The sequence below is a fragment of the Streptomyces sp. NPDC059740 genome, assembly GCF_042733155.1.
Classification (GTDB): domain Bacteria; phylum Actinomycetota; class Actinomycetes; order Streptomycetales; family Streptomycetaceae; genus Streptomyces.
Genome location: NZ_JBHWGP010000003.1, coordinates 358,419 through 409,052 on the forward strand (window position 1 = coordinate 358,419; position 50,634 = coordinate 409,052).

Annotated in this window: 46 protein-coding genes and 2 pseudogenes; 24 read left to right on the top strand and 24 right to left on the bottom strand. The window is 73.3% G+C overall.

All coding sequences use genetic code 11. The features are described 5' to 3' along the window. Positions 1-176: 176 nt before the first annotated feature. From ACFV3R_RS06225 to ACFV3R_RS06240, 4 genes are all read right to left on the bottom strand, one after another. The gene (locus tag ACFV3R_RS06225) at positions 177-1,544 is read right to left on the bottom strand and encodes a hypothetical protein (protein ID WP_385576287.1); all 1,368 of its coding nucleotides are present in this window, start codon (positions 1,542-1,544) and stop codon (positions 177-179) included. Continuing rightward, a complete protein-coding gene (locus ACFV3R_RS06230; RefSeq protein ID WP_385576290.1) occupies positions 1,534-2,118 on the bottom strand; it encodes a DUF6114 domain-containing protein in 585 nt (194 codons plus the stop codon). Before ACFV3R_RS06230 ends, ACFV3R_RS06225 begins: the two co-directional genes overlap by 11 nt. Before the next feature lie 129 nt (positions 2,119-2,247). Next, positions 2,248-2,871, bottom strand: coding sequence for a DUF6230 family protein (locus ACFV3R_RS06235; RefSeq protein WP_385576293.1), 624 nt, complete (start codon positions 2,869-2,871; stop codon positions 2,248-2,250). Positions 2,872-3,516: 645 nt separating this feature from the next. Beyond that, positions 3,517-4,482: a tetratricopeptide repeat protein gene (locus ACFV3R_RS06240; protein WP_385576296.1), complete on the bottom strand. Its 966-nt coding sequence runs from the start codon at positions 4,480-4,482 to the stop codon at positions 3,517-3,519. A 338-nt stretch (positions 4,483-4,820) separates the two neighbouring features. Here ACFV3R_RS06240 and ACFV3R_RS06245 point away from each other — a divergent pair, with 338 nt between their 5' ends. Beyond that, on the top strand, positions 4,821-5,450 hold the full coding sequence (locus tag ACFV3R_RS06245; protein WP_385576299.1) for a TetR/AcrR family transcriptional regulator: 630 nt from the start codon (positions 4,821-4,823) through the stop codon (positions 5,448-5,450). Positions 5,451-5,610: 160 nt separating this feature from the next. Here ACFV3R_RS06245 and ACFV3R_RS06250 read toward each other — a convergent pair whose 3' ends face one another. The 3 genes from ACFV3R_RS06250 to ACFV3R_RS06260 all read right to left on the bottom strand — a co-directional run bounded on the left by ACFV3R_RS06250 (position 5,611) and on the right by ACFV3R_RS06260 (position 9,744). Next, positions 5,611-7,065, bottom strand: a complete 1,455-nt coding sequence (locus tag ACFV3R_RS06250; protein WP_385576303.1) for a sugar porter family MFS transporter — start codon at positions 7,063-7,065, stop codon at positions 5,611-5,613. Between the two features lie 548 nt (positions 7,066-7,613). Further along, positions 7,614-9,314, bottom strand: coding sequence for a methylmalonyl-CoA mutase (locus tag ACFV3R_RS06255; RefSeq protein WP_385576306.1), 1,701 nt, complete (start codon positions 9,312-9,314; stop codon positions 7,614-7,616). A 94-nt stretch (positions 9,315-9,408) separates the two neighbouring features. Next, a complete protein-coding gene (locus tag ACFV3R_RS06260) occupies positions 9,409-9,744 on the bottom strand; it encodes a DUF3817 domain-containing protein (protein ID WP_385576309.1) in 336 nt (111 codons plus the stop codon). Between the two features lie 184 nt (positions 9,745-9,928). Between ACFV3R_RS06260 and ACFV3R_RS06265 the strand changes: the two genes are divergently transcribed. After that, positions 9,929-10,438, top strand: coding sequence for a MarR family winged helix-turn-helix transcriptional regulator (locus tag ACFV3R_RS06265; RefSeq protein WP_385576312.1), 510 nt, complete (start codon positions 9,929-9,931; stop codon positions 10,436-10,438). 31 nt (positions 10,439-10,469) lie between these two features. On the opposite strand, the gene ACFV3R_RS06270 is transcribed toward ACFV3R_RS06265, so the two are convergent. Then, complete coding sequence (locus tag ACFV3R_RS06270; RefSeq protein ID WP_385576315.1) at positions 10,470-10,763, bottom strand: MTH1187 family thiamine-binding protein; 294 nt, start codon at positions 10,761-10,763, stop codon at positions 10,470-10,472. After that, complete coding sequence (locus ACFV3R_RS06275; RefSeq protein ID WP_385576318.1) at positions 10,760-11,104, bottom strand: DUF3817 domain-containing protein; 345 nt, start codon at positions 11,102-11,104, stop codon at positions 10,760-10,762. Before ACFV3R_RS06275 ends, ACFV3R_RS06270 begins: the two co-directional genes overlap by 4 nt. Before the next feature lie 211 nt (positions 11,105-11,315). On the opposite strand from ACFV3R_RS06275, the gene ACFV3R_RS06280 reads away from it, so the two are divergent. The 4 genes from ACFV3R_RS06280 (at position 11,316) to ACFV3R_RS06295 (ending at position 13,936) form a co-directional block, all read left to right on the top strand. Then, positions 11,316-11,954: an AIM24 family protein gene (locus tag ACFV3R_RS06280; protein ID WP_385576321.1), complete on the top strand. Its 639-nt coding sequence runs from the start codon at positions 11,316-11,318 to the stop codon at positions 11,952-11,954. Next, on the top strand, positions 11,954-12,604 hold the full coding sequence (locus ACFV3R_RS06285) for an AIM24 family protein (RefSeq protein ID WP_385576324.1): 651 nt from the start codon (positions 11,954-11,956) through the stop codon (positions 12,602-12,604). Before ACFV3R_RS06280 ends, ACFV3R_RS06285 begins: the two co-directional genes overlap by 1 nt. Further along, complete coding sequence (locus tag ACFV3R_RS06290; RefSeq protein WP_385576327.1) at positions 12,601-13,371, top strand: AIM24 family protein; 771 nt, start codon at positions 12,601-12,603, stop codon at positions 13,369-13,371. Before ACFV3R_RS06285 ends, ACFV3R_RS06290 begins: the two co-directional genes overlap by 4 nt. A 64-nt stretch (positions 13,372-13,435) precedes the next feature. Next, positions 13,436-13,936: a MarR family winged helix-turn-helix transcriptional regulator gene (locus ACFV3R_RS06295; protein WP_385576330.1), complete on the top strand. Its 501-nt coding sequence runs from the start codon at positions 13,436-13,438 to the stop codon at positions 13,934-13,936. A 350-nt stretch (positions 13,937-14,286) separates the two neighbouring features. Here ACFV3R_RS06295 and ACFV3R_RS06300 read toward each other — a convergent pair. The 3 genes and pseudogenes from ACFV3R_RS06300 to ACFV3R_RS06310 all read right to left on the bottom strand — a co-directional run. Continuing rightward, a pseudogene (locus ACFV3R_RS06300) lies at positions 14,287-14,721 on the bottom strand (DoxX family protein); the annotation flags it as partial. A 116-nt stretch (positions 14,722-14,837) separates the two neighbouring features. Then, a complete protein-coding gene (locus tag ACFV3R_RS06305) occupies positions 14,838-16,295 on the bottom strand; it encodes a sensor histidine kinase (RefSeq protein ID WP_385576485.1) in 1,458 nt (485 codons plus the stop codon). Between the two features lie 82 nt (positions 16,296-16,377). Further along, complete coding sequence (locus ACFV3R_RS06310) at positions 16,378-17,043, bottom strand: response regulator transcription factor (RefSeq protein WP_385576333.1); 666 nt, start codon at positions 17,041-17,043, stop codon at positions 16,378-16,380. Between the two features lie 140 nt (positions 17,044-17,183). On the opposite strand from ACFV3R_RS06310, the gene ACFV3R_RS06315 reads away from it, so the two are divergent. Then, complete coding sequence (locus ACFV3R_RS06315) at positions 17,184-17,816, top strand: PepSY domain-containing protein (RefSeq protein WP_385576336.1); 633 nt, start codon at positions 17,184-17,186, stop codon at positions 17,814-17,816. Positions 17,817-17,858: 42 nt separating this feature from the next. Here ACFV3R_RS06315 and meaB read toward each other — a convergent pair whose 3' ends face one another. Both meaB and ACFV3R_RS06325 read right to left on the bottom strand, forming a co-directional pair. Further along, positions 17,859-18,815 (bottom strand): methylmalonyl Co-A mutase-associated GTPase MeaB, encoded by a 957-nt coding sequence (gene meaB, locus ACFV3R_RS06320; RefSeq protein WP_385576339.1) that lies wholly within the window; start codon positions 18,813-18,815, stop codon positions 17,859-17,861. Between the two features lie 111 nt (positions 18,816-18,926). Continuing rightward, positions 18,927-20,102 carry an acetyl-CoA C-acetyltransferase gene (locus ACFV3R_RS06325; RefSeq protein ID WP_385576488.1) on the bottom strand — a complete coding sequence of 392 codons (1,176 nt, stop codon included), beginning with the start codon at positions 20,100-20,102 and terminating at the stop codon, positions 18,927-18,929. Positions 20,103-20,278: 176 nt separating this feature from the next. Between ACFV3R_RS06325 and mce the strand changes: the two genes are divergently transcribed. The 8 genes from mce (at position 20,279) to ACFV3R_RS06365 (ending at position 31,464) form a co-directional block, all read left to right on the top strand. Next, positions 20,279-20,731, top strand: coding sequence for a methylmalonyl-CoA epimerase (mce, locus tag ACFV3R_RS06330; RefSeq protein WP_385576342.1), 453 nt, complete (start codon positions 20,279-20,281; stop codon positions 20,729-20,731). Between the two features lie 170 nt (positions 20,732-20,901). After that, positions 20,902-25,221: a polarized growth protein Scy gene (scy, locus tag ACFV3R_RS06335; protein WP_385576345.1), complete on the top strand. Its 4,320-nt coding sequence runs from the start codon at positions 20,902-20,904 to the stop codon at positions 25,219-25,221. Positions 25,222-25,506: 285 nt separating this feature from the next. Beyond that, complete coding sequence (locus ACFV3R_RS06340) at positions 25,507-25,683, top strand: hypothetical protein (RefSeq protein WP_385576348.1); 177 nt, start codon at positions 25,507-25,509, stop codon at positions 25,681-25,683. A 66-nt stretch (positions 25,684-25,749) separates the two neighbouring features. Further along, positions 25,750-26,685, top strand: a complete 936-nt coding sequence (locus tag ACFV3R_RS06345; protein ID WP_385576351.1) for a cellulose-binding protein — start codon at positions 25,750-25,752, stop codon at positions 26,683-26,685. Positions 26,686-26,820: 135 nt separating this feature from the next. Beyond that, the gene (locus ACFV3R_RS06350; protein ID WP_385576354.1) at positions 26,821-27,957 is read left to right on the top strand and encodes an ATP-binding cassette domain-containing protein; all 1,137 of its coding nucleotides are present in this window, start codon (positions 26,821-26,823) and stop codon (positions 27,955-27,957) included. A gap of 2 nt (positions 27,958-27,959) precedes the next feature. After that, on the top strand, positions 27,960-28,733 hold the full coding sequence (locus tag ACFV3R_RS06355; RefSeq protein ID WP_385576357.1) for an ABC transporter permease: 774 nt from the start codon (positions 27,960-27,962) through the stop codon (positions 28,731-28,733). Between the two features lie 179 nt (positions 28,734-28,912). Next, positions 28,913-30,178 (top strand): ABC transporter ATP-binding protein, encoded by a 1,266-nt coding sequence (locus tag ACFV3R_RS06360; RefSeq protein WP_385576360.1) that lies wholly within the window; start codon positions 28,913-28,915, stop codon positions 30,176-30,178. After that, the gene (locus tag ACFV3R_RS06365; protein WP_385576363.1) at positions 30,175-31,464 is read left to right on the top strand and encodes an ABC transporter permease subunit; all 1,290 of its coding nucleotides are present in this window, start codon (positions 30,175-30,177) and stop codon (positions 31,462-31,464) included. The genes ACFV3R_RS06360 and ACFV3R_RS06365 overlap by 4 nt, the downstream gene beginning before the upstream one ends. Positions 31,465-31,561: 97 nt before the next feature. Here ACFV3R_RS06365 and ACFV3R_RS06370 read toward each other — a convergent pair whose 3' ends face one another. Then, complete coding sequence (locus ACFV3R_RS06370; RefSeq protein WP_385576366.1) at positions 31,562-31,888, bottom strand: ATP/GTP-binding protein; 327 nt, start codon at positions 31,886-31,888, stop codon at positions 31,562-31,564. A gap of 610 nt (positions 31,889-32,498) precedes the next feature. Here ACFV3R_RS06370 and ACFV3R_RS06375 point away from each other — a divergent pair. Next, positions 32,499-33,533, top strand: a complete 1,035-nt coding sequence (locus ACFV3R_RS06375; RefSeq protein ID WP_385576369.1) for an LLM class flavin-dependent oxidoreductase — start codon at positions 32,499-32,501, stop codon at positions 33,531-33,533. A gap of 124 nt (positions 33,534-33,657) precedes the next feature. Here ACFV3R_RS06375 and ACFV3R_RS06380 read toward each other — a convergent pair whose 3' ends face one another. Further along, positions 33,658-34,050, bottom strand: a complete 393-nt coding sequence (locus tag ACFV3R_RS06380; RefSeq protein WP_385576372.1) for an SCO5389 family protein — start codon at positions 34,048-34,050, stop codon at positions 33,658-33,660. A 359-nt stretch (positions 34,051-34,409) separates the two neighbouring features. On the opposite strand from ACFV3R_RS06380, the gene nucS reads away from it, so the two are divergent. Next, positions 34,410-35,069, top strand: coding sequence for an endonuclease NucS (gene nucS / locus ACFV3R_RS06385; RefSeq protein WP_385576375.1), 660 nt, complete (start codon positions 34,410-34,412; stop codon positions 35,067-35,069). A 95-nt stretch (positions 35,070-35,164) separates the two neighbouring features. Here nucS and ACFV3R_RS06390 read toward each other — a convergent pair whose 3' ends face one another. Further along, on the bottom strand, positions 35,165-37,825 hold the full coding sequence (locus ACFV3R_RS06390) for an ATP-binding protein (RefSeq protein ID WP_385576378.1): 2,661 nt from the start codon (positions 37,823-37,825) through the stop codon (positions 35,165-35,167). Positions 37,826-38,399: 574 nt separating this feature from the next. Here ACFV3R_RS06390 and ACFV3R_RS06395 point away from each other — a divergent pair. Continuing rightward, positions 38,400-38,810 (top strand): hypothetical protein, encoded by a 411-nt coding sequence (locus ACFV3R_RS06395; RefSeq protein ID WP_385576381.1) that lies wholly within the window; start codon positions 38,400-38,402, stop codon positions 38,808-38,810. On the opposite strand, the gene ACFV3R_RS06400 is transcribed toward ACFV3R_RS06395, so the two are convergent. Both ACFV3R_RS06400 and ACFV3R_RS06405 read right to left on the bottom strand, forming a co-directional pair. Continuing rightward, positions 38,807-39,130, bottom strand: a complete 324-nt coding sequence (locus ACFV3R_RS06400; RefSeq protein WP_385576384.1) for an STAS domain-containing protein — start codon at positions 39,128-39,130, stop codon at positions 38,807-38,809. The two genes, ACFV3R_RS06395 and ACFV3R_RS06400, sit on opposite strands and share 4 nt — an antisense overlap. A 141-nt stretch (positions 39,131-39,271) precedes the next feature. After that, on the bottom strand, positions 39,272-40,120 hold the full coding sequence (locus tag ACFV3R_RS06405) for a 3-hydroxyacyl-CoA dehydrogenase family protein (RefSeq protein WP_385576387.1): 849 nt from the start codon (positions 40,118-40,120) through the stop codon (positions 39,272-39,274). Positions 40,121-40,857: 737 nt separating this feature from the next. On the opposite strand from ACFV3R_RS06405, the gene ACFV3R_RS06410 reads away from it, so the two are divergent. Then, positions 40,858-41,430 carry a cob(I)yrinic acid a,c-diamide adenosyltransferase gene (locus ACFV3R_RS06410; RefSeq protein ID WP_385576389.1) on the top strand — a complete coding sequence of 191 codons (573 nt, stop codon included), beginning with the start codon at positions 40,858-40,860 and terminating at the stop codon, positions 41,428-41,430. Between the two features lie 50 nt (positions 41,431-41,480). Here the strand turns inward: ACFV3R_RS06410 and ACFV3R_RS06415 are convergent, their stop codons facing one another. From ACFV3R_RS06415 to ACFV3R_RS06430, 4 genes are all read right to left on the bottom strand, one after another. Continuing rightward, positions 41,481-41,747, bottom strand: a complete 267-nt coding sequence (locus ACFV3R_RS06415; protein WP_385576392.1) for a hypothetical protein — start codon at positions 41,745-41,747, stop codon at positions 41,481-41,483. Beyond that, complete coding sequence (locus ACFV3R_RS06420; protein ID WP_385576395.1) at positions 41,744-42,223, bottom strand: hypothetical protein; 480 nt, start codon at positions 42,221-42,223, stop codon at positions 41,744-41,746. Before ACFV3R_RS06420 ends, ACFV3R_RS06415 begins: the two co-directional genes overlap by 4 nt. Positions 42,224-42,335: 112 nt before the next feature. Then, positions 42,336-43,841, bottom strand: a complete 1,506-nt coding sequence (locus ACFV3R_RS06425; RefSeq protein WP_385576398.1) for a sensor histidine kinase — start codon at positions 43,839-43,841, stop codon at positions 42,336-42,338. Then, positions 43,838-44,617 (bottom strand): response regulator transcription factor, encoded by a 780-nt coding sequence (locus ACFV3R_RS06430; RefSeq protein WP_385576401.1) that lies wholly within the window; start codon positions 44,615-44,617, stop codon positions 43,838-43,840. The genes ACFV3R_RS06425 and ACFV3R_RS06430 overlap by 4 nt, the downstream gene beginning before the upstream one ends. 421 nt (positions 44,618-45,038) lie before the next feature. On the opposite strand from ACFV3R_RS06430, the gene ACFV3R_RS06435 reads away from it, so the two are divergent. The 3 genes from ACFV3R_RS06435 to ACFV3R_RS06445 all read left to right on the top strand — a co-directional run bounded on the left by ACFV3R_RS06435 (position 45,039) and on the right by ACFV3R_RS06445 (position 48,759). After that, a complete protein-coding gene (locus ACFV3R_RS06435; RefSeq protein WP_385576404.1) occupies positions 45,039-46,892 on the top strand; it encodes a glycosyl hydrolase family 18 protein in 1,854 nt (617 codons plus the stop codon). A 381-nt stretch (positions 46,893-47,273) separates the two neighbouring features. After that, positions 47,274-48,101 (top strand): glycoside hydrolase domain-containing protein, encoded by an 828-nt coding sequence (locus tag ACFV3R_RS06440; RefSeq protein ID WP_385576407.1) that lies wholly within the window; start codon positions 47,274-47,276, stop codon positions 48,099-48,101. 310 nt (positions 48,102-48,411) lie between these two features. Beyond that, complete coding sequence (locus ACFV3R_RS06445) at positions 48,412-48,759, top strand: hypothetical protein (protein ID WP_385576409.1); 348 nt, start codon at positions 48,412-48,414, stop codon at positions 48,757-48,759. A gap of 67 nt (positions 48,760-48,826) precedes the next feature. Here the strand turns inward: ACFV3R_RS06445 and ACFV3R_RS06450 are convergent, their stop codons facing one another. Next, complete coding sequence (locus ACFV3R_RS06450) at positions 48,827-49,390, bottom strand: LuxR C-terminal-related transcriptional regulator (protein ID WP_385576412.1); 564 nt, start codon at positions 49,388-49,390, stop codon at positions 48,827-48,829. A 541-nt stretch (positions 49,391-49,931) separates the two neighbouring features. On the opposite strand from ACFV3R_RS06450, the gene ACFV3R_RS06455 reads away from it, so the two are divergent. After that, entirely contained in the window at positions 49,932-50,444 is a 513-nt protein-coding gene (locus tag ACFV3R_RS06455) for a winged helix-turn-helix domain-containing protein (RefSeq protein WP_385576491.1), read from the top strand. Then, positions 50,441-50,634: pseudogene (locus tag ACFV3R_RS06460) on the top strand (hypothetical protein); the annotation flags it as partial. The gene ACFV3R_RS06455 and the pseudogene ACFV3R_RS06460, both read left to right, overlap by 4 nt.

The following is a 50,634-nucleotide window of genomic DNA, read 5'->3' on the forward strand; positions in this document are numbered from 1 at the left end:
TCACCACCCCGCCCCCGCCGTGGCCGGCTCTGCCCCCGGGGGGCGCCCCACGGCCGTCGTGCGGCTCCCGGAGGGTCTCCGGCGACGGGGGCCGATGGGCCGCGAGGCGTCCGGTTCGTCCGTCAGTTCGACTCCCGGGTCGTGATGTCCAGGGTCGGGGTGGTACGTGGGGTGGGTCAGCTCGTCGAGTAGGCGTGCAGCCCGGGGATGTGCAGGTTGCCGCCGAACTGGCCGGCCTGGTCGAGCGAGACGTCCGTGAAGATCGCGAACGGGACGTTGATGGGCGGCGGGTGCTCGGCGTCGAAGACGATCGGGATGAGACCGAAGAGGTTGCCCTGCAGGCGCTCGGTGTACATCGTGATCGGTCCGCCGGTGAACTTCGAGGTGGAGCCCTTGGCGGCCTCGGTGTGGAAGACCGTGCCGTCGGACTCCTTGAAGGTCTGCTTCAGGTCACCGATGTCGATGCTGTCGGCGGTGAACTTCAGGACCTGCTTGCGGGTGCCGTTGGCCGTGGTGACGTTCACGACGCCCTTGTAGTCGAGCGAACGCAGCGTGAGCGAGCTGGCGTCCAGGTGCCACGGGGTGTCGGGCAGCACCCCGGGGGTCTGCTCGTCCGTGCCGTCGACCTTCTTCTCCACCACGCAGGGGAAGGGCTTCTTGCCGTCCTGGCCGGTGGCCTCGCTCGCCGAGGGCGAGGGGGTGGCGGTCGCCTTCCCGTCCCCGGCCGGGTCCTTCGCGGCGGAACCCTTGGCGGAGTCGTCCTTGGCGGCGTCGTCCTTCGAGGCGGAGGAGCCCTTGCCGGGGGCAGGCGTGGACCCCGTGGAGCTGTGCCCGCTCCCCGCGGCCTTCGGCTCTGCCGTCTCGGAGCCCGCCGCACCGGAGGGGCTGGGTGAGGCGCTCGGGGTCGCCGCCGCCTCGTCGTCCTTGCTGCCGCCCAGTCCCAGCACCTTGCCCAGGCCCAGCGGGTCGTACCAGGGGTTCTCCGACTCCTTCTCGGAGCTCTGGTCCTCGCTGCCCTGCGCCGAGGAGCCGGGCGCAGGGGTGGCGCTCGGCGCTGTCTTGTCGGAGGCGCCCGCCGAGGCGTCGGAGCCACCGCTCCTGCCGGTGGTGGAGCCCGCCTTCGCGGTGTCCCCGCCCGAGGCGGTGTCGTCCTTGCCGCTCTTCGTGCTGTCGGCGGTGGACTTGCCGGCGTCGTCCTGCTTCTTCTTGTCCGCGTCGGTGCTCTTCCCGTCCTCGGGGGAGGCGGAGGAGTCCGGCGCGCTCACGCAGGGGCCGTCGCGGAAGGGGCTCTGCGACTGCGGCTTGGCGAGGGCGAGCTGGGGGGTGAGCCCCATGCCCATCAGCACGGCGGAGGGCATCGCCGCCAGGGCGATCGCCTTCCCCGCGGGCAGGTGCAGCCGGTTGAACAGCGGTTTCCTGGGGGCGGCGTGGCGTCCTCTGCCGCCGCCGGCGGCGGCTGCGCCCGTTCTCCCCCGCGCCTGGGCGGGGGTGCCCTCACCCGCCCACGGCGTGGACGCCCCTTCCAGGGGCTCGTCAGCCGGCACGGTGCCTCCCGTTCGTCCCGTTGGTCGGGCTCGTTCCTGACAGGTCGTCCGAAGCGCCCGTCCCGACGCCCCCTCCGGCCGTGGCACCCGGGAAGCCGAGCGGTTGCGGCTGCTCGGGCACCCGCGCCTCCCCGGTCGCGGCGTCGGTGGCCGGCGTCTGGGCGCCGGCGCTCACCGGCCTGGCCGGCCCCCAGGAGACGGCGAGCGCGCCGCCGATGAGCCCGAGGAGGAAGCCGACGAAGAAGGCGCCGAAGTTGGAGACGACGAGGGAGACCAGGGACAGCAGGATCGCGGCCACACCGGCGAAGACCCGCGAGGCGGGCTGGAACCACATGGTCAGCCCCAGCACGACGAGCAGCACGCCGATGATCAGCGAGCCGGCGCCGGCGGTCGTCGCCATACGCACGGTCAGGGAACCGATGGTGAGGTTCGCATAGGGGATGTACATGATCGGAATGCCGGCCAGCAGGGTCAGCAGTCCGCCCCAGAACGGGCGTTGACCGCGCCATCCCCGGAACGCGTGGCGCTTCTCGCCGAAGTTCTCGCTCAGGCGTGGTCGCGTGTCGGCGCTCATGTCGTACAGCTCCTTGGGACTGGCGTTTCGGTGGTACGTGAGCTGGAGCGCGAAGCACTGAACGCGGACGGGCGCGGGACCACGACCCGAGAGCCGTACCGACTCGCCCGCACCCGTACGCTCAGTGCGTCAGTAGCACTCGTGCTTGCCCTTGGTGACGTTCATCTTCAGGCCGCTCAGCTGGAAGGTGCCGGCGGTCGTCGCCCACGCCGTCTGCTTGACGCCGGTCAGCGTCGCGGACTCGGCCTGCTGGGCGAAGGAGCCGGGGTCGGCCTTGCCCTTGTCACCCGGGCTCATGCCGGGGCCCTTGGTGGACGAACCGGCGGCCACACCGATGTCGATGTTGTTGAACGTCGCGTCGGCGCTCAGCTCGTCGAGGTCGATGTAGAGGTTCTTCGCCTCCACCGGCTTCCCGCCGCCGCCCGCCTTGAGCTGAAGCGAGACGTCACCGAAGACCGGGACGGGGACCACGACCGACTGGCACAGGTTCTGGATCTTGGCGTTCGAGAACCCCGAGACCGCAACCGGCACCTGCTTGTCGCCCGTCTGGGCATCGACGGCGCCGTACTGGACGAACCCCGTGCCGTCCAGCCGGTCGGCCGACACCTTGAACTGCTGACCCGACACGCTGAACGACGCCGCCAGCGCCCCCTGCGAGAGGGCCACACCGATCGCGGCGGTCGCCGCGACGCTCGGCACCATGACGACGGCGAACCGCTTCCATCTGGTCCCGCCACGAGCCTGGGACTCCATGACTTTCCTCCTTCTCGGACGTACATCTCCAAAGGCCGGCTGCGGACCGACGCCTGGGATGGGAGAAGTGCTACGTCCTCGGGAAGGAGAGCGCCGTCTACCGAAACGTGTGATGTGCTTCCGTATCACCGGCGATCACCCCCGAGCGACAACCACTGGGCCACGCTCCCGCGAGGCCGCTGCGGACAGGCCCTGCCGGTGAGCAGGGACCCCCCTGTCCGCGTAGGCCGGCGCCACTGCCCGCCGACCACTCGGTGGGGACCCGAAAACCCGCGTCCGCCGACCGGCTGCCGGCTGCGCGGGGAGGGACCGAGCGTGGCCGATCGTTGTCGATTACCGGCCGTCGCACAAGGGGTTCATTACTTGCGAGTAACGGGCAGATCACCACGCCGCGACGGTACGACACCGACCGGGCACGCACGGTCGTCGCACCCGGAAGGAGGAAACGGGCACTTCCAGGAGGAAGTACCTCACATCTCTGAAGATCTGTTACTTCTAGTAACAGACACTTTCCTTATCAAGATTTGGTAAAGGAAACGCCTGTTCGACAACTTTGATGGCGTGCAGACCGTCCCCGCCCGCCGCCCCGGTGCGCCCGGCGGCGACGAGCGGGGGTGTCCGGCCGCTTCCTCTGCGGCCCTCAGATCAGAACAGCACCCTCGCCAGCGCGGTGCGGGCCGCGGTCACCCGGGGGTCGTCGGCACCGATGACCTCGAAGAGCTGCAGCAGCCTCAGGCGCGCGGCCTCCCGGTCGTCACCGGCGGTCCGGCGGACGGTGTCCACCAACCGCCCGAACGCGTCCTCGACGTGACCGCCCACCAGGTCCAGGTCGGCGGCCCGGAGCTGGGCCTGCACGTCACCGGGGGCGTCGGCCGCGGCCTTGCGCACCTCCGCGGCGTCCAGCCCCTCGACCCGGCCGAGCAGTTCGGCCTGGGCGAGCCCGAGCAGCGCCTCGGGGTTGGCGGGGTCGTCGGAGAGGACGTTCTTGTACGCGCGGACCGCGCCACCCAGGTCACCGGAGTCGAGCGCCGCCGTCGCCGCCTCCAGCAGGGCGTCGTAGGGGCCGGCGGGCTGCGGCGCGGCCTCGGCCTCGGCGGGCTCGGCGCCCGGGGCCACCGGGGTGCCGACGATGCCGAACTGCTGCTCGGCGGCCTGGATGAGCTGGTCCAGCACCTGCTTGATCTGCTCCTCGGGGGCGGCCCCCTGGAACAGCGGCACCGGCTGGCCCGCGATCACCGCGAAGACGGCGGGGATGCCCTGCACGCCGAACTGCTGGAGCAGCATCTGGTTGGCGGCGGCGTCGATCTTGGCGAGCACGAAGGCTCCGGCGTACTCCCGCGCGAGCCGCTCCAGGACGGGGTCGAGCTGCCGGCACGGCTCGTAGCCCTCTGCCCAGAAGTCGACGACGACGGGCACCTCGGTGGAGCGCTGGAGGACCTCCTGCTGGAAGCCCGCCTCGTCGACGTCGACGACCAGACGCCCGGCGGCCGGGGCGGCACCGGTACGGGCGGCCTCGGCCCGAGCCTGCTCGGCCTTCTGCTTCGCCTCGCCGGCCGCCTTCACCGCGGCGAGGTCGACGACTCCACTCATGGACATGTTCCGTGGCTGCATGGGTCCATCCTCCCCCCTCGGCGGCCCACCGCGAAAAGCGGTGCGCGGGTGTCCGGTGCGCACTCCCCGGCCCCGGCGCCGCCGGCGTCTTCCGGCGGGTGCCGGACCCGCTCGGTCCGTCCGGTCGCCGGCGGACGGGTCCCCACCCACCGCCGGCAGGGCGCGACCGGGGGCCGCGCCGGTGCGGTTGTCGCGTCCACACCTCAAGCTTTCGCTACGCGTCGTAGCGTATCTCCCGCACCCTCCGGCGCGGCAGCCCCGCCGGCCACCCGCTTCGGTGATCTGTCTCACGCGACCGGGGCCGGGCGGTGCGCGCGCCCCCGACGTAAGGTCCCCGCATGCCGACTCCCGCCAACGACGCCCGGGAGAACCGCCTGGGCCGGCCGCGCAGCGCGACGGCCGACACCGCGATCCTCGACGCCACCCGGGCGGCACTGACCGAACTGGGCTGGAGCGGCCTGACGATGGGAGACGTGGCGGCCCGCGCGGGCGTCGCGAAGACCACGCTCTACCGGCGGTGGCCGCACAAGAACGCCCTCGTCGTCGACGCCGTCGCCCTCCTCTTCGACGAGCTGCGCCTGCCCGACCGCGGCAGTCTGCGCGCCGACGTCGAGGGGGTCGTCCTGCAGTTCGCCGACCTGCTGGCCCGCCCCGAGACGCGGACCTCGCTGATGGCCGTGGTGGCGGAGGCGACCACCGACCCCGAGCTGCGCGACCGCATCCGCGTCGCCGTCGTGGACCGGCAGAAGCGGCTGGTCCTGCTCGGCCGCCGGCGGGCGCAGGAACGCGGCGAGCTCCCCCCGGACTCCGGCGACCCGGAGACCACCGCCCGCAGCGTGGGCCTGATCTTCGACGTCATCGCGGGCACCGTGGTGCACCGGACCCTGATCAGCGCGGAGCCGGTGGACACCGCCTGGGTGCGGGAGTTCACCGAGCTGCTCATCGGCGGGCTGGGCGCGGTCGCCTGAGGACGCGGCGGGCAGGCGGGCCGGGAGCGGGCCCGGGCCCCGCCCGCGGAGCGCGCGGCCCGGCCGCGGGAACGCACGACGCCCCGGTGCCGCGGGGAGCGGCGCCGGGGCGTCGGGGCGTTGCGCGGGAGTTCGGGGCCGTGACCGGCCTCCTGTGCGGCTAGGAAGCCTTGGCGGCCCGGGTGCGGACCTGCCCCGTCATGGCCTCCAGTTCCTCACCCTTCGTCTCGTTGACCTTCGTGCGGGTGAAGACGAACGCCACCACGGCGAAGAACGCGAAGGCGCCGTACAGCCAGGACAGCCCGACCTTCTGGGTCATGGGCTGGAAGGCGAAGGTGACGATGAAGTTGAAGATCCAGTTGGAGGCGGTACCCAGGGCCAGGGCGTAGCCGCGCATCCGGTTCGGGAACATCTCCGCCAGCATGATCCACAGGATCGGGCCCCAGGAGAGGGCGAAGAAGACCACGAAGAGGTTGGCGCCCACCAGGGCGACCGGTCCCCACGCGCCGGGCAGCGAGACGTGCGCGCCGCTGCCGTGCTGCTGGGAGAAGGCGGCGGTGGCCATCAGCAGGCCGACGAGCATGCCGATCGAGCCGATGGAGAGCAGCTTGCGGCGGCCCACCTTGTCGACGAAGAGCATGGAGACGACCGTCATGACAACGTTGACAGCCGCTGTGATCACGGAGGTCACGAACGACTGCGAGCTGCTGAAGCCGACCGACTGCCACAGCGTCGTGGAGTAGTAGAAGATCGCGTTGATGCCGATGAGCTGCTGGAGCGCGGCCATGATGATGCCGATCCAGACCAGCGGGTGCAGACCGAACCGGTTGCCTCGGATGTCGGCGAACGAGGGGCGGTGCTCGGTGGAGATCGTCGTCTTGATCTCCTCGACCTTCGCCTGCGGGTCGGCCTCGCCGCCGACCTTGTGCAGGACGCGGGCGGCCTCCTCGGTCCGGCCGCGGGAGACCAGCCAGCGCGGCGACTCGGGGATCAGGAAGGCGAGGATGCCGTAGACGGCCGCGGGGATCACGCCGACCAGGAACATCCAGCGCCAGGCCTCCATGCCCCACCACAGGTCGCGGGAGGGGCTGCCGGCCCAGTTGGCGAGCAGCGCGTTGGAGCTGAGGACGACGAGCTGGCCGATGGTGATGGCGAGCTGCTGGAGGGAGCCGAGCGCACCGCGGGTGCGGGCCGGGGCCACCTCGGAGATGTAGGCCGGGGCGATCACCGAGGCCACACCGATGCCGAGGCCGCCGACCACGCGCCACACCATCAGGTCGGGCACGGAGAAGGCGGTGGCGGTGCCGACCGAGCTGAGCAGGAAGAGGACCGAACCGATCACCATGACGTTGCGGCGACCGTAGCGGTCCGCCATGCGCCCGGCGAACCATGCGCCGACGGCGCAACCGAGGAGCGCGATGGACACCACGAAGCCGGACATGAAGGAGTTCAGCGCGAAGTGGCTGCCCATCGAGTCGACCGCGCCGTTGATGACGGAGGAGTCGAAGCCGAAGAGGAAACCGCCTACCGCGGCGGCGATGCAGACGCCGAGTGCGCGGCCTCGGTGGTGCTGCGTCGACGGCGTCGTTGCCGTGGGTGTGGCCGTGCCAGTCACAGTGGTTCTGCCTTTCTCTCGGCGCACAACGCGGGTGCGCGTACCCACCCTCGCAGAGTGGATGCAAAACCCACCTGTTGCTCTTCCCACACTGCTGAGCAGCCGGTATGCCGCCAGGTGCCCGCGCAGGGGCCCCTCTCACCCCACCGCCGCGGCTACCGCCCGAACGGCTCAGGGGAGTTGCGGAACCTCCCGTACCGGTGTCGGGGGCGGGCCCGGCCGACCCCGTCCGCCGTCCCGCGTGTGTGAGGCCCGGCACACGGCTACCGGCGGTGACGGGTGGGGACGCGCGGGAGCCGAGGAGGGCGGCGGAGGCCGGGCGGCACGGCACCGGCGCGTACCCCGGGGAGGGGTACGCGCCGGTGCGTGCTGCGAGCCGCGTCCCCGTCCGGCCGGACGGGGCTCCTCGGCACGTGGCCCCGGGCCGGGCTCCGCCGGCCTGCCCGTCCGGTGCGGACGTGGCGCGGCCCGTCCAGGGAGTGTCGCCGCCCGGCCGGAAACGGCCGCGGGAGGACGCGTCTGCGCTGCGAGGCGGGCGGGGGCAGGCCTCAGAAGCCCGAGGGCTCGGTGTACACCCCCCACTCCTCCCGCAGCGCGTCGCAGATCTCGCCGAGGGTGGCCTCGGCGCGGACCGCGTCCAGCATGGGCCCGATCATGTTGCTGCCGTCCCGGGCGGCCCGGAGCATGGCGTCGAGCGCGGCCCGGACACGGCTGTCGTCGCGCAGGTCGCGGCGGGCCCCGAGGGTGCGGACCTGGTCGAGTTCCACCTCGTGGCTGACGCGGAGGATCTCCAGGTCGCCGGTGACCGAGCCCTCGTGGCAGTTGACGCCGACGATCCTCTTGTCGCCCTTCTCCAGCGCACGCTGGTAGGTGAAGGCCGACTCGGCGATCTCGCCGGTGAACCAGCCGTCCTCGATGCCGCGCAGGATGCCGGAGGTCATCGGCCCCACCGGGTACTGCCCGTCGGGGACGGCCAGGGCGGCGCGCTCCCTGATGCGCTCGAAGATCCGCTCCGCGTCGGCCTCGATGCGGTCGGTGAGCTGCTCCACGTACCAGGAGCCGCCCAGCGGGTCGGCGACGTTGCCCACCCCCGTCTCCTCCATCAGCACCTGCTGGGTGCGCAGGGCGATCTCCGCGGCCTGCTCGCTGGGCAGGGCGAGGGTCTCGTCCAGGGCGTTGGTGTGGAGGGAGTTGGTGCCGCCGAGGACGGCGGCGAGCGCCTCCACCGCGGTGCGCACCACGTTGTTGTAGGGCTGCTGGGCGGTGAGGGAGACCCCGGCGGTCTGGGTGTGGAACCGCAGCCACTGGGCCTTCTCGCTCTTCGCCCCGTACACCTCGCGCATCCAGCGGGCCCAGATGCGGCGGGCGGCGCGGAACTTCGCGATCTCCTCGAAGAAGTCGACGTGCGCGTCGAAGAAGAAGGACAGGCCGGGTGCGAAGAGGTCCACGTCCAGACCCCGCGAGAGGCCGAGCTCGACGTAGGCGAAACCGTCCGCGAGGGTGTAGGCCAGTTCCTGCGCCGCCGTGGAGCCGGCCTCCCGGATGTGGTAGCCGGAGACCGAGAGCGGCTTGTAGGCGGGGATGCCGGCCGCGCAGTGCTCCATGAGGTCGCCGATGAGGCGCAGGTGCGGCTCGGGCGGGAAGAGCCACTCCTTCTGGGCGATGTACTCCTTGAAGATGTCGGTCTGGAGGGTGCCGTTGAGGGTGGCGGTGTCGACACCCTGCCGCTCGGCCGCGACCAGGTACATGCAGAAGACGGGGACCGCGGGGCCGGAGATGGTCATGGAGGTGGTGACCTCGCCGAGCGGGATGCCGTCGAAGAGGATCTCCATGTCGGCGGCGGAGTCGATGGCCACCCCGCAGTGGCCGACCTCACCCAGCGCTCGGGGGTCGTCGGAGTCGCGCCCCATCAGCGTCGGCATGTCGAACGCCACCGAGAGACCGCCGCCGCCGCCCGCGAGGAGCATCTTGTAGCGCTCGTTGGTCTGGTGGGCGTTGCCGAAGCCGGCGAACTGGCGGATGGTCCAGGTCCGGCCCCGGTAGCCGGTGGCGTACAGCCCCCGCGTATAGGGGTACTCCCCCGGCCAGCCGATCCGTTCGAAGCCCTCGTAGCTGTCGCCGGGACGGGGGCCGTAGACGGGGTCGACCCGGTCCCCGGAGAGCGTGGTGAAATCGGCGTCGCGCTTGCGGGCGGCGTCGTACCGGGCCTGCCAGCGACGGCGGCCCTCCTCGATGGCGTGAGCGTCCATACCCCCGAATTTACTTGGACGTCCAACTATTTGTCGACGGCAGAGGCGCCGCAGGAACGGCGGACCGGCCCGCGGCGCCCGGCGCACAGGACCCTCAGGCCTCGACGGGCTCCCCGCGGGGGGCTTCCACCAGGCCGTTCTCGACCTCGCGGGTGACCTTGCGCTCCACAAAGAACGCAGCCGTGGGGATCGTGCCGGCGATCAGCACCCAGAGCAGCTTGCCGAACGGCCAGCGCGCCTTGGAGCCGAGGTCGAAGGCGAAGACCAGGTAGACGATGAAGAGCACACCGTGGATCTGCGCGACGACCAGCGTCAGGCTCTCGCCCACCCCGAAGCCGTACTTGGCGACCATGCAGGCGCACAGGACGAGGAGCATCACCGCGGTGAGATAGGCCATGACCCGGTAGCGGGTCAGCACGCTCTTTTTCATGGGACCGAGCGTAACCACACGTTCCGGGGCGATCTTCGCCACCCCCCGGGCGGGGGCGCGGCGTCCGCACGCCGTTGACGCCGGGCCCCGGCCGAGGGACGGGCCCACCGCGCCGTGGCGGCGGGCAGGGGCCGGGCGGGCCCTGGAAGGCTTCCGGTGCAGGGCACCGACTATCGTGCACAGCGTGCCGAAGCCCCTGAGCCTCTCCTTCGACCCCATCCAGCGCGCCGACGACCTGTGGCGGCAGCGCTGGGGCGCCGTGCCCGCCATGGCGGCGATCACCTCGGTCATGCGGGCGCAGCAGATCCTCCTGTCGGAGGTCGACACCGTCGTCAAGCCCTACGGTCTGACCTTCGCCCGGTACGAGGCGCTGGTGCTGCTCACCTTCTCGCGCGCCGGGGAGCTGCCGATGTCCAAGATCGGCGAGCGGCTGATGGTGCACCCGACGTCGGTGACCAACACCGTGGACCGCCTGGTGAAGGCGGGTCTGGTGGCCAAGCGGCCCAACCCCAACGACGGCCGCGGCACCCTCGCCTCGATCACCGAGAAGGGCCGCGAGGTGTGCGACGCCGCCACCCGCGACCTGATGGAGATGGACTTCGGTCTGGGCGTCTACGACGAGCAGGGCTGCGCGGACATCTTCACGCTGTTCAAGCCGCTGCGGGTGGCGGCGGGCGACTTCAAGGACGAGTGAGGCGCCGGGGTCTCCCTCCCCGGCCCGCGGCCTACTCGGACAGGTACCGCTCGACGGTCTCGACCTTCGAGGTCAGACCGTCGGTGACGCCCGGCCGGATGTCGGCCTTGAGCACCAGCGAGACCCGGCCGGCGCGCTGCTCCACGGCGGCGACGGCACGCCGGACGACGTCCATGACCTCGTCCCACTCGCCCTCAAGGGTGGTGAACATCGCGTCGGTGCGGTTGGGCAGGCCGGAGGCGCGCACCACCCGCACCGCCTCGGCCACGTACTCCCCCACGTCCTCGCCGACGCCGAGCGGGCTGACGGAGAAGGCGACGATCATGCGTTCACCACTCCCTCGCGGCGGGCGCGGGCGGCGATGACCGAGGCCTCGGACTCGCGGCGCAGCATCCGCTCGGCGAAGAACCCGCCGGTGGGCAGGACGGACAGGACGAAGTAGCCGGCGGCGCGCCCGGGCGACCACCGGGTGCGGTTCCAGGCGTCGGCCCAGAACAGCACGTAGAGCACGAAGAGCACGCCGTGGACCATCCCCATGACCGGCACGGCGTCGAAGTCCGTGGTGCGCTTGAGCACCGAGCACACCAGGAGCAGGAGGAAGGAGACGGCTTCGGGGAGGGAGATCAGCCGCAGGCGGTGCATGGCGGCGGCGGTCTTGATGTCCACGGGGGTACCTCGTTCCGGCGACGTGGACCGGGCGGTGGGCCCGGCCGCGTCCACCAGGTGGGTCGGTCGGTGATCGTCTTTGTGAATCGGCGCACAAGCGTGCCTCGTCATTGTGTCAGCCCCGCCGGGTCCGTCCCGCGCCGGGGCGGCCGGGCGAGGGTGGTTCCGCGTCCCCCTGCCACCGGCCGTCCCCGCCCGCTACCTTCGGTGAGTGGCTCAGTTCCGGCTCGAAGGAAGCAAGGTGCTCGCGGTCGACATGGCCGGCGACGCCGTCAAGGCGAAGAACGGCGCGATGGTGGCCTACGAGGGCCGGATGTCGTTCAAGAAGATGACGGGGGGCGGTGAGGGGCTGCGGGGGATGGTCACCCGGCGGCTGACCGGTGAACAGATGACGGTCATGGAGGTCAAGGGGCACGGCACCTGCTACTTCGCGGACCGGGCGACCCAGATCAACCTGGTGACGCTGCACGGCGAGAAGCTGTACGTGGAGGCCTCCAACCTGCTGTGCACCGACGCGGCGCTGCGGACCGGGACGACGTTCACCGGCCTGCGCGGCGCCTCGCAGGGCAACGGCCTGTTCACCACCACCGTCGAGGGCAGCGGCCAGGCCGCCCTCACCTCGGACGGGCCCGCGGTGGTGCTGCGCGTGACCCGGGACCACCCCCTCCAGGTGGACCCGGGGGCGTACGTGGCGCACACCGGCGAGCTGAGGCAGCACCTCCAGTCGGGCGTCACCTTCCGCACCTTCATGGGTGAGGGCTCGGGCGAGGCGTTCCAGATCCGGTTCGAGGGCGAGGGACTGGTGTACGTCCAGCCCAGCGAGCGCAACACCCTCGGAGGGCAGGTCTGATGCCGTTCACGATGCTCAACCCGAAGATGGTGCAGGCCGAGGTGGTGCCGGGGCAGCGGCTGTTCAGCCAGCGCGGCGCGATGCTCGCCTACCGCGGCCAGGTGACCTTCACCCCGAACCTGCAGGGCGGCCAGGGCGGGTTCGGTTCGATGATCGGCCGGCGGGTCGCAGGCGAGGCGGCGCCGCTGATGACGGTCGAGGGGCAGGGGCAGGTGATGTTCGGCCACGGGGGCCACCACGTCCACGTCGTCGACCTGCGCGGCGAGACGCTCTACGTCGAGGCGGACCGGCTGCTGGCCTTCGACGGTTCGCTGCGGCAGTCCACGATGTTCATGGGATCGCAGGGCGGTGTGATGGGGATCGTGCGGGGACAGGTCACCGGGCAGGGCCTGTTCACCACCACGTTGCAGGGCGCCGGCTCGGTGGCGGTGATGGCGCACGGCGGCGTCCTGGAACTGCCCATCACCCCGCAGCGCCCGGTCCACGTGGATCCGCAGGCCTACGTGGCCCACCGCGGCGAGGTACGCAACAAGCTCTCCACGGCACTGGGCTGGCGGGACATGGTGGGACGCGGTTCGGGTGAGGCGTTCCAGCTGGAGCTGTCGGGGCAGGGAACGGTGTACGTGCAGGCTTCGGAGGACAAGCTGTGACCGGTGCGCCCCAGTACGACGTGTATTCGCTTCCGGTGGACGACAACGTCAACCCCTACGCCTTCAGCGTGGAGTTGAACGGGCAGTGGTTCCTCCAGAAGGGCAAGATGATCGCCTACTACGGGCAGATCGAGTTCCAGGGGATCGGCCACGGCCACCTGGACGCACTGGTGGCCTCCAGCTTCCACTCGCCGCTGCACGCCGCGGACTGGGTGGTCGCCGAGGGCCGGGGGAAGATGCTGCTGGCCGACCGGGCCTTCGACGTCAACTCCTACGACCTGGACGAGGGCAACCTGACGATCCGGTCCGGCAACCTCCTGGCGTTCCAGCCCTCCCTCGCCCTGAAGCAGTCGATCATCCCCGGCTTCGTGACGCTGCTGGGCACCGGGAAGTTCGTGGCCGCCTCCAACGGGCCGGTGGTCTTCGTGGAGCCGCCGATCCGGGTGGACCCACAGGCGCTGGTGGGCTGGGCGGACTGCCCTTCGCCCTGCCACCACTACGACCACGCCTACCTGCGGGGCTTCCTCGGCGGGGTCCGGGCGCTGACCGGGGTGGGCGGGGCCTCCGGCGAGGAGCACCAGTTCGAGTTCGTGGGGGCGGGTACCGTACTCCTCCAGTCCACCGAGGTGCTCATGCCGGAGGCGGCGACCGGAGCGGTCCCGCACGAGGAGGGCGTCCCCCAGGGGCCCGGCGGGGGCCACGGCGGCTCGGGGGCGTCCTCGTTCCCGGGCGGACTCGGGGAGCTGGGCCGCCGCTTCGGCCTCTGAGTCCGGGGCGTCCACCCCCGCAAAAATTAGTTCGAAATTAAACTTCTATGGGTATCATGGAGTCATGAGCACCGACGGCGTCACCGAGCCCCCCCTCGACAGCGACGTTCCCTGGCTGACGGGTCAGGAGCAGGCGGCCTGGCGCACCCATCTGGAGGTCAACCGTCTCCTCACCCACCAGCTGGAGCGCGACCTCCAGCCCTTCGGGCTGACGATGAACGACTACGAGATCCTGGTCCACCTCTCCGAGGCCGAGGACCACCGGACCCGGATGACCGACCTGGCCGCCGCCACGCTCCAGTCCAAGAGCCGGCTCTCGCACCAGATCACCCGCATGGAGAACGCCGGCCTGGTGCGCCGCGAGCACTGCGAGTCCGACCGGCGGGGCCTGTTCGCCGTCCTGACCGAGACCGGCTGGGAGACGATGCGCAAGGTGGCCCCGCACCACGTCGCCTCGGTCCGGGAGCACTTCATCGACCTGTTCAGCCCCGAGGGACTGGCGACGCTGCACACCTCCCTCACCCCGGTCGCCGAGCACCTGCGGGGATGCCGGGGCCGCCCCTGAGCCCCGGTGGGTCCCCCGTACGCGACGGCGGCAGGCCCCCGCACCCGGTGGGGGCGTGGGGGCCTGCCGCGTCCTCGCGCGTGCGGGGCGCCGGGTCAGCCGATCGGCAGCCGCTCGCTGATCCTGCCCGCGGTGTAGCCGGCCTTGCCGCTCCACTTGGCGGTGCGCAGCCAATGGCGTCCGGTGGCCCTGGCCAGCCGGGCCCCGGCCTTCGCCCCACCCTTGGCGCCGCAGCGCGCGGTGTGGCCGCCCGCCTTCGCGGTGTGGCCGCCGGCCTTCACGCCGCGGGAGCCGGCCTTCGCCAGCAGGCCCGCCCGGCCGCCGCCCTTGGCGGCACCGTGCACGGCCGAGTGGGCCGCGTGCCGGCCGCGCCAGGCGAGCGAGGGGCGGCCGCCGGTGTCGGCGGCGCAGATCAGCAGTCCGCCGAGCATGGAGAGGTTCTTCATGAAGTGGATCTTCTGGCCGGCCCGCTCCTGCTCGTCCTCCGCCTCCCAGAAGCGGTGGCCCGCCCAGGTGGTGGGCACCAGCGTCGCCGCGAGGGCCAGGGCCGACAGCCGGGGCACCTTGCCGAAGGCGAGCAGCGTCCCGGCGGCCATCTGCACGGCGCCGTTGAGCCGCACGGCGCTGGCGGTCTGCTCCGGCAGGAAGGGCACCTGGTCGATGACGGGCCGGACGACCGGCTCGGCGAGCGGTGCGACGCGCTCCGGATTGCGGAGCGTCTCGTAGCCGGCGGTGACGAAGATCGAAGCCAGCATCGGGCGGGCGACAGCTCTCAGAAGCGACATGACTTCCCACTTGCCCGGACGATGGCCGGATAATCACCATGCGCTGACGGGTCGACCGCATGGCGTAGCGGCCCCGGGCCGGGCCCTGCGCCTGCCCCGGCGGGCGTCCGTCCAGGTCAGTCGCTCGTGCCCGGGTCCACCGCCGGCAGCCGGAGCACGAACAGCGCGCCACCTGCCGCCCGGCCCTGCCCGGCGTCCGCGGCGTCCTGGACCGTGAGGCCGCCGCCGTGCCGCTCCGCGACGTCCCGGGCGATGGCCAGCCCCAGTCCGGCGCCGCCCTCGTCGCGGCTGCGGGCGTCGTCGAGCCGGACGAACCGCTCGAAGATCCGCTCCCGCTCCCCGGGCGGTACGCCCGGTCCGTCGTCGGCGACCCGCACCACCGCCCACCGGCCCTCCCGGGCCACCCGGACCCGCACCGCGGTGGCCGCGTGGCGCTGGGCGTTGTCGAGCAGGTTGCCCAGGACGCGGCTGAGCTGGTTGCGGGAGCCGGCGACGGTGACGTCCGGGGCCGCGGTGACCTCGACCGGCAGCCGGTCGGCGTGGCGCTGGCCCGCCTCCTCGGCCACCAGCGCGCCCAGGTCGAGCCGGCGTGCGGCGGGCCGCTCCCCGGCGTCCAGGCGGGCGAGCAGCAGCAGGTCGGCAGCGAGGGTCTGGAGGCGGACGGTGTCGGCGACCGCGCCGGGGACGTCCAGCAGCCCGGGATGGGCCAGGCCCACCTCCAGCTGGGTGCGGAGGGCGGCCAGCGGGCTGCGCAGCTCGTGGGAGGCGTCGGCGACGAAGGCGCGCTGCCGCTCGACGGCCGTCTCCAGGGCGGCGAGGGTCTGGTTGGTGGTGCGGGCGAGGCGACCGATCTCGTCCTCGGTCGCCGGCTGCGGCACCCGCCGCGAGAGGTCGGTGCTCTGGGTGATCTCGGCCATCTCGGCGCGTATGCCCTCCACCGGCCGCAGCGCCCGGCGGGTGACCAGCCAGGTCACCCCGGCCACCACGAGCAGCAGCGGCACCAGGCCCAGCAGCATGGCGTCGCGCACCGTGGAGACCGCCTCCTGCACGGGCGCCGTGGGCGCGCCGGCCCGGACCTCCACGTCCCGGCCGCCGGTGTCGGAGGCCTCGATCCTGGCGAAGCGGTAGGAGGCGGTGCGGCCGTCCACGCGTGCGGTGCCGTCGTCATGGTCCACGTCGTCGTCGACCGTCCCGGGCGAGGCGGTGGCCCGCGGCTTGCCGTCCTCGCAGTCGTCGTCCGTGCAGGAGGCCGCGGCGTCGTCGCTGCCGGCGGGTGCGCCCACCCGCTTCCCGTCCACGGCCTCGACGTCCTCGCCGGCCGCCAGGACCCGGTCGCTTTCGGCCCCGGTGACGACCACCGGCCGGTCGTCCCCGTCGGGCAGGTCGAGCCGCCGGTAGGGGGTGCCGGCGGCGATCTGCGAGGCGACCTGGCGGGCGGTGACCTCCGCCTGGAGACCGGCCTGGTCGGCGAGGTTGTCCCGGAGCACCAGCAGCACGGCGGCGCCCGCGGCGACCAGCGCCACGGTGACCACCAGGGTCGCACCGAGCGCCGCCTTGGCCCGCACCGTCCGCAGCAGCCGCGGCCGGCGCGGCTTCGTCCCGGCAGTGGCGTCCGCGGGGGTGCGGCGGGCGGGGGGTGCGGCCGGCGGGGCCTGCTCAGGCACCGCGATCCGCCGTCCGGTAGCCCGCGCCGCGCACGGTGACGATGGTGTCCGCGCCGAGCTTGCGGCGCAGCGCGCTGACGTAGACCTCGACGATGTTGGGGTCGCCCTCGTAGGCGAAGTCCCAGACGTGCTCCAGGATCTCGGTCTTGGAGACCACCTCACCGGCCCGCTCGGCGAGCTGTTCCAGAACGGCGAACTCCTTGGCTGTCAGGAGCACCTCCGCGCCGTCCCGCTCCACCCGGCGGGTGCTCCGGTCCACGGTGACGGGTCCCAGCCGCAGGACGGGTGCGGCCGACCGGCCGCGCCGGCGCAGCAGGGCGCGGACGCGGGCGAGAAGCACCACGTAGGAGAAGGGTTTGGTGAGGTAGTCGTCGGCGCCGGTGTCCAGCCCCTCCGCCTCGTCGTACTCGCCGTCCTTGGCAGTCAGCATCAGCACCGGGACCTCGTCACCGGCCGCCCGCAGCGCGGCGCAGACCCGGTAGCCGTTCAGTCCGGGCAGCATGATGTCCAGGATGACGAGGTCGTAGTCGTGCTCCCGGGCGAGACGGAGCCCCTCGGTGCCGTCGTGGCAGACATCGACGGCGTAGCCCTCGGCCTGGAGGCCCCGGGCCAGGGAGCGGGCGAGTCGACGCTCGTCCTCCACTATCAGCAGGCGCATGCGCCCACCTTGCCATCTGCCGGCTGAAGCTTTCTTCAGGTGGCTTCAGGCTCTCTTCAGGAGGTCCCCGGCAGTGTGGCGGTCGTCGTCGAGGAAGTGCGGCGACACGGCACCGAAGCCACCTGAAGGGAAGAGCCGCCATGAAGCGCAGCGTCATCGTCGCCACCGCCACCGCCGCCGTCCTGGTCGCCGGGGGCACCGCGACCGCACTGGCCGTGAACGCCCCGGGGTCCCAGGGCACGGCGCCTGCCGCGAGCCGGGACGCGCAGGCCGCGGGCGGCGCCACCGCGAAGGGGGCCGGCGACGGCGACGTCCGCGAGGCCCGCGAGGCGAAGGTCACCCCCGCCCAGGCCCAGGCCGCCGCGCACCACGCCCGCAGCGGCCTGGTCACCGGCCTCGACCTCGACCGGGACCGGCCGGGTCTGGTCTGGGACGTGGACATCGCCGGCCACGGCTCCACCTCGCACGAGATCGTGGTGGACGCGCACACCGGCCGGGTCCTGGCCGACCACACCGACCGCGACGACGACGACGCCGCCGAGGCCCGCACCCGGCTCCACGGCACCTCGGTCAACGCGGTGGAGGCCGCCCGCGCAGCCCACAAGTGGGGCGCGGTGACCTCGGTGGACGTCGACGACGACCAGCCCGCGGGCAAGGCGCTGTGGAAGGTCGAGACGGTGACCGGCAAGGGCGTCCAGCACGACGTGCTGGTCGACGCGCACAGCGGCCACGTCACCCGGGTCACCGTCGACGACGCCGAGGACGAGGACTGACGGCCGCCGACGGGCCCGGCGGCCGTCACCGCCTGACGGGCCCTACTCCCCCGTCAGCCCCGCCACCAGTTCGTCGGCCGCCGCGTACGGGTCCAGCTCGCCGGCCGCGACCCGGTCGGCGAGCCGGTCCAGGCGCTGGCCGCCGCGGAGGTCGCCGATGCGGGTCCGCAGGGTGGTGATCGCGATGGTCTCCACCTCGCGGGCGGCGCGGGCCCGGCGGCGGGCGGCGAGCATGCCGTGCTCCTCCAGCCAGGCCCGGTGCTTCTCCAGCGCCTCGACCGTCTCCGCCACGCCCTCGCCGCGGGCGGCGACGGTCTTGACGATGGGCGGGCGCCAGTCACCGGGGCCGCGGGACTCCCCGAGGCCGAGCATGTGGTTGAGCTCACGGGCCGTGGCGTCGGCGCCGTCCCGGTCGGCCTTGTTGACGACGTAGACGTCCCCGATCTCCAGGATCCCGGCCTTGGCCGCCTGGATGCCGTCGCCCATTCCGGGGGCGAGGAGGACGACGGAGGTGTCCGCCTGCGAGGCGATCTCCACCTCCGACTGGCCGACGCCGACCGTCTCCACGAGGATCACCTCGCAGCCCGCGGCGTCCAGCACCCGCACCGCCTGCGGCGCGGCCCAGGCGAGCCCTCCGAGGTGGCCGCGGGTGGCCATGGAGCGGATGTAGACGCCGGGGTCGGAGGAGTGCTCGGTCATCCGCACCCGGTCCCCCAGCAGCGCCCCGCCGGAGAACGGCGAGGAGGGGTCGACGGCGAGCACCCCCACCCGTCGGCCGGTCCGGCGGTAGGCGCTGACCAGTGCCGAGGTGGTGGTGGACTTGCCCACGCCGGGCGAGCCGGTCAGGCCCACCACGTAGGCGTTGCCGGTGAGCGGGGCGAGGGCGGCCATCACCTCGCGCAGGTGCGGCGAGGCGCTCTCGACCAGGGAGATCAGCCGGGCCACCGCACGGGGCCGGCCCTCCCGCGCCTTCGCCACCAGCTCGCTGACGTCCACCATCGCAGTTCAGCTCCTCGGTTCTCGTCCGTCCCGCCGTCGCCCGGCGCGACGGCGGTGCCGCCGAGGGCCGGCGGCGCTCGGCGACCCTGGTGGTCCCGGTAACAGGAGGCGTCAGGCCCCGGGCACGTGCAGGATCAGGGCGTCGCCCTGTCCACCGCCACCGCACAGCGCCGCCGCGCCCGTGCCGCCGCCCCGCCGGCGCAGTTCCAGCGCGAGGTGGAGGGCGATGCGGGCCCCGGACATGCCGATGGGGTGGCCCAGAGCGATCGCGCCGCCGTTCACGTTCACCTTTTCGGGCGAAACTCCGAGGTCCTTGACCGACTGCACCGCGACGGCCGCGAACGCCTCGTTGATCTCGATCAGGTCGAGGTCGGCGACGTCCAGGCCGGCCTTGCCCAGCGCGTGCAGGATGGCGTTGGAGGGCTGCGACTGGAGGGAGTTGTCGGGGCCGGCCACGTTGCCGTGCGCGCCGATCTCGGCGAGCCAGGTCAGGCCCAGCTCCTCGGCCCTGGCCCGGCTCATGACCACGACCGCGGCGGCACCGTCGGAGATCTGGGAGGCCGAACCGGCGGTGATGGTCCCGTCCTTGCTGAAGGCGGGCCGCAGCCGCCCCAGCGACTCGGCGGTGGTCTCCGGCCGCACGCCCTCGTCCTGCGTGAACAGCACCGGTTCGCCCTTGCGCTGCGGGATCTCGACGGGAACGATCTCCTCCTCGAACACCCCCGACTTCTGCGCCGCGGCGGCCCGTTGGTGGGAGCGGGCGGCGAACTCGTCCTGCGGCTCCCGCCCGATGCCCAGCCGGGTGTTGTGGTGCTCGGTGGACTCGCCCATGGCGATGTTCTCGAAGGAGTCGGTCAGCCCGTCGTGCGCCATCGAGTCCAGCACCTCGATCGCGCCGTACTTGTAGCCCTCCCGGGACTTCGGCAGCAGGTGCGGGGCGTTGGTCATGGACTCCTGGCCGCCGGCGACCACGACGTCGAACTCACCGGCGCGGATGAGCTGGTCGGCCAGGGCGATGGCGTCCAGGCCCGAGAGGCAGACCTTGTTGACGGTGAGGGCGGGGACGCTCATGGGGATGCCGGCCTTCACGGCGGCCTGGCGGGCCGGGATCTGGCCGGCCCCGGCCTGGAGCACCTGGCCCATGATCACGTACTCCACCTGCTCGGGAGCCACGCCGGACCGCTCCAGGGCGCCCCGGATGGCCACACCTCCCAGCTCGGCCCCGGAGAAGCCACGCAGGGAGCCCAGCAGGCGGCCGACGGGGGTGCGCGCACCCGCGACGATCACGGAGCTGCGGGCGGGGTCACGGCGGTCGTCACGGTCGGACATGGTGTGCGCCCTTCCTGTAGCGGAAGTCGATGAGGGTTTCGCCAATGTACTGAGCGGTATCGGTGTGGTCACGGTCACGGAGGTGTGATGGCTGGCACGTTGCGTGACCGCGCGTGTCGGTATGCACTACCTCCATGCTGACGCGAATCGACCACATCGGAATCGCCTGCTTCGACCTGGACACCACGGTGGCGTTCTACCGGGACACCTACGGGTTCGAGGTCTTCCACACCGAGATCAACGAGGAACAGGGCGTCCGCGAGGCCATGCTGCGGATCAACGGGACCTCCGACGGCGGCGCCTCCTGGATCCAGCTGCTGGAGCCCGTCCGCGAGGACAGCGCAGTGGGCAAGTGGCTGGCGAAGAACGGCGAGGGGGTGCACCACGTCGCCTTCGGCACCGCCGACGTGGACGCCGACTCCGAGGCCGTGCGGGACAAGGGCGTGCGGGTCCTCTACGAAGAGCCCCGGCGGGGCTCGATGGGGTCCCGGATCACCTTCCTGCACCCCAAGGACTGTCACGGGGTGCTCACCGAACTGGTCACCGCGGCACCCGCGGAGGACGTCCCGGCCGCGCCCGAGCACTGACCTTCGCCTTCCCCTGCCGGTAGAGTGCAGCCTCGGCCGGCAGTCCGGGTGGGGTCCGGTCCCTTCGAACGCCGATGATCTGACACCATTTCTTCGACAAGGGCAAGCTCCACACCCGAGCACCACGGAGCCGGCCACCGACGTGACCAGGGGACGGATGGGACCGCGCAGTGCGGGGCAACGAGCGCCAGGAGCGTAAGTGGGCTGACGGCGACCACCTCTCGCAGTTCGAGGCCGAGATGGAGCGGCTGAAGACGGAGCGGGAGAAGGCCGTCCAGCACGCCGACGACCTCGGGTACCAGGTCGAGGTGTTGCGCGCCAAGCTTCACGAGGCGCGCCGCACCCTGGCGACGCGACCCGCCTACGACAACCTCAGCCACCAGGCCGAGCAGCTGCTGCGCAACGCCCAGCTCCAGGCCGACCAGCTCCGGGCGGACGCCGAGCGCGAACTGCGGGAGGTGCGGGCCCAGACCCAGCGCCTCCTGCAGGAGCACGCCGAGCTGCAGAACCGCATGGAGTCCGAGCTCCACTCCGAGGCGGTGGCGCGGCGGCAGCGGCTGGACGAGGAGCTCAACGAGCGCCGCCAGACCGTCGAGCAGCATGTCAACGAGAACGTCGCCTGGGCCGAGCAGCTCCGAGCCCGTACCGAGGCGCAGGCCCGGCGGCTGATGGAGGAGACGCGCGCCGAGGCCGACCAGGCCCTGGCCGCGGCCCGCGCCGAGGCGCAGCGCCTGGCCGAGCAGGCCCGGGAGCGGCTGGGCAGCGAGGCCGCCGAGGCCCGCGCCGAGGCCGAGCAGATCCTGCGGCGGGCCCGTACCGACGCCGAACGGCTGCTGAACGCCGCCTCCGCGCAGGCCCAGGAGGCCACCGACCAGGCCGAGCAGCTCCGGGTCAGCGCCAGCGACGACTCGGAGGCGGCCCGCCGGCAGGCGGCGGAGCTCTCCCGGGACGCCGAGACCCGCATGCGGGAGGCCGAGGCCGCGCTGCGGGACGCCCGCGCGGAGGCGGAGCGGCTGGTCACCGAGGCGCAGGAGACGGCCGGCAAGCGGCTGACGGCCGCCGAGTCGCAGAACGAGCAGCGCACCCGCACCGCCAAGGCGGAGATCGCCCGGCTGGTCTCGGAGGCCACCAAGGAGGCCGACGCGCTGCGCGCCGAGGCCGAGCAACTGCGGGCCGACGCGCAGCTCGAAGCCGAGCGGCTGCGGGGCGAGGCCCAGGAGGCGGCCCGCTCGCAGGCGGCCGAGGACGCCGCGGCGCAGCTGGCGAAGGCCGCCCGCACCGCCGAGGAGGTCCTCACCAAGGCCTCGGAGGACGCGCGGGCCACCACCAGGGCCGCCACCGAGGAGGCCGAGCGCATCCGCCGCGAGGCGGAGGCCGAGGCGGCCCGGCTGAGCGGTGAGGCGCACGACGCCGCGGAGCAGCTCAAGGGCGCGGCCAAGGACGACACCAAGGAGTACCGCGAGAAGACCGCCGCCCTCCAGGAGGAGGCGCGGCGGCTGCGCGGCGAGGCGGAGAACCTGCGCGCCGAGGCCGTCGCGGAGGGCGAGCGCATCCGCGCCGAGGCCCGCCGCGAGGCCGTCCAGCAGATCGAGGAGGCGGCCAACACCGCCGAGGACCTGCTGACGAAGGCGAAGGCGGACGCCGAGGAGACCCGGACCACCGCGACGACCGAGAGCGAGCGGGTCCGCACCGAGGCGATCGAGCGGGCCACCGGGCTGCGCCGGCAGGCCGAGGAGGCGCTGGAGCGGGCCCGTACCGAGGCCGAGCGGCTGCGCACCGAGGCCGAGGAGAGCGCGACCGCACAGCGGGAGGAGGCCGAGCAGGCGGCGGCCGGGCTGCGCGAGGAGACCGAGCGGGCCACCCGTGAGCTGCACCGGCAGGCCGAGGAGGAGGCCGAGCGGCTGCGGGCCGAGGGCGAGGCGAAGCTGCGCTCGGCCGAGGAGGCGCTGGGCGAGGCCCGCACCGACGCGGAGCGGCTGCGCAGGGAGGCGCAGGAGGACGCCACCCGGCTCAAGGCGGAGTCCGCCGAGCGGCTGCGGGCGCTGCGGCAGAGCGCCGAGGAGGAGGCGGAGCGGCTGCGCTCCGAGGCCGCCTCGGACGCCGGCGCGGCCCGTGCCGAGGCGGAGGCGGCCGCGGCCCGCCTGGTGGCGGAGGCGGACACCGAGGCCGAGCGGCTGAAGTCGGAGGCGCAGGAGAGCGCGGACCGGCTGCGCGCGGAGGCCTCGGCGGCGGCCGAGCGCACCGGGGCGGAGGCGGCCGAGGTGCTGGCCGCCGCCCAGGAGGAGGCGGCTCGCCGGCGGCGGGAGGCGGAGGAGCTGCTCGCCGGTGCCCGTGAGGAGGCCCACCGGGAGCGGACCGCTGCCCGGGAGCAGAGCGAGGAGTTGCTGGCCACCGCCCGGACCCGGGTGAGCGAGGCGCAGGACGAGTCGGCGCGGCTGGTGGCGGAGGCCGAGCGGCGGGCCGAGGAGCTGGTCGCCACGGCCGAGCAGACCGCCCAGCAGGTGCGGGACTCCGTCGCCGGGCTGCGCGAGCGCACCGAGGAGGAGCTGGCCGGGCTGCGGTCGGCGGCCGAGCACGCCGCGCAGCGCGTCAAGGAGGAGGCGCAGGAGGAGGCCGACCGGGTCCGCTCCGACGCCTACGAGGAGCGGGAGCGGGCCTCGCAGGACGCTTCGCGCACCCGGGCCGAGGCGCAGGAGGCGACCGAGGCCGCGAAGGCGCTGGCCGAACGCACCGTGCAGGAGGCGCTGGCCGAGGCCGAGCGGCTGCGGGGCGAGGCGGACGGCGTCCTCACCGAGGCGCGCGGCGAGGCCGAGCGGACCCGGGCGGACTCCGAGGCCCGGGCCGAGCGCCTGGTGGCGGAGGCCGGCGAGCGCGCCGAGCAGCTCGTGGCGGCGGCGACCGGCGAGGCGGAGCGGCTGCGGGCGCAGGCGGCCCAGACGCTGGCCACCGCCGAGCAGGACGCCGAGCGGGCGCGGGACGAGGCACGTGCGGACGCGGGCCGGACCCGCGCTGAGGCCGCCGAGCAGGCCGACCGCCTGGTCGCCGAGGCGCGGTCGGAGGCCGGCCGGGCGGTGTCGGAGGCGCGGGCGGAGGCCGAGCGGATCGTCACCGAGGCCCGGGAGCTGACCTCCACCGCCCAGGACGACGCCGACCGCATGGTCCGCGAGGCCGGCGAGGAGGCCGGCCGGCTGCGGGCCGAGGGCACCGAGCAGGCCGAGCACCTGGTGGCCGAGGCCACCGGTGAGGCGGAGCGGCTGCGCACCGAGGCGGCGCGGCTTCTGGAGGAGGCGCGGACCGAGGCGGACCGGATCGGGGACACCGCGCGCGCCGACGCCGGCCGGACCCGTTCGGAGGCCGCGGAGCAGGCCGACCGGCTGGTGGCCGAGGCGACCGGCGAGGCGGAGCGGCTGCGGAAGAACGCCGCGGAGACTGTGGAGAGCGCCGAGCAGGACGCCGAGCGGGCACGCGCCGAGGCGCGGGAGCAGGCCGCCTCGACGGTGGCTCAGGCCACCGACGAGGCCGAGCGGTTGCGGGCCGAGGCCGCGAGCACGGTGGCTGCCGCCCAGGAGCACGCCGCTCAGACGCGGGCCGACGCGGCACGGCTGCGCGAGGAGTCCGAGGCCGAGGCCGACCGGGTGCGCACCGAAGCGCTCGAGGAGGCCGACCAGTTGCTGGACGCGGCGCGCAAGGACGCCGCCCAGCGACGCGCAGACGCCGCCCAGCAGGCCGACCAGCTCGTCGCCAAGGCGCAGGAGGAGGCGCTGCGTTCGGCGACGGACGCGGAGAAGCAGGCCGACACCATGGTGGCCGCCGCCCGCAAGGAGGCCGACCGGCTGGTCGGCGAGGCGACCTACCAGGGCAACGAGCTGGTGGAGAAGGCCAGGTCGGACGCCAACACGCTGCTGAGTGAGGCGCGGGGCGACGCGAGCGGTATCCGCGAGCGCGCCGAGGAGCTGCGTACCCGGGTGGAGGCCGAGGTCGAGGAGTTGCACGACCGGGCCCGGCGGGAGACCTCGGAGGCGATGCGTTCCGCCGGTGAGCGGGTCGACAAGCTCATCGCGCAGGCCACCGCGCAGCGGGTCGAGGCCGAGGAGAAGGCCAAGGAGATGGTCTCGGAGGCCGGCAGCGAGGCGTCGAAGGTGCGTATCGCCGCGGTGCGCAAGGCCGAGTCGCTGCTGAAGGAGGCGGAGCAGAAGAAGGCCGACGCGCAGGCGGCGGCCGAGCGCACCCGCGCCGAGGCGGAGGCGGAGGCCCGTCGCATCGTCGAGGAGGGCAAGCGCGAGCTGGAGATCCTGGCGCGTCGGCGGCAGGACATCAACGCGGAGATCGGCCGGGTCCAGGACGTCCTGGAGGCCCTGGAGTCCTTCGAGTCGCCGGGCGGCAAGCGGGGCGGCGGCGCGGCCGAGTCCACCGACGAGAAGGACGACGGTGTCAAGGCGGGGGCCGCGGCCGGGGGGACCCGGTCGGGAGGCAAGCGGTCCGACTCCTGAGCGAGTCGGTGCCGGAGGGGGCGGGGCGTCGCCTCTGCCCCCGTGCCGCCGCCCCGCCCGAGGTGACGTTTTTGTGGCGGTTCGGTGACGGTCAGGACGCCGAACGGCAGCGAAAGAGCCTGGCACAGGTAACGGATGGCGGCCCTCGATGCGGTACGGGGGCCGTCAAACCACTCAAACGGGCGTTCATTCTCCATACGGAACCCCCAAGGGCTCGATGACACGCCGTCCGGGCGCCTAGGATTCCCTCTATCACCCCAACGGCCTCTCTTTGACAGGAACCCCATGAGCGAGTCGTCCTCTCCGTCCGGCCTCGCGCCCGAACGGCGTGGATACCGCCGCCAGGTGAGTGCGTGCCACCCCCGGCCGGCCACCGCGGGCGGTGCCCGGCCCGCCCGCACCGCCCCCCTGGAGAAGCAGGTCGACGTCCTCGGCACCGGCCCCCGCCGGTACCCCCGGTAGTCGCCTGATGGGCGGTCTGCCGGCCCGATTCCCCATCACCACAACGGTCTCTTCGACAGGAACCCCATGAGCGACACTTCCTCCCCCTTCGGCTTCGAGCTCGTGCGGCGTGGATACGACCGCGGTCAGGTGGACGACCGCATCACCAAGCTCGTCGCCGACCGTGACAGCGCCCTGTCCCGCATCACCTCTCTGGAGAAGCGGATCGAGGAGCTGCACCTCGAAACCCAGAACGCCCAGGCCCAGGTCAACGACGCGGAGCCGTCGTACGCGGGCCTCGGTGCCCGTGTGGAGAAGATCCTCCGCCTCGCCGAGGAGGAGGCCAAGGACCTGCGCGAGGAGGCCCGTCGGGCCGCCGAGCAGCACCGCGAGCTGGCCGAGTCGGCAGCCCAGCAGGTCCGCAACGACGCCGAGTCGTTCGCCGCCGACCGCAAGGCGAAGGCGGAGGACGAGGGCTCCCGCATCGTCGAGAAGGCGAAGGGCGAGGCCTCCAACCTCCGCTCCGAGGCGCAGAAGGACGCCCAGTCCAAGCGCGAGGAGGCCGACGCCCTCTTCGAGGAGACCCGCGCAAAGGCCGCCCAGGCCGCCGCGGACTTCGAGACGAACCTGGCCAAGCGCCGCGAGCAGTCCGAGCGTGACCTGGCCTCGCGTCAGGCCAAGGCCGAGAAGCGGCTGGCGGAGATCGAGCACCGCGCCGAGCAACTGCGGCTGGAGGCGGAGAAGCTGCGCACCGACGCCGAGCGCCGGGCCCGTCAGACGGTCGAGACGGCTCAGCGGCAGGCCGAGGACATCGTCGCCGACGCCAACGCCAAGGCCGACCGCGTCCGCAGCGAGTCCGAGCGCGAGCTGGCGGCGCTGACCAACCGCCGCGACTCGATCAACGCCCAGCTCACCAACGTCCGCGAGATGCTGGCGACGCTCACGGGTGCCGCGGTGGCCGCCGCCGGCGTTCCGGACGACGACACCGCCACCCGCACGGTGCCGGCCCAGCAGTCGCACTGACCCGCGCCGCGACGCGGCTCTCCGCAAGGCCGCCGGCCCGCCCGCTCCGGGTGGGCCGGCGGCCTTGCCGCTTGGTCCTGCGGCGGGCCCGGTCTCCGGTGGCGCGGGCCCCGGGCCGCGCCTAGCGTGCTGTGCATGATCGAGGTGGACGGGCTGACCAAGCGCTACGGCGACCGGCTCGCCGTGGACGGGCTGTCCTTCGCGGTCCGTCCGGGTGTGGTCACCGGCTTCCTCGGCCCGAACGGCGCGGGCAAGTCCACCACGATGCGGATGATGCTCGACCTGGACGCGCCCACCGCCGGCGGCGTCCGCATCGACGGCCGGCGCTACCGGGACCTGGACCGCCCGCTGACGGTCGTCGGGGCGCTGCTGGAGGCCCGGGCGGTGCACGGCGGCCGGAGCGCCCACAACCACCTGCTGGCACTGGCGCAGTCCAACGGCATCCCGAAGCGCCGGGTGACGCAGGTGCTGGAGACCGTGGGCCTGGCGGCGGTGTCGCGCAAACGGGCCAAGGGCTTCTCGCTGGGCATGGGCCAGCGCCTGGGCATCGCCGCCGCGCTGCTGGGCGACCCCCGGGTGCTGCTCTTCGACGAGCCGGTCAACGGGCTGGACCCGGAGGGCATCCACTGGATCCGCAACCTGATGAAGCAGCTGGCCACCGAGGGACGCACCGTCTTCGTCTCCTCGCACCTGATGAGCGAGATGGCACTGACCGCCGAACACCTCATCGTCATCGGTCAGGGGCGGCTGCTGGCGGACACCTCGATGACCGAGTTCATCCGGGAGAACTCCCGCAGTTACGTGCGGATGCGTTCCCCGGAGCCGGAGCGGCTGTGGGACGTGCTCCAGGGTGCCGGTGTCCACGCGGTCAGTGGTGACGGCGGGGCACTGGAGGTGGACGGGGTCGAGGTGGAACGCCTGGGGGAGCTGGCCGCCCAGCACCGGCTCGTGCTGCACGAGCTCAGCCCGCGGCAGGCCTCGCTGGAGGAGGCGTTCATGCGGCTGACGGCAGGGGCGGTGGAGTACCACGCGCACGCCGGGACGCACTCCCCGGAGCCGGGCGCACCGATCAGCACTGCCGTGCCGCCGGAACCTGACGGTCCCGGGCCCGCCGGACCGGGGCCCGCCCGGCCGGATTCCGCGGGGCCGGGCGCCGGGGCGCCGCCGGGGGACGCCCGCGCCGAGTGGGGCGCCGGGTGGCGGGAGTCCCGGGGCCGCCGGCGCCGCGGCCGGGCCGGTGGCCGGCCTCCCGAGGACCGAGAGGAGCCCTGACCATGGCGCAGTTGACGAGGGTCCTGGTGTCGGAGTGGACGAAGATCCGCTCCGTGCGCTCCACGGTGTGGACGCTCGGCATCGCCGTCGTGGTCACGGTGGCCCTCGGCGCGCTCATCAGCGTGCTGTCCCGCAACGACTTCGGCTCGATGCCGCGCGGTGACCGGCTCTCCTTCGACGCCACCCGCACCAGCTTCGCCGGCATGGGGCTGGGCCAGCTGGCGCTGATCGTCTTCGGCGTGCTGGTGGTCTCCACCGAGTACAGCACCGGCATGATCCGCGCCTCGCTCGCCGCCGTGCCGCGGCGGGGGGCGTTCCTCGCCGGCAAGCTGGCGGTGGCGACGGGGCTGGCGCTGCTGGTGGGGCTGTTGACGAGCTTCGTGACGTTCTTCGTGGGCCAGGCCGTGCTGGGCCCCTACCGGGTCGGGCTCGGGGACCCGGGGGTGCTGCGGGCGGTCTTCGGCGGCGGCCTGTACATGGCGCTGATCGCCCTGTTCTCGATGGCGGTGGCGACGATGCTGCGCAGCCCGCTGCTCTCCCTCGGTGTGCTGATGCCGTTCTTCTTCCTCGTCTCCAACATCCTCGGCAACGTCTCGGCGACGCGGAAGGTCGGCCGCTACCTGCCGGACCAGGCCGGCCAGCGGATCATGCAGGTGGTCACCCGCCCCGGCGACGACACCCCGTACGGGCCGTGGGGCGGGCTGGCGATCATGGTCGGCTGGGTGGTGCTCGCCCTGCTGTGCGGCTACGCACTGCTGCGCAGGCGGGACGCCTGAGCCCGGGAACGGCACCGGTGCCCGGGCGAGGCCCGGAGAGCGTCCGTCCGCGCCGTGCGTCAGGCATCCTGCCCGGCCGCACGCTCCTTTGACGGCCCCCGTGGCCTGCCCGATACCCTCGGCGGACCACGGGGGTGCGAGGACCGGTACGCCCCCGTCTTCTGGCGAGGGGCGGAGCATTGATCGAGGCAGTGGGCCTCACGAAGCGCTACGGCGCCAAGACTGCCGTGCACAACCTGTCGTTCCAGGTGCGGCCCGGGCAGGTGACGGGCTTTCTGGGGCCCAACGGTTCCGGCAAGTCGACCACCATGCGCATGATCCTGGGGCTCGACGCGCCCACCGCGGGGCGGGTGACGGTCGGCGGGCAGCCGTTCCGCCGGCTGCCCAACGCGCCGCGTCAGGTGGGTGCCCTGCTGGACGCGAAGGCGGTGCACGGCGGCCGCACCGCCCGCAACCACCTCCTCAGTCTCGCCCAGCTCGCCGGCATGCCGGCCGGCCGGGTGGACGAGGTGCTGGCGATGGTGGGGCTGCAGGACGTGGCCCGCAAGCGCACCCGCGGCTTCTCCCTCGGCATGGGCCAGCGCCTGGGCATCGCCGCCGCGCTGCTGGGCGACCCGCATGTGCTGCTCTTCGACGAGCCGGTCAACGGGCTGGACCCGGAGGGCATCCTCTGGGTGCGCAACCTGATGAAGCACCTGGCCGCCGAGGGACGCACCGTCTTCGTCTCCTCGCACCTGATGAGCGAGATGGCGCTGACCGCCGAGCACCTCATCGTCATCGGCCGCGGACAGCTGCTGGCCGACATGAACGTGCGGGACTTCATCGCCGCCAACTCGGCCGGCTTCGCCCGCGTCCGCACCCCGGACGACCCCGATCAGCGGGAGAAGCTGTCGCGGGCGCTGCACGAGGCCGGCGCCCAGGTGACGGCCGAACCGGACGGCGCGCTGCGGGTGACGGGGCTGCCGCTGCCGCGGGTGAGCGACGTGGCGCACGAGGCGGACGTACGGCTGTGGGAGCTCTCCCCGCACCAGGCGTCGCTGGAGGAGGCGTACATGCGCCTGACGCAGGGCGCGGTGGACTACCGCTCCACCACCGACCCCCGGTACGCGCTCCAGGCGGCGGTCGGAGGGCCGGCGCCGGTCCCGGGCCAGGTGCCCGGCGGGCCCCTCGCCGGACCGCCGCCGCAGCCCGTCGGGCCGCAGCCCGGCCCGGTGCCGCCGCAGGCCCCCGGACACCTGCCCGCCAATCCCTACGCGCAGCCGGACCCCTACGCTGCGGCGCCCGTGCCGCCGGCGCCGGTCCCGGGCCCGCGCGCGGCGGCCGGTGACCCGGCCGGTCCGCCACCGCCCGGGCAGCCGCAGCCCGAGCAGCCGGCAGCGGCCGGGCCGCCCCCGCCGGCCGGTTCCCCCGCCACCCCGAACCAGCCCCACGAGGACGCCCGATGAGCAACCCGCAGCAGCCTCGGCCCGAGGCCCAGGAACCGCAGGACGCGAGCCCCCGCACGCCGTCGCCGACCGGCCCCGACGCACCGCGCTCGCCCTTCGACGGGACGCCGCCGCCCACCGACGCCCCGCAGCAGGCCGGACCGCAGGCACCCGGCGCCCCGTCGGCAGCCCCGGGCGAACCGGGGACGACCGCGCTCCGGGCACAGCAACCGCCCGTGCCGGACGCGCCCGCCACCGTCCCGCAGGCGCCCCCGGCCGGGGAGCACGGCACGATGATGCTGAAGCCCGGTGGCGCGCCCGGGAGCGGCGCAGGCCCCGCCGGGGCGGACCGGGAACCGGGGACCCTCTTCCTCGCCGCGCAGGGCGCCCCCGCACCGCCCGCTCCGCAGGCCCCCCGGGTGCCGCCGCAGGCCGTCCCCGCGCAGGCCCCCCAGGGCCCCCAGGTCCCGCCCCACCCGCAGGGCGCCGGTCCGCACGGTGGCCGCGGCGGCTACGTCTCGCCCTTCCCGGTCCGCGGCGCCACGTTCGGCGGCGCGCTCGCCGCGGAGTGGACGAAGATCCGGTCGCTGCGCTCCACGATGTGGACGCTGGGCGTCATGGTGGTCCTGGTGGTCGGTGTCGCCCTGCTCACCGCGCTGGTGCTCGCGGGCACCGACGCCCACCTGCAGGGCGAGTCGCCGCTGACCTTCGCCCTGTTCGGCATGATCTTCGGGCAGTTGTGCGTGCTGACCCTGGGCGTGCTGGTGATCAGCGGCGAGTACGGGACGGGGTCGATCCGCACCACGTTGACCGCCTCCCCGGGCCGGGCCCGGGTGCTGACGGCCAAGGCAGTCGTCTTCTTCCTGGTCGCCTTCGTCTCGTCGCTGGTGGCCACCGTCCTGGCCGCCCTGGTGCTCCAGGGCATCCTGCACCAGCAGACCGGTGTCACGCCCCCGGGGGCCGAGTGGCTGAAGGCGACGGTGGGCGTGAGCCTGTTCGTCGCCGTCCTGGGGCTGCTCTCGCTGGCGGTCGGCACCCTGCTGCGCCACTCCGCCGGGGCGATCACCCTGATGGTGGGCGTCGTCCTGCTGCCGCCCATCGTGGGCCTGTTCATGCGGGTGGGACCCGTCGCACGGGTCGGCGCGTGGCTGCTGGACTGGTCGGTCATCGTGCAGTTGGGGGCCTTCTACACGAGCGGGCCGAGCGGCTCGGGCCCCGACGGCTGGGAGCCGGTGTGGATCATGGGCGGCATCACCGCCGTCGTCCTCGCCGCCGCCTACGGCGTGCTGGCCAAGCGGGACGTCTGAGCGGACCGGCGCGTGGGCCGGGGGCCGCGGACCGGCCGCCCCCGGTGCCGCGGGTTCCCCGGGTTCCGGCACTGCCGCAGCGGCGGGGGCCGGCGGCTCAGTAGCGCGGCGCGTTCCGCGCGCGCTGGACCCGGGCGCGCCGGCGGTCCCTGGCGTTCCAGCAGGAGGTGTGCCAGTGACGGCGGTCGTCGACGTCGCCGAGCCGGGGCCAGGCGACGACGTGCGGCACGCCGGGCGGGATCTCCTGGTCGCAGCCGGGGCAGCGGTAGCGCTTGCCGGCGCCGCTGCCACCGACCTGCCGCACCACCCACTCCTCGCCCCGCCACTCCTGGGTGGTCTCCAGGCCGAAGCGCACCGAGCCGGCGCGGTCGGGACGGTCGGGGGACTGGCCACCGCCCTGGGGGCGGTTGCGGCGCGGACTCACGGCGTACCTCGAACGTCGGAAGGACCGGCGGGCCGGTCGCGGGCTGTCGACGGGCCCCGCTACGGCTCGGCCGGGCACCGGGCGCCGGCCGGGGCGCCCGGCGGGGTCTGCACCTAGCCTAGCCCCGGCGCTGCCCGCCGCCGAGGCCCCCGGACGGCACCGGGCGGGCGGAGCGGGCACGCCGCAGTGGGCTGAAACCCGAGTGTTTCCGGCGCTCCGCGGGCTCCGCCCTTGACGTACCCGCCGGTAGTCGATCACTCGAAGGCTCGCCGGGGGCAGGTGAGGCGGACCGGTCGGAACCCGCCCTCGCCCGGCACCACCTCAACCCGGACCGCCGCACCGGGCCGTCCTCCCCGGCCCGTCCGTCCTGGCCCCCTCCAGCGCCGGAGCCGCACCTCCGCCCGTCACTGGTCCCCCGGCAGGACACTCCCTGCCCTCTCGCCACACCCCTCACCTCTCCGGTGTGATCATCGGGAGATTCGGCCGTCTCCCCCGTGCCCTCACCCGCCACGGGGCGTTAGTCCTCACAGCGGACCCTGACGGGCCACCGCGCGGGCCCCGGTTGCACGGGGGCCGTCGCCGTGTCGAGGCCGAGGAGGCTTTCCGAGCGATGCGTGTAGGGGCGTTCATCCTGTCGGCCCAGTTCCCGGGCCAGGGACACGACGAGGCGCTGCACCGCGCCGTGCGGGCGACGGAGGCCGCCGAGGCGGCGGGGCTGGACTCGGTGTGGCTGGCGGAGCACCACTTCGTCCCGTACGGGGTCTGCCCGTCCGCGACGACGCTCGCCGCCTACCTCCTCGGGCGGACCCGGCGCATCGGGGTGGCCACCGCGGTCAGCGTGCTCCCCACGGCCCATCCGGTCTCCCTCGGCGAGCAGGCCGCGCTGCTGCACCTGACGTCCCGGGGCCGCTTCACCCTGGGCGTGGGGCGCGGCGGGCCCTGGGTCGACCTGGAGGTGTTCGGCTCGGGCCTGGCCGCCTACGAGGAGGGCTTCCCCGAGTCGCTGGACCTGCTGCTGCGGTGGCTGCGGGAGGAGCGGGTCGGCGCCGGCGGTGAGCGGTACGCCTTCCGCGAGGTGCCGGTCGTCCCCCGCCCCCGGGAGTCGCCGGAGCGCCCCGAGGGCCCGGAGGTCGTGGTGGCCTGCACCTCGCCCGGCTCGGTGCGTCTCGCCGCCGAGCGGGGCCTGCCGATGCTGCTGGGGATGCACAGCACGGACGAGGAGAAGGCCGGGATGGTCGGTCTGTGGCGGCGTACCGCGCTGGCTGCGGGCCACGACCCCGACCGGGTGCGCGGGGCGGGCCATGTCGCGGCGGGTGTCGGGCAGGTGGCCGACACCCGCGCCGAGGCCACCGAGAAGCTGGCGAAGGCGATGCCCGGCTGGCTGCGGCAGGGCCTCGGCGCCCATGTGACGGTCGACGGCCGCCGGCGCACCATGCGGGACCCGGAGGCCTACACCGAGTTCCTGTGCGGCCTCCATCCGGTGGGCCCGGCGAGGCTGTGTGCGGACCGTCTCGCGGCGAGCGCCGAGCGCACCGGTGTGCGGCGCTTCGCTCTGCTCGTCGAGGGCTCGGGCGACCTCGCGACCACGGAGCTGAACGTCCACCGCCTGGGTACCGAGGTACTGCCGACGCTGGACGGCGTCTGACGCCCGGGGGCGTGCGGGCCCCGGTCGTCGGCGCCCGCGCCGGGCGGCGGGCGGATGCCCACGGCCCGGCTCGCGGCGACCGGCGCGGTGCCCACCCCCAGGGGCAGCCGATGCCGGCCGGCGCTCAGCAGTCGCGCAGTTCCGGCGACTGGTTGAGGATCTGCCCGCGGAGGGAAGTGAACTTGGCCAGGCGGTCGTCGACTGCCGGGTCGAGCGGGAACACCGCCACGCGGTGGCAGTTCTGGAAGGCCAGACGGACTCCGAAGTGCCGCTCCAGACTTCCGCGTATGGCGTTGCTGGCGAGGGCCCGCAGCAGTTCACCCCGTGCCTGCTCGTTGGGGGGAGGCGTCTGGTTGTCCGCGAACTCTCCTCCGTCGACCTTGAGTTGAGCGACCAGGTTGCTGATCATCCCCCACGCGAAGGGCAGGGAGGTCCGGACGCAGTCGACGAAGGCGGCTTCGTCGACCTCGCCTCGCTCGGCCTGTTCGAGGAGGGCCGGTGAGACGTCGAGCGACATGAGGTTCTCCTCTCGCGGCCCCGGTACGGCCCGGAGCCTGCAGGAATGGGACGGCAGCCGCAACGGAGCGTGTCCGGTCTGCGACCCCCTGCTGTAACGGTATGCCGCCACCACGGCCCGCACCAGGAGATTGGGCATACAACCAGCCAATGGCACATGCCGGTCGTAGACCCGATTTCACACCTGTCCCACCCGCCTCAGAGGGCATGAGAAACCGGGTCGTGCGCCGCCGGAGGTGTCGCCTCCGGTCCACCCCCGGCCGAAAGATTCCGCACGCCCTTGCGAGGGAGGCCGGGTACCGGCCGACGGCCCCGGGCCGTTTCGCGTGCCGGCACACCCGTCGAGTAGCGTGGCGCACCATGCGTCTCGTCATCGCCCGTTGCTCCGTGGACTACGCGGGCCGGCTCACCGCCCACCTGCCGTCCGCCCTCCGTCTGATCCTGGTGAAGGCCGACGGCTCGGTCTCCGTCCACGCCGACGACCGGGCGTACAAACCCCTCAACTGGATGTCGCCGCCCTGCACCCTGAAGGAGGGGGACGGCGTGTGGACGGTGGAGAACAAGGCCGGCGAGAAGCTGATCATCACCCTTGAGGAGGTCGTGCACGACTCCTCGCACGAACTCGGCGTCGACCCGGGCCTCATCAAGGACGGCGTGGAGGCGCACCTCCAGGAGCTGCTCGCCGACCGCATCGAGACCCTCGGCGAGGGCTACACCCTGATCCGCCGCGAGTACCCCACGGCCATCGGCCCGGTGGACATCCTATGCCGTGCGGCCGACGGGAAGACCGTCGCCGTGGAGATCAAGCGGCGTGGCGAGATCGACGGCGTGGAGCAGCTCACCCGTTACCTCGAACTCCTCAACCGCGACCCCCGTCTCTCGCCCGTGCAGGGCGTGTTCGCGGCGCAGGAGATCAAGCCGCAGGCCCGCGTGCTGGCCACGGACCGCGGCATCGACTGCGTGGTCCTCGACTACGACGCCCTGCGCGGCATCGAGGACGACAAGCTGCGGCTGTTCTGACCCGTCCGGTCCCCCGCGGGTTACCCGCGCGCCACCTCAGGGGCAGGACACCTCTCCCCGGCGGTGGGGGCTGCCCACCGCCGGGCCGCAGTGCGTCAGGAGCTGCTGGGGCTGCCCGAGGTGGACGGGCCGGCGCCGGTGGCCGAGGACGAGGAGGAGCCCGAGGAGGGCGCCGACTCCCGCTGCGAGGCGCTGCGCTGCGCAGCCGTCCCCGAGGCCGTCGCGTCCTGTGATCCCTCCGAGGTGCCGCCGGTGGGCGGGTCGGGGGTCTCGGTGGGGTCCTCGCTCTCCGAGGGCGTCGGCGTCGGCGTGGTGTGGGTGGGTGTCGGCGAGGGCTTGTGGGAGTGCGTGGGGCTGGGGCTGGAGGGGTGGCTCGGCTCGTGCGAGGGCTGCGAGGGCGCGGACGGCGAGCCGCTGTCCTGGTCCGAGGGGCTCTGGCTGGGCGAGGCCGAGGGGCTGTCGCCACCGCTGTGCGACGGGGAGGCCGACGCGCTCGGCGAGTCCTGGGCCGGGGGCGGGGTGTCGCTGGTCGCGGGGTCGGTGGCCGGCGAGTCGCCGGTGCCCTCGTCGTCCGCCGACTGCTCGGAGGTGACGCCGCCGGACGGCGTGGTGTCGCCCGAGGTCGCCCCGAGGGTGACGACGGTCCCGAGCACAGCCGCGAGGAGGGCGCCCGCGCCTGCGGCGACGACGTTGCGCCGGGCGCCGCTGAACACCGGTCGGCGGCCGGACCGGGTACCGGAACCCGGCCGGCCCTTGCCCGGGGCCGAGCCGCCCGCCCCGGCCGCCGGGGTGTGCGACGCGGTGGTCGTGCCGAAGGGCTCGGCCTCGTCGAAGAGGAGTGCCGCGGGCGGGTAGGTGGCGGCCGGTCCCGCCGGGTCGACGGCCACGGTCGGGGCGGTGGGCCTGGAGGACTCGTCCGAGGGGCCGGAGGGCAGCACCCGGGCGGTGGGGGCCTCGTCGCGGGCCGGGGCGTCCGCGCGGTCCTCGGGGACGAGGCCCAGCGGGCCGCCGGTGCGCTTGCCGGCGACCGGCTGGACACCGGTGGTCTGCTCGGTGAGCGGCACGTCGGCGCCGCTGAAGGTCACCGGCTCGGGTGGGGCCGCGAGGGCGCGGGCCCGGTCGGTCACCAGGGCCAGGGCCCGCCGGCCGGCGACCGCGCCGCGACGGTCGGAGAGCACTCCGCGCAGCCCGATGGAGGCCTCCAACTCGGCCCGGGCACGGTCGACGGCGCCGGTGCACAGGGCGAGAACCCCGAGTTCGTGGTGGAAGTACGCCTCCTGGGCGACCTCTCCCGCGAGCCGCGCCGCCTCCTGGCCGTGCCGCAGACAGCGCTCCCATGCGCCCCAGCGCAGCGCTGCCGCGAGGGCGGGGGCTGCGGCGCGGGCGAGTTGGACGGCTGTGGCGGGGCTGCCTTCGGGCCGGCTCGTGGTGAGCGCGGCCAGCGCGGCGAGCAGGACGTCGGCCTCGGTCGCGACCCGCTCCGGGCCGACCGTGCTCCTCCCCACCCACCAGGTGTAGTGCTGGGCCGCCGCCTCCGCCTGCTGGGCGGCGTCCGTCGCGTAACCGGCGGCCTCGAGCTCTTCGCGCACCCCGCCGACGAGACGGTGGTGCGTGCCGGCCCGGGTGATGAGTCCGGCGCCGAGCAGCTCACCGAGTGCGGCCTCCGCGCCGGGGTCGGCCACCAGGGCCGACAGGTGCGTCTGGTGGGGCACCGCGCCGTCCAGGGCGACGGCCAGCCGCAGGAGGGCGTGCGCCGCCCCGCTCAGCGGCTCGGCGAGCAGTGCGGCCGGCACGCCGGGCCCGGCCGCCGGCAGGGCGCGGTCACCGCTCGAAGGGACCCCGGCGGACCCTTCGCCGTCCAGACCCGCCGGGCCGAGCCGGGCCGTGTCGCGGTGCCACAGCAGCGCCGCGGCCTGGACGAACCGCTGGGGCAGCCCCTCGCAGGCGGACCACAGCTCCGAGGCCCACTCGGACTCGTGCAGGGTGAGCGGGCGGCCGATGGCGTGTTCCAGCAGGGTCAGGCAGGTGTCGCGGCTCAGCCCGCCCAGGGGGACATCGGTCACCCGGCTGCCCGCGGCCGGCTCCGGGGCGTCGGGCGAGGAGGCGAGCAGGAAGGCGCACTCGGGGGTGGCGCGCAGCACGGCCTCCAGCGCGTCCCCGCCGAACTCCAGGTCGTCCAGGACGACGACCGCGCCGATGGCGGCGAGGCGCGCGTCGAGCTCCTCGCGGTCCGGCCGGTGGCGCGGGGCGTCGTAGACGGCGGCGAAGAGTTCGTGGAGGACGTCGGAGGAGGTGCGGTGGGCTGCGTCGAGGCGGATCACGCCGTCGGGCGCGAGGTCGGCGCAGGCCACGGCCACCTCGTCCAGCATGCGGCTGCGACCGGAGCCCGCCGGGCCCACCAGGCGCACGGAGCGGCCCCGGGAGAGCAGTCCCACCAGCCGCTCGCGCTCCTCCTCGCGCTCCCACAGGGGCTGGTCGAGGGGGCTGGGGCCGGTGCCGGCGGTGATGGCGGTGCGGGCCGCACGTTCGGCGTCGGCACGGACGGCGGACGGCTTGCGGTGCACCGTCGGCCGGGCTTCGCCGGGCGGGCAGTGCTCGATCTCGGTGCCGTCGATGGGGTTGAGGGTGAGCAGGTACGAGCCGGCCACCAGGCGGACGGGGCGGGTGGGCGCCGTGCCTTCGTGGCGGTCGCCGAAGGCGGCCGGGCGGGGGCCGGGCCCCCGGTCGTCGGGGCCGTGCTCGGTGTTCGGGTCCATGGTGGTGAGTCCCCCAGAAGAGTGGCGCGGCAATGGCCTGCCGACCGGGCCGGCCGCCGTGAGCTCCGCCCCGCCCGCGGGGCCCGGCTGCCGTGCGCGTCCGGTCCGGGATGCCGCCGCACCGTCATCAAGCGGCTGAGAACCGAACCCTAGTCCCTGGGAGGGGCCGAGCGAACGCCTGACCCGGTCTACGTCCCCTATGGGGAGATTTATCCGGAAAGTCACCCCGGTGGTATCCCTCACACCGGACACCGCCGTACTCGGGGGATCCGGAGAGCCCCGAACTCTCGGAGCCGGACGCCGGGGGACCCGGACGCCGGGGGTGCCCAGGTCTTCCTTTCGGATCCTGCCGGGCTCGCCACTCGCCACCCTCCGGCCGGGAGGCCCCCCCACCTGCGCCTTGCGGTGCACGGCAGCGGACGCCGCTCCCTGATCCGGCCTGGTCCGGAAGAGGCCCCTGGGTGTGGAGGACGGGAAGTCGGGCAGGTCCCTGATCCTGGTCCTGATCACAGCAGGAGCAGCGGGGTCCGGTAACCACTACCGCCCCTGGACGACGACTGCGGAGCGGTGAGCAATGAGCATGCCCGGCGGTACCGGCAACACCAGTGGTCGCTACCTCATCCGGGGTGACTACTACGACGAACGTCTCACGGAACGGCAGTTGACCGACACCGTCACGATCGTCTGGGGCTCGGTGGGCCTGGTCTTCGGCCTGTTCATCGCAATGGGGTTGTCCTCGCTCTTCGGGCTGTCGACCGTGTTCCGCGTCGTGCTGGTCACTGCACTGATCCTCGTCATCGGTGGGGGGACCGCATGGATCGCGCGCCGGGTAGCGCGGCGCGGAACGGAGGACAAGCGGGTTGCAGAGTTCCTCGCGAAGCACGCAGGCGCGGAGAGCGACAGCGCCGACGGCCTCCGCACGGCTGTTCCGGAACGGGCCGGCCAGCAGGCCGGCCCGCCCGCTGATCGGGACGGAACCGCCTAGACGCGAGGCAGCGTCTCCGCCTCCAGGCCGCCCTCGATGGCGAGGATGCGGTGGAGGCGGGTCGCGACCAGCAGCCGCTGCATCTGCGGGGGGACCCCGCGCAGGACGAGCCGGCGGCCGACACGGCCGGCTCGCCGGTGCACGCCCATGATCACTCCGAGACCCGTGGCGTCCCAGGAGTCCAGCTCCGACAGGTTGAGCACCAGGTCGCCGGCGCCGGAGTCGACGGCGGCGTGCAGGACCGATCGGGCGTCCGCCGCGGTGCGGACGTCGAGGCGGCCCCCGACGACCAGCTCGGCCTGGTCGCCCCTGATATGCATATGCGCTCCCGGTGTCGGTGTGATGCGTGGGTCTACCGGACTGACTGCCTCCCGTGCGGCCGAGTTGCCGCCTGTGAGGGAACCGAGACCGAATTCACTCCTCAGGGCGATCGGCCGGTTGACGGAAAGCCAGGCGGCGGTTCAGTGCTCGTAGAAGCCTTGCCCGCTCTTCCGGCCGATGTCACCCGCGTCCACCATCCGGCGCATGACCTCCGGCGGTGCGAACTTCTCGTCGCGGGACTCGGCGTAGATGTTGTCGGCGGCGTGCAGCAGGATGTCGACGCCCGTGAGGTCGGCCGTGGCGAGGGGGCCCATGGCGTGGCCGAAACCGAGCCGGCAGGCGGTGTCGATGTCCTCGGCGCTGGCCACGCCAGACTCGTAGAGCTTGACCGCCTCCACGACCAGCGCCGAGATCAGCCGGGTGGTCACGAAGCCCGCCACGTCCCGGTTGACGACGACGCAGGTCTTGCCGACGGACTCGGCGAAGGCCCGCGCGGTGGCGAGCGTCTCGTCGCTGGTCTTCAGCCCGCGGACCAGCTCGCACAGCGACATCATCGGCACCGGGGAGAAGAAGTGGGTGCCCACCACCCGCTCCGGCCGCGAGGTGGCCGCGGCGATCTTGGTGATCGGGATGGCGGAGGTGTTCGAGGCGAGCACCGTCCCCTCCCCCACCAGGCTGTCGAGCGTCGCGAAGATCTCCCGCTTGACCTCGATCTTCTCGAAGACGGCCTCCACCACGAGGTCGGCGTCGGCGACCGCGTCGAGGTCGGTGGTGGTGGTGATCCGGGCCAGCGCCTGCTCGGCGTCCTGCGCCGTCATCCGCTCCTTGGCGACGAACCGGGCCCAGCTCTTCTCGATGCCGTCCCGTCCGCGGCTCAGCGCCTCCTCGGTCACGTCCCGCAGCACGACTTCCCAGCCGGCCTGCGCCGAGACCTGGGCGATGCCGGACCCCATGAGTCCGGCTCCGATGACGGCGAGTTTCCCTGCCACTGGTGTCTCCCCTTGTCCGCGTGTTGTCCGCGTGTACCCCTGATCCGCTCCCGGAGCGCTCCGACCGCGTCGCGGCGGGCCGGGCAGCGGGGCCCGGCGGTGCCGGGGCCGCCGCGGGTCGGTCTCCGGCGGACGGCACGGGCGCGGGCCGCTCGGATACGGAACGCCCTGACGGTCAGGGAGCCGACGGTAGCGCCCGCGGACGGCATGGCGGGCGGGAAGAGACGCGCGTCACGCCCGGTTTGACAGACATCACACCGTGCTCCGTCATCTGGTCGCCCGAACGGCGTAGTTGAAGGCCATCTCGCCGGGCGGGCCCTCCCCCCGCGTCGGACGGGAAGAGAGCCGCGCAGCGGGCCCGCGGCCGAAGACCTCGCCTCCTCGGAGGGGCGGCGAGGCCCTAAGGGGTCCTTGCCATATGCCCGCCCGGGCCGCGTGGTCTGGCACCGCACCTCGCGGCGTTGCCGAAAAGCCCTGGTAGCTCCGCTACGAGGACTCCCCGGCGCCTTGCGATGCACGGCACCAGACCACGCGACCTCATCGGACGCTCATATGGCAAGGACCCCTGAGCCGGAGTGGGCAGCGCCGTGTTCTGCGGCGTCGGCGGCCCGGTGACGGCCCGTCCGGGGCGCCGGGCACCTCCCGCGGCGCGCCGCGCCGGGCGGCTGGCTGCCTCCGGTCCGGGCGGGGTCTCGCGCACCCGGGCGCGGCGCAGGTCCGCGGCGTAGGCTCGGCCCATGGTCAACCTGACGCGCATCTACACCCGCACCGGCGACAAGGGCACCACGGCCCTGGGCGACATGAGCCGCACCGCGAAGACGGACTCGCGCATCGCGGCCTACGCGGACGCCAACGAGGCGAACGCCGCCCTCGGTGTCGCGCTCTCCCTCGGCGAGCTGCCGGCCGACGTCGCCGCCGTCGTCACGCGGGTGCAGAACGACCTCTTCGACGTGGGCGCCGACCTCGCCACACCGGTGGTCGCGGACCCGGAGTACCCGCCGCTCCGCGTCGAGCAGGCGTACGTGGACCGGCTGGAGGCGGACTGCGACCACTACCTGGAGGGGCTGGACAAGCTCCGCAGCTTCATCCTGCCCGGCGGCACGCCCGGCGCGGCCCTGCTGCACCAGGCGTGCACCGTGGTGCGGCGGGCCGAGCGCTCGACCTGGGCGGCCCTGGAGGAGCACGGCGAGACGATGAACCCGCTCACCGCCACCTACCTCAACCGCCTCTCCGACCTGCTGTTCATCCTGGCCCGCACCGCCAACCGCGAGGTGGGCGACGTGTTGTGGGTGCCGGGCGGCGAACGCTGAGGTGGCGCCCCGGGACGCGTCCCGGGGCGCCACCGGGGGCGGGACGGGGGCTACTGGTCCGAGGCGGCGTCCCGGTCGGCGGCGTCCGCCGCGGACTCGGCGTCGTCGACGGCCCTGCGCATCCTGTCCAGGTCCGCGCTGCCGCTGCTCTCCCCCGGGCTCGGGGACGAGGCGGCCGGGGAGGCGGGGGCGCCGGCTCCCGGCTGTCCGCCCTGGGAGCACCCGGTGAGCAGGGCTGCCGCGAGCAGTGTGGTGCCCGCGGCGGCGCACACCGTCCGCCGTGCCGCGCCGGGTGCCGGGTGGCCGGCGCGCGTCACGAGGAGGTGTCCGCGCCGGAGTCGCCGGCGTCCTTGCCGGAGCCCTTCTTGGCGAAGTCCTGCTTCGCGCACCAGGAGGCGACGCCCTTGAGGTCGTCCTTGCGCTCCTTGACCGTCTTCTCCATGGAACGGCGGGTGGTCAGGCGGTGGTTGAGGTAGGTCCCGACGGCGGTGTGGTGTGCGGCCTTCGCGTTCGCGACGCGCTTCTCCAGCCGGGCCACGGAGCCCCGAACCCCGGAGTCGCCGTCGAGGCGGCGGATCGCCAGGTCCAGTCGCTTGTCGATCTTCGACTCCCGCTTGCACAGCGCCCGGGCGCCGTCCTTCTTCGGCTTGCCCACGTGGCGCAGGGCCTTCTGCGAGTGGGCCCCGGCGCCGGGGGCGGGGCTCGCCGCGGTGTCCGCCGCCGCCGTACCGGCCGCGCCCAGCAGGACGAGGCCGGCGGTGAGGGCCACCGTCACGGTCCGGTGAGTACGCATGGCTTGTTCTCCTCGTACGTCGGGGTGTGCCTTGCGCGGCCGACCGTAGGGAGCGTCCTTGTGGAATTCTTGTGGCCCCGTCAGGACCTGCCGGGTGCGCCGTCAGGTGCCGTCAGGTCCCGGCGTCGCCGCCGTGCGAGGGGCCCGGTGGGCCGGCGGTGTCCCGTCCGCCGGCGGCGAGGAGCCAGTCGCGTCGGGGTGCCGGAGCGCCGGGGGCCCGGCCGACCGGTAGCCGCAGCACGAAGCGCGCGCCGGGCAGTCCGTCCAGCCGGTCCTCCACCGTCACGCTCCCCTGGTGCAGCGCGGCCTGCTGGGCCACCAGCGTCAGGCCCAGGCCGGAGCCCGGCGACCCGGGCCCACGGCGAAAGCGGGCGAAGACCTCCTGCCGGCGCTCCGGTTCGACCCCCTGGCCGTGGTCCTCGACACTCACCACCACCTCGGGCGCGGTGGGCGGCCCGCCGGGTACCACCGTCACCTCCACCGCCACCTCGCCCGCTCCGTCCCGGCCGTGGACGAGGCAGTTGGCCAGCAGGTTGTCGACGGCCGTCCGCAGGCCGGGCTCCCAGCCGTGGACGGCCGGGCACCGTGCGGCGCTCAGTTCGATACACGCTCCGGGGCCCCGGCGGCGGGCCTCGGCGACGGCGGCACCGCACACCTGCGCGAGGTCCACCGGCCCGAACGTGTCGGCCTCGACCAGGTCCCCCCGGCCGAGTGCGCGCAACATCGTCAGCAGGCCCAGGAGCCTGGTGTGCTCGTGCCGCAGGTCGGTGACGACCTCCTCCCGCTCGGCTGCGGGCAGGTCCGGGTGCGCGTCGAGGATGTCGAGGTTGGTGCCCATGCTCATCAACGGCGTGCGCATCTCGTGGGCCGCGGCCGAGGAGAAGGACCGGGCCGTCTCCAGGGCCTCCCCGGTGCGTGCCGCCTGTTCGTCGTAGCGGGCCAGGACGGAGTCGAGCACCGCGGCCAGTTCGTCGACCTCGGTGACCCCGGTCCGCCGGTGGGTGAGCCGGGTCGCCGGGAGCCGGGGGTCCAGTCCGCTGGTGCGCCGCTGGAGTCTGCGCAGGGGCCGGGTGGCTCCGGTGGCGATGCCCCAGGCCAGCAGCGCGGAGACCGGCGCCGCCAGCACCGCGGAGAGCAGCACCCGCCGCCGCACCAGGCGCAGCCGTGCCTCGCCCGGGGCGTCGGGTGAGAACAGCCAGAGCGTGCCGGGCCCGCCGGCACCCGCACCGCCGACGTGCACGGAGAGCGCGCGCCAGCTCCTCGTGCCGGACCGCACCGTGACCGGCCGCACCGCCCGGCGCGGCAGCCGCAGTGAGGAGGCGGGCTGCGGGCCGCCGGCGAACGTGCCCTGCGGGCCCACCAGTCGCAGTCCGATGTCGAGGGTGGAGTTCAGCAGGTCGCGCTGCCTGGCCTGTTCCGCGCCGTCACGGTCCGCGGCGGCGGCCCGCAGCAGGCCGCGGGCGTCGCGGCTCACGGCCGTGGCGCGGTCGCGCAACGCGGTGTCCTGCTCGTGGCGCTGGTCGCGGCCGACCAGTTGCAGGAGGAGGAAGCCCGAGGCGAGGACCATGAGGGGCACCGCCACGCCCACCGCGAGCGCCACCCGGGTGGAGAGCCTCACCGCCGGCCGTCCCCGGCTGCGGGCCGCCGGGGGCGCCCGTCGGCCGCCTCTCCCGGGTCCGGCGCCCCGTCACCGGCGTCGTCACGCAGCAGGAAGCCGACGCCCCGCACGGTGTGGATCAGCCGGGGCCTGCCGTCCTGCTCGGTCTTGCGCCGCAGGTAGCTGACGAACGTGTCGACGGCGTCGGTGCGGACCTCGAAGTCGTAGCCCCAGACGAGTTCCAGCAGTCGGTCGCGGGTCAGCACCAGGCCGGCGTTGCGGGCCAGCACCTCCAGCAACTCGTACTCCCTGGGGGTCAGTCGCAGTGCGCGGCCGTCCAGCCGGGCCTGGCGGGAGGCGGGGTCCAGCACCAGGCCGCCCACGGTGACGCGGTCGTCGAAGACCGGGGGCCTGCGGCGCAGCAGGGCCTCCAGCCGCAGCACCAGTTCCTGCAACGCGAAGGGCTTCACCAGGTAGTCGTCGCCGCCCGCCTGGAGCCCGGCTATCCGGTCGGCGGTCTCGTCCAGCGCGGAGAGCATCAGCACGGGCACCTCGTCCCCGGCGGCGCGCAGCCGGGCGCAGACCTCGATGCCGCTGAGGCCGGGCATCGCCACGTCCAGGACGAACAGGTCGAACGGCGTGGCGGCGTGGGCGTCCAGCGCGCTCCGGCCGGAGTCGGCCAGGGTGACGGTGAAACCGCTCAGCCGCAGCCCGCGCGCCAGGGAGCGGCGGATGGCGCCGTCGTCGTCCACGACGAGCACGCGGCCCCTGCCGGCCCCCGGCTGTGTCCCGGCCACCCTGCTCTCCCGTCTCCGGGCCGGCGGTGCCGGCCACCTCGTGCCACCGCCTCCGCCGCGCCAGCTGTGCCGCGTGCGGTCCGCGTGGCGGGCACGCGACGCCGTTCCGGCCGTGCGGGGAGACGGGCGGACGCTACCGCCGGGGTGTGCGGTCGTGCCAGTCACGGGGGTCAGGTGGGCCCGCCCTGTCCTGGCGGGCCGCTGCCCGACCGGTGCGGGACCGCGGTATGCGAACGCGCCAAGTACCGGCTTCCACGCCTTCGTTGGTCCAGACCTCTTGACCTGTGGTCTGGACCTTTTTACTCTCCCCCTCAACTGCGGTGAGCGCGCCCCACAGCGCTCACCGGGCGACGCAGGTTCCCGTTAGCGCGTTCATCCCGTTCCTCCACCCGACTCGGGAGCAGCCTTGAGATCAGGAACCTTGACCCGCTCCGCCCTCGCCCGACACAGAGCCCTGGCGGGCCTCACCGCACTCCTGCTGCCGCTCGGCGCCCTGCTGGGCCTGGCGACGGCCACCACCGCGAGCGCCGCCACCACGGCGAGCGCCACCTACTCCAAGCCCTCCGACTGGGGAACCGGCTTCGAGGGCAAGTGGACGGTGAAGAACACCGGCACCACCACCCTCACCGGCTGGACCGTGGAGTGGGACTTCCCCTCCGGCACCACCGCCGGCACGGCCTGGGACGCCACCCTGACCCACTCCGGCAACCACTACACCGCCACCAACGCCGGCTACAACGGCACCCTCGCCCCGGGCGCCTCCACCACCTTCGGCTTCAACGGGACCGGCGCCGGCGCCCCCACCGGCTGCAAGCTCAACGGAGCCTCCTGCGACGGCTCGACCACCCCGCCGCCCACCGGCGACAACCCGCCCTCCGCGCCCGGCAGGCCCACCGCCTCCGGCATCACCGACACCTCGGTGAAGCTGAGCTGGACCGCCGCGACCGACGACAAGGGCGTGAAGAACTACGACGTCCTGCGCGACGGGGCCACCGTCTCCACCGTCACCGGCACCTCGTACACCGACACCGGCCTCACCGCGGGAACCGACTACTCCTACACGGTGCGCGCCCGGGACACCGCCGACCAGACCGGCCCCGCCACCGCCGCGACCACCGTCCACACCACCGGGGGCGGCGGCACCACTCCCCCGCCCACCGGCAGCAAGGTGCGCCTGGGCTACTTCACCGAGTGGGGCACCTACGACCGGAACTTCAACGTCAAGAACCTCGTCACCAGCGGCACCGCCTCGAAGATCACGCACATCAACTACGCCTTCGGCAACGTCACCGGCGGCAAGTGCGCCATCGGCGACTCCTACGCCGACTACGACAAGGCCTTCACCGCCGACCAGAGCGTCAGCGGCGTCGCCGACACCTGGGACCAGCCACTGCGCGGCAACTTCAACCAGCTCAAGGAGCTGAAGGCCAAGTACCCCAACATAAAGATCATCTGGTCCTTCGGCGGCTGGACCTGGTCCGGCGGGTTCGGCGCCGCCTCCCAGAACGCCGCCGCCTTCGCCCAGTCCTGCTACGACCTGGTCAACGACCCGCGGTGGGCCGGCCTGTTCGACGGCATCGACATCGACTGGGAGTACCCCAACGCCTGCGGCCTGACCTGTGACACCTCCGGGGCCTCGGCCTTCAGGACGCTGATGGCAGCGCTGCGCGCCAAGTTCGGCACCGGCAAGCTCGTCACCGCCGCCATCACCGCCGACGCCTCCGACGGCGGCAAGCTCGAGGCGGCGGACTACGGCGGCGCCTCGCAGTACGTCGACTTCTACAACGTCATGACCTACGACTTCTTCGGCGCCTGGGACGCCCAGGGCCCGACCGCCCCGCACTCCCCGCTGACCTCCTACGCCGGCATGCCGCAGCAGGGCTTCGACACCGCAGACGCCATCGCCAAGCTCAAGGCCGAGGGGGTGCCGGCCGCCAAGCTCAACCTCGGCATCGGCTTCTACGGCCGCGGCTGGACCGGCGTCACGCAGGACGCGCCCGGCGGCACCGCGACCGGCGCGGCCCCCGGCACCTACGAGGCCGGCATCGAGGACTACAAGGTCCTCAAGACCAAGTGCCCGGTCACCGGCACCGTCGCCGGAACCGCCTACGCCCACTGCGGCACCCAGTGGTGGAGCTACGACACCCCCGCCACCATCGCCGGGAAGATGACCTGGGCCAAGAACCAGGGTCTGGCCGGCGCCTTCTACTGGGACTTCAGCGGCGACACCGCCAACGGCGAACTCGCCACCGCCGTGGACAGCGGCCTGAAGTAACCCCGGCACCCGGGCCGCCGCACGCCACCCGGCCGGCAGCGGCCCGGCACGACGCGGCCGGGAAGGCGGAGTCGCCCCGCCTTCCCGGTCGCCCTCCATCTACCCACCACCCCACCTCCTGCGCACCGACCGGGGCAGAGCACCCCTGCCCACCGGGGCACTCTTTACCTGTCCATGACCAACCGTGACGGAGATCACCGGCGGGCTCCGAAGATGCGGCGGCCGGCGGCCCGTTCCCGCGTCACCGCTGCCGCACACTGATCACGGCGCGTACCGGTCGAGGCGATCTCCCGGTGCGCGCCGACCGCGTCGGGCGCACCCGCCCGGCGCGGTCCCCGGCAGCGGTCCCGCACGGGACCACCTCACGCTCAACGGAGTCCGATGCCCAAGCACCGCATGTCCAGACGCGGCAGATACCTGGCCTGGTCCGCCGCGGGGGCGGCCCTCCTCCTCGGCGGCGCGCTGACCGCCCAGGCCACCACCGCCGGCTCCGGTCGGCCGGCCCCCACGCTCTACTCGGGCCGCGCCTTCGACACCTGCACCGCGCCGAGTCCGACCACCATGAAGAAGTGGCACACCGGCTTCTACGGCGCGGCAGCCGTCTACGTCGGCGGGCGCAACCGCGGCTGCGCCCAGCCGCAGCTCACCGCCTCGTGGGTGAAGTCCGTCTCGGCCACCGGCTGGAAGCTCATCCCCCTCTACGTGGGCGCCCAGCCGCCCTGCCAGACCAGCCGCAACCCGGAGCGCATCTCCACCTCGAACGCCGCCTCGCTCGGCCGCACGGACGGCACCGACGCCGTCGCCAGGGCCTCGAAGCTCGGCATGCGGGCCGGCAGCGCCCTCTACCTCGACATGGAGTCCTACGACACCGCGAACAGCTCCTGCAACAAGGCCGTCCTCAGCTACGTGCGGGCCTGGGACAAAGCGGTGCACGCCAAGAACTACTGGGCCGGCTACTACGGGTTCCGCAGCTCCAGCGCCGCCGCCGTCGCCCAGAGCAGCGACCGCACCGACCTGCCCGACGCCCTGTGGTACGCCCTGTGGGACAAGCACCGCACCACGACCACCGACTGGCCGTTCTCCAGCCGCCTCTGGACCGGCCACCGCCGCGCCCACCAGTACATGGTCAACAGCACCGAGAGCCACGGCGGGGTGAAGCTGACCGTGGACCGCAGCGCCTGGGACGCACCGGTCGCCGTCGTCCGCTGACCGTCCCGGCGCCCACCGCCTGCCCGGCGCGGCCGAGCACGGTTTCCCCGCGCTCTCGGCGGCCACGAGCCGGCAGAGCGCGGGAGGACGCAAAGAAACATTACAAATGTAATCGCAGAGGGTGACATATGTGACGCCGCCACGACCACGCTCGTTCGCTAGGGTAAGGATTACCCAAGAGCGAATGCACGCCGCGCCAGAGTCTGCGACCCAGTAATTGACCTCGGACATGAACGGCGGCAGCGTTCTCCTTTCCTCACGCATCCTCTATTTCCCGGGTGCCTGACCTTGAGAAACGGGGAGAATCACCATGATGCACAAACTCGCAATTTTCGGATCCGGACTCGCCCTGGCCTGCTCTTTCACCGCGGCAACCACTTCCGTCGCTTCAGCCGCCTCCCTCGGCGGCGCGGCAGAACACAGTGCGACGGTTCACCTCACGAAGGCACCTCCGTCGTGCGTGAAGAGCAAGAAGTTCACGACTGACAACGGATACCGCTCATACAAGGTCACCAACGGCTGCAAAACGACCAAGAAGGTGAAGGTCGTATTCAAGCGCGCATACGACAGCAAGTGCACTGCGATCAAGCCCAAGGAGACCAGGCAGTTCATTCCCAACGTCCCCATCGCAGACTGGGACAGGGTCGAAGCCTGCTGACACCAGTCATTCCCACGCCGGTCGAGGGGAGTCGACACCTCGACCGGCGATCGCTGACCCTACACGCTCACAGCCAACCCTTCTCGCGCGCTATACGCATGGCATCGTACCGGTTACGCGCATCCAGCTTTCTGATAGCCGCCGAGGCTAAGTTGCGTACGGTTCCCGCCGAAAGGTGCAGTTCCTTCGCCATCTCTTTCACTGAGCCGCCCGATTCCGTGAGTCGCAAAATTTCAGCCTCACGACCCGTCAAAGGACTTTCCCGCGCCAGCACGCGAGTAAACAGCCTCGGATCTACGACCGCCTGACCACTGGCTACAGCTCTTATCGATTCGATCAGTCTGCGCAGTCCAGCGCTTTTCGGAATAATACCCAGAACTCCGGCCTGAATGGCCCGACCCGCAAAACCGGGTGCAGGCGCTTCCAGGGACAGCACTACTTCACAGGCAGGACGCACTCTTCGGATCTCAGCGACGGCAGCCAAGCAGTCACCGTCGACCCTGTCCGGGTCCATAATCGCAACAGACGGACCTTTTGAGGCAACAGACGCAATCAGCTCCTCGTAATCGGTGGCCTCTGTGATGACATCCAGATCCTCTTCCCGGTGGAGCGATGCAGCTATCAACTCCACACCGAGAAGGGAACCGCCAACCACAGCACAGCGGATAGCCACTTTCCCCCCTACATGGTCGCAGCTGTCCATGATGGTCGGTCACAGACAGTAGACGGCCACTCTACACAACCTCGACACCGCGGCCAGGACCTTCGACAACAGTGAGTGGCGGCGGCAACACGTCCTGACGGGTCATCACTCAACACCGCCAAGGCGCTGCTGTGAACGCTGAGGCACTAAGGCCGTTACAGGGGCGTGCATAGCCCAGACGAATTCTGGACGGCCAGGCGCTAAAGCACGGTTGGCACGCCCGATCTGCGGCGAGGCCAGGCCCTAAGCGCTGTCCCGCAATTCCTCAGGGGCGCGCGGCGTCAGCTACGACACCTCGCCGCGGTATCAGGATCTCCGCATACATCCAGTATGCGGACGTCCCTCCGCCCTGCGATGCGCCGCATCTGACGCCGCGCACTGCTCCACCACTATTGCGGGACAGCCCTTACTGATCTTTTCGTAAGTTCGGTGGGTGTGGTGGCTGTGTGGGTGGGAGGCTGTCGGGGTGGTGTATCAACCTTCTCTTTCGGTCGCCGGCTCCTGTCTTCCTCCTTTGTCGCGGCCTCAGTTGGCGGAGGCGCGTCGTGTTCGGGCAGTCGAGTTGTTTGAGGGTGGTGTCTCGAACGCGGAGATCGCGAGGGCGGTGGGGGTGTGTGCCGAGAGTGTGCGGCGTTGGCGGCGGGTGTGGGAGCAAGGCGGTGCCTCGGCTCTGCGGAGACGGGCGGCCACCGGTCGCCCACCCAAGCTGGACGACGCCCAGGTCGAGAGGGACCGGGCCGCGTTGGAGCAAGGGGCTCAGGCGCATGGTTTCGAGGCTGACCTGTGGACCTTGGAACGAGTCGGTACGGTCGTCACCCGGGTAACCGGGGTGGTGTTGTCGAGGGCGTCGGTGTGGAGGCTGCTGACCGGCCGGCTCGGATGGAGCCTGCAACGGCCCGAGCGGCGGGCGGTCGAGCGGGACGAGTCGGAGATCGCCCGTTGGATCGCGCACGAGTGGCCGCGCATCAAAAAGGGGCAGTGAACACACGTGCCTGGATCGTCTTCCTCGACGAATCAGGCGTCTCTCTGCTCCCTCAGATCCGCCGCACCTACGCCCCCCGAGGGCAGACTCCGCTCCTGCGGCACCGCCTGAACTGGAAGCGCGCGTCGATGGCCGGGGCCTTGGGCTACCACTCCACCGACCCCGATCGCGGGGCCCGCCTCTGCTTCCA

What these genes read in the sequence shown, in the direction of transcription:
- ACFV3R_RS06230 (WP_385576290.1), bottom strand. Translation starts at nt 2,118, where the DNA reads ATGAGCGCCGACACGCGACCACGCCTGAGCGAGAACTTCGGCGAGAAG.
- ACFV3R_RS06235 (WP_385576293.1), bottom strand. Translation starts at nt 2,871, where the DNA reads ATGGAGTCCCAGGCTCGTGGCGGGACCAGATGGAAGCGGTTCGCCGTC.
- ACFV3R_RS06240 (WP_385576296.1), bottom strand. Translation starts at nt 4,482, where the DNA reads ATGCAGCCACGGAACATGTCCATGAGTGGAGTCGTCGACCTCGCCGCG.
- ACFV3R_RS06245 (WP_385576299.1), top strand. Translation starts at nt 4,821, where the DNA reads ATGCCGACTCCCGCCAACGACGCCCGGGAGAACCGCCTGGGCCGGCCG.
- ACFV3R_RS06255 (WP_385576306.1), bottom strand. Translation starts at nt 9,314, where the DNA reads ATGGACGCTCACGCCATCGAGGAGGGCCGCCGTCGCTGGCAGGCCCGG.
- ACFV3R_RS06260 (WP_385576309.1), bottom strand. Translation starts at nt 9,744, where the DNA reads ATGAAAAAGAGCGTGCTGACCCGCTACCGGGTCATGGCCTATCTCACC.
- ACFV3R_RS06270 (WP_385576315.1), bottom strand. Translation starts at nt 10,763, where the DNA reads ATGATCGTCGCCTTCTCCGTCAGCCCGCTCGGCGTCGGCGAGGACGTG.
- ACFV3R_RS06285 (WP_385576324.1), top strand. Translation starts at nt 11,954, where the DNA reads ATGCCGTTCACGATGCTCAACCCGAAGATGGTGCAGGCCGAGGTGGTG.
- ACFV3R_RS06295 (WP_385576330.1), top strand. Translation starts at nt 13,436, where the DNA reads ATGAGCACCGACGGCGTCACCGAGCCCCCCCTCGACAGCGACGTTCCC.
- ACFV3R_RS06310 (WP_385576333.1), bottom strand. Translation starts at nt 17,043, where the DNA reads ATGCGCCTGCTGATAGTGGAGGACGAGCGTCGACTCGCCCGCTCCCTG.
- ACFV3R_RS06315 (WP_385576336.1), top strand. Translation starts at nt 17,184, where the DNA reads ATGAAGCGCAGCGTCATCGTCGCCACCGCCACCGCCGCCGTCCTGGTC.
- meaB (WP_385576339.1), bottom strand. Translation starts at nt 18,815, where the DNA reads ATGGTGGACGTCAGCGAGCTGGTGGCGAAGGCGCGGGAGGGCCGGCCC.
- mce (WP_385576342.1), top strand. Translation starts at nt 20,279, where the DNA reads ATGCTGACGCGAATCGACCACATCGGAATCGCCTGCTTCGACCTGGAC.
- ACFV3R_RS06340 (WP_385576348.1), top strand. Translation starts at nt 25,507, where the DNA reads ATGAGCGAGTCGTCCTCTCCGTCCGGCCTCGCGCCCGAACGGCGTGGA.
- ACFV3R_RS06345 (WP_385576351.1), top strand. Translation starts at nt 25,750, where the DNA reads ATGAGCGACACTTCCTCCCCCTTCGGCTTCGAGCTCGTGCGGCGTGGA.
- ACFV3R_RS06350 (WP_385576354.1), top strand. Translation starts at nt 26,821, where the DNA reads ATGATCGAGGTGGACGGGCTGACCAAGCGCTACGGCGACCGGCTCGCC.
- ACFV3R_RS06355 (WP_385576357.1), top strand. Translation starts at nt 27,960, where the DNA reads ATGGCGCAGTTGACGAGGGTCCTGGTGTCGGAGTGGACGAAGATCCGC.
- ACFV3R_RS06365 (WP_385576363.1), top strand. Translation starts at nt 30,175, where the DNA reads ATGAGCAACCCGCAGCAGCCTCGGCCCGAGGCCCAGGAACCGCAGGAC.
- ACFV3R_RS06375 (WP_385576369.1), top strand. Translation starts at nt 32,499, where the DNA reads ATGCGTGTAGGGGCGTTCATCCTGTCGGCCCAGTTCCCGGGCCAGGGA.
- ACFV3R_RS06380 (WP_385576372.1), bottom strand. Translation starts at nt 34,050, where the DNA reads ATGTCGCTCGACGTCTCACCGGCCCTCCTCGAACAGGCCGAGCGAGGC.
- nucS (WP_385576375.1), top strand. Translation starts at nt 34,410, where the DNA reads ATGCGTCTCGTCATCGCCCGTTGCTCCGTGGACTACGCGGGCCGGCTC.
- ACFV3R_RS06390 (WP_385576378.1), bottom strand. Translation starts at nt 37,825, where the DNA reads ATGGACCCGAACACCGAGCACGGCCCCGACGACCGGGGGCCCGGCCCC.
- ACFV3R_RS06395 (WP_385576381.1), top strand. Translation starts at nt 38,400, where the DNA reads ATGAGCATGCCCGGCGGTACCGGCAACACCAGTGGTCGCTACCTCATC.
- ACFV3R_RS06400 (WP_385576384.1), bottom strand. Translation starts at nt 39,130, where the DNA reads ATGCATATCAGGGGCGACCAGGCCGAGCTGGTCGTCGGGGGCCGCCTC.
- ACFV3R_RS06410 (WP_385576389.1), top strand. Translation starts at nt 40,858, where the DNA reads ATGGTCAACCTGACGCGCATCTACACCCGCACCGGCGACAAGGGCACC.
- ACFV3R_RS06420 (WP_385576395.1), bottom strand. Translation starts at nt 42,223, where the DNA reads ATGCGTACTCACCGGACCGTGACGGTGGCCCTCACCGCCGGCCTCGTC.
- ACFV3R_RS06440 (WP_385576407.1), top strand. Translation starts at nt 47,274, where the DNA reads ATGCCCAAGCACCGCATGTCCAGACGCGGCAGATACCTGGCCTGGTCC.
- ACFV3R_RS06445 (WP_385576409.1), top strand. Translation starts at nt 48,412, where the DNA reads ATGATGCACAAACTCGCAATTTTCGGATCCGGACTCGCCCTGGCCTGC.